Here is a 57,671-nt window from a genome sequence, read left to right as displayed (position 1 = left end):
CCTTTTAAATACACAACTGACAGAAAGGGTGATGCGTTCCGATTTCGGATGCGATCTCAGCCCGCTGTTATTTGAAAACATTACGGTGACCTTACTGACAAAAATCAAAGGCATTATTGAGCATGCCATCTTAATGTATGAGCCCAGAATTGATCTGAATGACATTTATTTCGCTTCTGAAAACGACGATACGCAAGGTATGATCAGAATTGAGATTGAATACACCATCCGGACAACCAACTCGAGACACAATTATGTATTCCCTTATTATTTAGAAGAAGGAACTTATATTAAAACTTAGCATCATGGAAAATTGTTCTTCAAAAATATCTATTCATCAAGGCATGGGAACTACCCAGGGCGATAGATTTTTACCTGCCCTTAAACCCGATTATTTTTTATTGGAGGAAAGGGGTGAGATCGATCATGTTGTCTTAGCCCGAAAAATGTCAGAATATCTCAGGTATTTTAATGAATTCAATTTGGAACAAGGGAACTGGTCTTCGTTTTTCACATGGGAATCCACTGCCGTTTTAGCCGGAATTTTCACATGGGATATCAAAGCCTATGAAAAAAAATATGAAAACGGGAAAAAACTGATTCCTTTGGTCAACGACAATGAAGGACAAAAAGACATCCTCAAAGGAATTTTCGGAGGTCTTCAACATGATTTAACCGAATTAACGGAAAAAATATCTGTATTAGATGATGCTATTACCGTTAAGGAATTTCTGGTAAGCACCCAGGGTACTATTGAAAGCCAGCTGAACACTATTATCCTTAAAATCAATACCGAAAGCTCGATCCTTACTTTATTACAAAGCTATCAGTTCAACAAAAACATTCAGCAGCTTTTCGGGCTCCTTTTACACTGGAAAAATACGACTGAGGAAACACTCAGACAGCAATTGGAATCTTACCCTTCCCATTCGCCGCATTATGCCCTGTTCCTGGCTTTCTTAAAGCTGTTGGGCATTGCAAAAAATCACCTGAATGAATTTACCAGAAGACATCTTGATTTTTATTACAATGATATCCTTCAGTTGCGTTCTCAGAAAGCACAGCCGGATCACGTACACTTACTTATAGAACCTTTTGCCCAGGCAGATCCGTTTTTACTTCCGAAAAACACCATTTTCCCGGCAGGAAAAAACGGGGCGGGTAAAAATAAATTTTATGCGTCCACATCAGATCAGGCAATTAATTCCATAAAAATCAAATCTTTTTTAAGTCATTATACAGACAAAACCTGGAAAAGATCAGATCTGCTTCCTCTCAATGGAATCCATACTCCTTTTTCTGCATTTCCCGTTTCAGCTGAAGATACCAGAACAGGTTTGCTTCTGGCCAGTCCTTTATTTTATTTAAAAGGCGGAACCAGAACCATCACCCTTAAATTTGATACCCAAAACTTAAGTCCCGATCTTTTTGAATTCTGGATAACCGGAGAAAAAAAATGGATTGAAATTTCCAAAAAAGAATCAGCCCAGGATAAAAGCATACAGCTTACCATTCCGGCTACTGAAAAAGCGATTGTTCCGTTTGATCAGAAAATTCATGACGGAGATGTTATCAAAACCTTACATCCGATTCTTAAAATCATTCCTAAAAACAATATAGCAACCATAAAATGCCAGAGCCTTGATATCAAAATAAAGGTAACCGGACTTAAAAATTTCATTGTAGCTACAGATACCGGCGTTGTGGATATCAATAAGCCCTTCAGACCTTTCGGGGATTTCCCGAGAAACGGAAACGGTTTTACAATTGGCTGTAATGAATTTTTCATCAAAAAAGGAGCCGCCGCTACATTCTCGATCAACACAAATATCCTCAGATTTCACAGCAATACCAGCAATAATCAACAGACTCTTATTGCATACAATGAAGGTTTACAAATGGAAAATACGGCAGCCAAAATGCAATCCGCTGAAAATGAATCTTTGCAATGGTTTGAAGATTTCACACCTCAGGAGTTTACTGTGATAGCCGGGGTTTTCAAAAGCCTTGTCGATGATTCCTTATTATATGAAATGTATGACGGGCAGTTTATAAAAACGGCCGGTACCTTCAATTCTTCTTATACCAATAATTATCCCGTATCAGAATATCTGGAAGATGAAATTCCTGATAAAGAAAGTATTTCAGGATATATAAGAGTTCAGCTGGATGATTCTGAGTATGTAAAAGAGAAATTCCTGCAGGATTATATTGCGGCAGCTAAAACAGCAAGCCCGGTATTGCCCGAGGTTCCTGTTATTCAATCCATCGTAATGAATTACTCCGTGAATCAGAAATATACATTCAAAGACTCGGATAGTAGCTTAAATACAATAGAATATTACCATTTATCACCATTTGGTTATAAAAAAATAACTCCAAAATCTTATTTAACATTAATCCCTTCATTACCTCAACAGGGAGAAATCTATATCGGATTTGAGAATGCACAGCCGGGAAACGGATTAAGCATTCTTTTCCAGATGGCAGAAGGAACAGCCAATCCAAGAAAAAACCCCGCAAAAATTTCCTGGGCCTACTTAGACAATAATGAATGGAAAACCATAGACCCGTATGAAATAGGAGATGAAACCCTGGGTTTATTACAGTCGGGAATTATACAGTTGACCGTTCCGGAGTTTGACAATACACAAACCACACTGTTACCTGATACTCTTTTCTGGATCAGAATTTCGGTGGATGGATTAGACCGGATCTGTAATTTCATCGGCATTCACGAACAGGCCTTGAAAGCCGTCCTGACCGATTTTGAAAATAACGGAAGCCAGTTTCTGGAAACGACTCCGTCCGGAACTATTTCAAAGCTCTATCAGCCCCATCCATCCGTAAAAAAAGTAAAACAGCCTTATTCTTCTTTCGGAGGCAGAAAGCAGGAAGATGACAGCTTATTGTACCAGAGAAGCAGCGAAAGGCTGCGACACAAGCAGAAAGCCATTACTTCATGGGATTATGAAAGGCTTATTTTACAGGAATTCCCGGAAGTATACAGGATAAAATGCCTGAACCATTATCGTTATGATACAGGAAATGTTTCCAATGTTTCTGCAGGATATGTAACTCTTATTCCTGTTGCAGGATCCCTCAATTCATCAGCTGTCTGGGAATGGAAACCTCTGCTGAGCCTGAGTACTTTGCAGCGTATTAAAAACAGGGTAATGGAAATGTGTTCGCCACATGCCCGCCTCAGCGTAAAATCTCCTGTTTTAGAAAAGATACAGATCACCTGTAAAGTAAAATACAGAGAAATTCCCGGTGCTGACATCCGGTTGTATGCTGACCAGCTGAAAGAAACCCTGAATAAATACATCAGCCCGTGGGCTTACAGTGACCTTGACATTGATTTTGCAAAAAAAATAGAGCTTTCTTCACTGATCCAGCTGATTGACAACCAGAATTTTGTGGATTATGTTGTCGATTTTAAAGTCAATCAGATGATTCTTGATGATGCGGAAAATGTAGTGAAAAGAATAATATCCGATGTGAAAGAGATCATCCCACAAACCGATTACACATTGTTTATTCCTAATGATGTGCATGAAATAGAAGAACTTAAAAACAATTGCTAACCATGAACCCAACATATTACATACCATCAGAAAGAGTACTGAAGCCGTCGCAGGATTATGAATTTTTGCAAAAAGAAGGCCTGAAGCATGTTGAAAAACTTGGGAACAGATTATGGACGGATTATAATGCCCACGATCCCGGGATCACGATTTTGGAGGCTCTTTCTTTCATGATCACGGAGTTGGGATACAGGACTGATTTTGATATTAAAGATTTACTGGCCGATAAAAACGGACAGATCCAAAACCAGTCGTTCTTTACAGCAAGAGATATCATGACCAATGCTCCGGTAACAGAGCTGGATTATCGTAAATTGTTAATCGATATTGAAGGCGTTTCAAACGCTTGGTATCTGGCCACAAAAAAAGAGACCGATCTTTACGGATACCATTTACCCCATAAAGCAGAAAAAAATATCTACATCAATATTCTTGAGGATAAATTGAGCTTTACTCCAAAAGATAAGAACAATAAACTACTGGAATCTCTATCTGTAAGAGGTTTAAATAAAATAAAAATAGAGCTGGCTGAAGATCCCGTTCTTGGAAACCTGAATACCACAGAGCTGGAATTTGCATTCCTGCAATCCGGAAAATGGGTACAGGTAAAGATTACCCCTGATTTTTCCTCATGGAATGATCCTAAGGCGCTTCTTCTGGGCAAAATGGATAAGCCCACCAAAATAAAAAATAAGAAAACAGAGCTGAAAGACAATACGGTTATCATTACGGTCATGCGGACTATTCAGGTGAATGACATCCTGAAGCTGACCATAGAACCTTTTAACAGTAATGAAATCAATGAAGTAAAAGAATATTTCAGTACCGAAAAGCCTGTTTGTGAGATCATCAGCCTATTAAAAGATAAAAAAATAAAAATAGACCATATCTTCAGAACCGTTCAGCAAAGGCTGCATCAGAACAGGAACCTTATAGAAGATTTCTTATGTGTGGAAACCATCGAAACCGTTGAAATAGGCTTTTGTGCAGATATAGAATTAGCTCCCGAAACCGATTCCGTAGAAACAATGGCCAGGATTCAGATGGCGATTGAAAATATCCTGAATCCTCCGGTACGTTTCTACACCTTATCACAACTGACAGAACAGGGATTAAATTCCACCGAAATATTTTCAGGCCCGAAACTTGAGCACGGTTTTTTAAAAGACGAAGAGCTCAGAAAAGCCCAGCTACCGGCTTCTGTTCATGCTTCGGATATTATTGCCGCCCTGATGGAGATTGAAGGAGTCGTCTCAGTGGAAAACCTGATGATGACAGCCTATAATTCCCTAGGAAAACCTATTATGGGAAGTACCAATCAGAAATGGTGCCTGCATTTATCCGGTGAGGAAAAACCTGTATTTTCCGGTGAACGATCAAAAATATTATTGTTTCAGAAAAACATTCCGTTTCTCTTATCTGAGACCAACCAGATGCAGGTAGAGCAGAAGGTATTACAGCTTAAAGCTCAGCTACAGAACTATAAGCTTTATTCCGTACAGAATGATTTACCGGTTCCTCAGGGACAGTTTTACCAGCTGGATGAATATTACAGCATTCAGGAAGAATTTCCGATCACGTACGGATTAGGTAAAAACCAGCTGTCAGATAAAGTTCCTGAAAAAAGAAAAGCCCAGGTAAAACAGCTTAAAGCTTATCTTCATTTTTACGACCAGCTATTGGCAGATTTTTTCAGTCAGCTGTACAATGCCAAAAATATATTCGACCTGAAACCGCTTCAGCAGACCTATTTTCCTAATTATCTGGAAACAGATCCGAAAACAGGAGAAAATTTTTATGGCAAAGAAATATATGGAGACGATTTTAAAAATAAACTGTTATCCGGAGAAACAGATACTGATGTTTCATTGGAGGAAACTCAGGCTGTTTTTTACGACAGACGGAACAGGGTATTAGACCATCTGATGGCCCGTTTCAGTGAAAGCTTTAATGATTATGTCTTTATGATGTACAGGGTAAGCCAGGATGCAGGCGGGTTGGGAGAGTTTTCTTTTCAGCCGCAAGACCTTATCAACGATAAAGAAGCATTTATAAAAGATTATGCGGAAACCAGCTATAAAAGAGGGCTCGGAATAGATTATCTGCATGCCGGACTGATCAATAACACATTTGATTTCCAGGATTTATGGGATACGGACCACAGCAGCGGATATGAAAGAAGAGCTGCAAGGCTGTTGGGAATCAATCATATCGGGCTCAGAGATATTGTTACTGAAACCGAAGTACAGACCCAATGGACACTGCCCGTTAAAATAAATAATGAAAGTGTAGTTTACAAAATTGTACAGCCCGCCACAGATCTGGAAGAGAAATGGAAATGGGCACAGCAGAACTTATTGAACCCAACTGCCTATTTCATTCATAAACAAGGCAATAAGTTTTTTATTTATTTAGGCGTACAACCTAAAAAAATAGCAACGGTAGATAAAACCTTTACAAGCAACCAGCAGGCTTCAGAATATCTTTATCAGCTGATGCAGGCCTTAAATGAAGCTTATGAAAACTTCTACTGCCTTGAACATATTCTGCTGAGACCTTTTCCGCATCTTGATGATGATGCCGAAGATCTATTGTCAGTCTGTTTAAAAGACGACTGTAAAGATGAAGCCAATAATGATCCTTATTCTTTTAAAGCGACGATCGTTTTACCGGGATATTTATCCAGATTCAGGAGCATTGCTTTCAGAAGATATGCAGAACAGATTTTCAGACAGGAAGCCCCGGCTCATGTCCTCTTAAAAATCTGCTGGGTCAATTCCGGAGATATGTGGGATTTTCAGGAAGCCTATAAAAACTGGCTGGGAAGCTACAGGCATTTCCGGCTCAGATACTGTAGTAAAACCCTGATGAAAAAAGATTTTACTCAATATACCAAATATCATAAAGCTTTGCTGAAAAGCCTTAAAAAACTCAATACCATTTACCCTGAAGGAAATTTATATGATTGTCAGCTCAGTGAAACCACAAACCCCATTATATTAGGAAGCACTTCGTTAGGAACCCTTTAAAAAAACATTACCATGAAAGCATATACACCATCCAAATATCCTGTTTTTGAAGCAGACCAGGTGCTGAGTCAAAAACATCTGAACCGTGCCATAAGTTACCTGGAAGAGCAAGACAGGCTTACCCGCCTAGGTGGCATCGGAATCGGAATTCTCTGCGGACTGGATATTTCACACCCGAAACCGAATCAGATCACCATAAGCTGCGGAACCGCCATTACTTCTCTGGGATACCAGATACAATGGGAGGAGCAGACCTTCAGCTATTATCATTCCATAGAATTATCTTCTGATTTTTTAGCGCCTACTTTTATAGATGGTGAATATCTGGATATGATTTTCCCATACACCAAAATGTATGAGCCGTTAAAAAAATCGATAGAATTACTCCCGACAAATACCCTGGAAGCCGACAGGATTGCTATTCCCGATCAGTTTTTTGAAAATAAAATAGTTGTCCTTTTACTGGAAGCTTCTTTAATCGATGAAAAAAACTGCGTCACCACCAATTGTGATGACAAGGGCAAAAGAATTGAATTTAAAATCCGTCCGTTACTTATTTCAGTGGATAAGCTGAATGCTTCCTTATTCCCGGAATATCCAAAAGAAATTTCATTTGAAAAAGTTTCATTACCGAGATATAATGTTCCTTACAATCCGTTAATAACCGGAACACAGGTATTGAACGAATTCAGGAAAATTGTCAGCAATTCTACTGTGGAAACTTTATCCAATAAGATCAGCGAAGTTTATAAAAATTACAAACAGCGCATCACCCCAAAAATTGATTTTAATGCTCTGGAGAATGTTAAAACCACTCTGGAAAGCGTTATCAATACCAATAAAAATACAGTCAATGTACAGTATTTATGGGACTGGATGTTTGATATCACTTCTGCATATAATGAGATTGTAGAGTTCAATATTCACAACCCATCCTTATGCTGTGTAGATGCAGGTATGTTCCCTTTTCATATTGTTGTTGGGGAAGCCGACAGTTCGGATACCGGATACAGAACTCCTTTTTTCTCCACACAGAATACATCGGGGAAAAACGATAAGAAAAAACACGAACTCTCTTTATTATTTGAAAGACTCGTGCACCTGATCAAATCCTGGAAAATACAGAATAACGGCATCAAAGTAACGCCTTCCGTGTATGGAGATATCCCGCTTTCCGGAAAATCAATCCCTTTTTATTATGACGGGATTTTAGATTTAAATAAAAAATGGAGTCCTAAAAAAGCAATAAAAAATAAAAACAACGAAATACTGTCTTATCATTCTGAAATGCCCGGATACACCAATCTGGACAATGTAAAAAAACCTTTGCTCTATGATATTGAATCGTTCAATTTCTTCAGAATCGAGGGACATTTGGGTAAAAAATACACCGATGTAGTCGAAGAGCTGAACATTATCAAAAACAGCTACAATCTTCCCTTTAAAATCACCGCTCTCAATGCGATTGATTATATCGGAAAAGAGCTTGACATCTCTAAATTTGAAGGCAGATGGGATGACCTGGAAACCGATTATGATCTGGCCAGAAAAAGGCTGTATAACATTACGGAGTTTGTCATCAACTGGATCTCACAAAACAAAACTACTCTGGTGAACCAGAAATTATTAACAAATGAAAGTATAGACAGCTTCAAAAACATCCTGCAGCAGATCAAAAACTTACTCACCAATGATCTGAAAGATTTTCTGCCCAATTTTATAAGCTTCAATGAAGTTTTCAAAGAGCTGAACCAGATATTCCTGATGCACAGGTTCTGCATTCAGTTTCTGAATAAAGACAAGCTGTCAATGATCGCGGAAGATCTTATAGACCGTTTTGATGATATCAATGAGCTGTTTTTGGAGGATCCTTTTGCCGTTATTTTTGAAGAATCACAGATCAGATGGCAGAAAATATTTAAAGACTTATTCTTTTCAACCTTCATTCAGAAACATCCGGGAATTGACCATAAAGCAGGCGTTACGAAAGGCGGAACTTTTATATTGGTTTATGTTGACAGTTCCGTATTTAAGCCTAAAACTCCTGTAAAACCATTATATCAGTTATTGGAATCCATAAAGATTTACAAAAAGGGATTCAATCTGGAAGACAGTGTGATACAGGATATTACTTCAAGCATTAAATTCAAAGATTACACTTCCCAGATTGTAAACCCGCCGATTGAAGAACTCGATAAATGTAAACAGGAAACAGAAAACATCAAAGCCAATATCCTGAAACTGGCAGATTATAACCTCTCTCCGGCATATACCAAAGAAATGAAATCTTATCTGTTGGGGAATCTTTCGTATGCCATGCAATATTATTACCCGAATCAGCTGCCTCAGGACATTCCTTACCAGCAATTGGTGATCGCAGATTTTTTCCTTCCGTATCTGTGTTGCGGGGATGGAAATACCATTGAACTGAAAATCGAGAAAAAAGACCCCTTGTCTATTTCATTGGATACCTTGAAATATTGCAATACCGATGATAAGGAATATGAAATCATTATCAAAGGTAAGACCGACGGAACTTTTACAGGAACCGCCAAAGACGCAGTGATTAAAAGAAGTGATAAATTCTTCCTTCAGCCTAACCATGCATCAACTGCAAACCCTGCAAAATATACTTTACAATACGAAAGCGAAGGCGAGGTGAGCAATACCCTGGAATTTGAAATATTCAAGCCTGCTGAAATCTCCAACTGGAGTGCAACCAGAAATCCTAAAGATGTTAATGCTTTCGAATTTACCAATGCTGACCAAAGCGACACCCATGAATATGAGATAGATTTTGGCGATCAGTCAGGTAAAATAACCACCGATAAAAAAGTAGTCAGACATACGTTCCCTTTCAATGAAAAGGTGAAAACATTTACCGTAAGCATCAGGCAGCTTGGCGAAATATGTGACAATATGCAGAAAATTACAGTCGCTGCCATCAGAGATTTCAACAATCCTGATTTTAATGACAAAGATTTTGATACCCAAAAATAATAACCACTTTAAAACTTAATATCATGGCAACAAGAACCGAAGTAGAAGCAAGAATAGCAGCTATCAATGATAGCGGAAATAATACGGCAAAAGAAGTACGTGATGTGCTCATCAGCCTGCTGGATTATACAGAGAATACAGGTACCGGCGCACAATTACCTTTATTTGACCTCTGGGATGAGAATCCCCTTGATGATCCAAAGGGAGGACGTCTCTGGTATTCTTTCAGAGGAATAGAAAAAACAACCGTCAATTTTACTTTCAGATTACTGATAAGAGAATCATCTGTTACCAATTTCCAGTTTCAATTGGATCCTAAAATTATAGAAGCACTTACCCCACTGTTCCAACAGTACGACAACACAGTTATGTCTTTTGCTGTCCCTGTAACGGACATAGAGAAAAAAACATGGCGGGTATGGACCCTGTTTTTCCGGATCGTGGAAAACACATTAAGGATCAGCTTAAAACCCAACCCTTTTACAACCAATGACAGAATACAGGCTGGAGACGAAGTATTTACCTCAATCCAGTTTCATTGTCCGCCGTTTAATTTTGATGAAAAGAAATAAATAATGCATCTTCTCGGGCAACATATCATGGATGTTCAATGCTCTTCCCAACCTTTGGGAAAAGAGATACAAAATACATTGTCTGATCTGCTGGAGAAAACATTTTATCCTCAACTTGAAATTTTACTGGACCAATATTCTGTTGAAAATTATAGCTGGACGATAGATCATTTATGCATTCAGTTGCCGGATATTTCTCAGAAAGAATGGAAAAAAGAACTGGTAAAGCAGTCTTTGGTTCAGATCGAAGAATATCTGAAGAATAATTCCATAACTGCAAAGCCTGGCATCAATGAAGAAATTCAGGTAGAGCAGGGCTTTGTACCGCAAGCTGTATATCTTGAAAATATTTTCATTGACTATTTAAAAACAGGAATCCTTAAGGAAAATTTATTTTCAGGCCGTATTGATGAAATCATAGCAGCAATAGAAATTTCTACAAATTTTATCAAAGAACTTCTTATGGTATTGCATGAAAATAAGAAAACACTTATAAGGTATTATTTCAATGTACCTGATTTTTTTAAAGAAAAAATAAAAAATAAAACAGTAAATAACTATATTTATAATGATTCAATTAAAATTTTAAATTTTTTAAAAAATAATATAGAATTTTATTCTACAGAAGAATTAGAATCTTATATTGAAGCAGCAGGATTATATTCTGAAAATACAAAAGATAATTATTTATCACCTGAAAAAGACCATCATCCTGAAAAAAATAAGCTAGATAAGCAGGAATTTAATCCTGATTCTGGAAAAACCATAGAAAACAGCACAAAGAGCACCGAAATTACTGAAGATCACGGCACAACAATCAATAAGGAAAACCATCTTCAGAAGAAACAGGAAAATACAGATTCTAAAGTAATTAGCAAACAAGGAAAAGTAAAAGACGAAAGTAGCAGACCAACCAAGTTTCTTCAGCAATCTGATGAAGCATCAGTAAATACCTCGCATCCGGTTTTACAATCTTCATCTCTTTTTATTGAAAATGCAGGTCTGGTGATTCTCCATCCGTTTTTTCAGACTCTTTTTAAAAAACTGAATCTGTGTACGGAAGAAGCCTGGACAGGAAAAAACAGCCAGCATAAAGCAATTTTGATTACGCAATACCTGATTACAGGACAGGACATTTTCTTTGAAAACGAACTGGTTTTAAATAAGCTTCTCTGCGGATTTCCTGTAGATAATGTCGTTAATACCAGACAAAAAATAAGCAAAAAAGAAAAAGAGACCTGCCATGATTTATTATCAGCCGTAACAGAGCACTGGTCCTCATTAAAAGGATCATCTGTACAGGCGCTCAGGGAAACTTTTTTACAAAGACCCGGCAAATTATTACTCAATCCTCAATCTTCCTCCGAATTATGGGTAGAAGAAAAAGGTGTCGATATTTTGTTAGCAGGATTGCCCTGGGGAATCGGAATGATACAGACCCCATGGATGGAAGCCTTTCTGAATATTTACTGGAGATATTAACAAAAAAACGAATAATCATGATAACAGCACAACAAAAATCAAAAATATTACAGGTGATTAATGTTTTTGAGACAGGAAGCAAAGAAGGTAGGTATGACACTCTGGTCATTTATGCCGATGGCAAAAACGGAACCCGGCAGATCACTTACGGGAGAAGCCAGACCACCGAACAGGGAAACCTGAAAGCCCTGATTGAAATGTATATTACAAAAAAAGGCCTTTTTGCAGAGCAGTTCAAAAAATTTGTAAGCCTGATAGGAAAACAGACTCTGGTGGATAACGCAGAATTTAAAAACCTGCTAAGAAAATCTGCCCGTGAGGATCTCATGATGAGAGCCTGCCAGGATGAATTTTTTGACATTCTTTACTATCAGCCGGCCTATCATTTCTTCCAGAAAAACCAGTTTACAAAAGCGTTAAGCATGCTGGTGATCTATGACAGCTTTATACATTCGGGAAGCGTTCCTTCTTTTTTAAGAGAAAGGTTTCCGGAAAATATTCCCCTGAATGGCGGAAATGAAGAAAAATGGGTTACCCAGTATGTCAACACCAGGCATAACTGGCTGGCCAATCATTCCAGACAGATACTAAGAAAAACGATCTACAGAACACAATGCTTTAAAGACCAGATCACCAATAAAAACTGGGATCTGGCCAAAGAAATTACAGCAAATGGGGTAAAAATAAATTAAGGATATGGAAGCAGTAAAACAACCCAAAGAAGCTGCTGTAACCTCAAAACAGAAATCATCTTTCTTTATGCCGAATCTTCAGAAGAAACTGAATATTGGCTCGGCCAATGATTCTTATGAAGCAGAAGCAGATCAGGTTGCAGATAAAGTCATGAAAATGCCGGATTCCTCACCACAGGTTGCCCATACCGGAGCTTTGCTTCAGAGAAAATGTGCAGCCTGTCAGGAAGAAGAGAAAAAACTTCAGATGAGGCCATTGTCCGAAAGCATTACGCCTTTGATTCAACGGTCATCAGAAAGTACCGGAGAATCTCATGCTCCGGATCATATAGAAAGCAGGATCAATGCCAGTAAAGGCAGTGGAAGCCTTATGGAAAACGGAACCAAAAACTTTATGGAACAACGTTTCGGAGCTGATTTTTCCAGTGTGAGAATCCATACAGGAAGTGAAGCCGTACACATGAGCAGAGACCTCAATGCACAAGCCTTTGCTGTAGGAAACGACATTTATTTTAATGAAGGAAAATACAGTCCGGATACAGATTCAGGAAAACATTTACTGGCTCACGAACTCACACATACGATTCAGCAAACCGGAGGAGTAGGAAGGAAACTCCAAAAACAGGAAACTGATCCGTGTACCTACAGAACTGCAAACAGAAAAGACAGGGAAATACATCTTAATCTGAATTTACATGCAATCAGGATCTATCAAAGGAATGGCACAAGTTCTTCAGTGTTGCATCAATATGACCATGTGATTACCGGACCAAGTACTGCCGGTTTGGCAGGCAATAATGATTGGTGTCACCTGTATTCAATTAAGGGATTCCAGAGATTATCGAGTCATGGATTAATTAATTTCGTGAACTATTGCGACAATTTTGGTTTCCACAGCAACTTTTGGAGACATGGTGATCCAAGACCGGAAACACCTTCATTAATCCCGGGTGATCAATCCGCAGGATGTGCCAGAATTCCCGATGCAGACAGCAGCTCTACAGCAAGCAGTTCGTCGAATGAGTTCTATAACACCGTACAGATGGGAGACTGTGTGAGGATTTACAGCAGGCCTTTCTGGAGAACCCCGACATTTTCAAACTGCCATGAAAGTGATAATTGCAGCGCTTCATAATGTGCTTGAATTCAATATCAATTTTTGACTTAGAATAATGAAATATTACGATTCTTTTTCCAGAAACCCGTCTAATCTTCCCGAGAAAAATAAGGAAGACACTCCTTTCTTTGCTAAAAAATCTCCGGAAAAAATCAGCAAAAAAGAAGAAACATCAAATCCCTGGGTAAATGATGAAGACGGAGATAAAGCCAGATATTACAAAACCAGGAAAGAAGCTGAGGCCCGGATGCAGAAACTTAAGGAAAAAGGAGAATGGAAAGAATACAAAGTCGAAAGCTTTGAACGCAATGAAACCACTTTCTGGAGAGTGAAAATGCGGGGTAAACAAAAAGTAAAACAGGAAAAGCCCAAAGAAAAAGAAAACCCAAAAAAAGATAAAGAACTTCCGGATTCCCCGGCAACACCTTCATCTTCTTCCTCACCGACATTTGCTTTGACTTTTGATGACGGGCCCCATGCTGCAGAATTGGGAAAATCTTCCAATCTTACGGAAAAAGTCCTGGATGACCTGAAATCCGAAGGAATCAAAGCTGCATTCTTTATTCAGACCGGAGTATCCTACAGAGGAGCCAATACAGTAGGAAAAGCACTGGTCAAAAGAATGCAGGCAGAAGGTCACACTGTTGGAGTGCATACCGGAAGCAAAGAAGATCATAAGCTGCATACTACCTCTGCCAAAGACGGTACCTTGGAAAAAGACCTTGAAAGTGCCAAAAGCTATATCCATACGCAAACAGGTAAGAATCCGGATTTGGTAAGGCCTCCTACAGGAGCATTTAATAAAGATGTATCCAGTATTTATGCTAAAACTGGGCTTCAGAATCTCATGTGGGATATAGACGGGGATCAGGGGAAAGACTTATCTCTTACAGATCTTAAAGCGCGGTTAGATACAGGCTTGACCACTGCAAAATCCAAAGGATGGAAACCCTGGGCCCAGAATTTATCTTCCAAAATAGTCATTCTGTACCATGACATTCAGAAAGGCTCTGCAAATAACTTGAAAACCCTCATTCAATACATCAAAAACCAGGTGAAAATTTTAGGAGGCGGAAGTTCCAATTTTGATAAACCCTGAGTGATAATAAAAAAACTAAAAGCCATGCAAGAATTAACATCTTATGAAAAAGCTGCTGCTCCAAAGAACAACACTTCTTTTTTCAAACCCGTCGTTCAGAAAAAACTGAGTGTAGGCTCACCTAATGATTCCTACGAAGCAGAAGCAGACCGCGTTGCAGACCAGGTAATGAGTAAGCCGGGATCTTCATCTCAGATAGCACAGAAAGGAATATCCCTTCAAAAATATGCGGCCTGTGAACAGGAAGAAAAGCTCCGGATGAAGCCTCTCGCAGAAAGTATAACGCCAATGATCCAGCGTTCTGCTACAGAAACAGCAGGAGAATCCCAGGCACCGGATCATATAGAAAGCAGGATCAATGCCGGCAAAGGAAACGGAAACACAATGGATCACAGCACTAAAAGCTTTATGGAAAACAGCTTTGGAACCGATTTTTCCAATGTAAAGATCCATACGGGAAATGAAGCGGTACAGATGAGCAGGGATCTCAATGCACAGGCTTTTGCTGTAGGGAATGATATTTATTTTAATGAAGGGAAATACAGCCCGAATTCCGATAAAGGAAAACATTTGCTGGCCCATGAGCTGACCCACACCATACAACAAGGACACAACAAAAGTATTCAGAGGTATCTCGATGCAAACGGTACAGCAGGCTCGGCAGTTGGGAATACATACAGGATTTCAGATGATTTAACCACAGCCGTTAAAGTAGGATATCCTAATCATGACTTATATGCCGAAGCCGGGAAAGCAGCGGTCTCCAATGTTTTTTTAGCAGGAGTAGGATCAGGGATCAGGTTGGTGGAAGAAAGCAGTAACTTTAATGTGTCTCACGCCGGCAATAAGAAAACCCTTAAAAAAATTACTCCTAAAAATACACAGAACAGCACAGCAGGAAATACAATGAAAATTTCAGATGACTGTGGAAACAGCTGTGCCGTAGTAGTGGGAGGCAACAGAAGAGGAGCTACCCACCGTGATGCATTGACAGGAGCAGACTCTAAAACCGCAGCAACAACCCCTTCACTGATGAAAGCAGAAATCATGAAAAAAATGCTTGATAAATGGCTCACCATGCCATCAACATCTGCACAGCAAAAAACAGAAATAAATGCGGTATTCACCAGAGCCAATGCCAAGCAACTCGAAATCAATGCCGCAGCTGCAGCCTTCAGTGCTGCAACCACAGAAGCAGATAAAAAAGCCAAAGGAGAAATTTATTGGGCCAAAATAGATGAATATGGAAATATCATGATGGAATTCTACAATAATATGTCCGAATCAAAGCGGGAAGAAGTAGATAAATATTTAAAGATAAACAAATTTGCAAGTCCGTCTGTTGGGCAGGGATATACCATGTCTTCAGGCGGAGCCAATTATGCAGGTGAAAATACCTGGAATTTCCACTGGGGCGGGGTCGTAATGAAAAGCAATGACCAGAAAGATACCATTACACTGGAAAATTATGCGGTAGACGGAGATGAAGAAAATGAAAGATGGGATTTCGCCATGTACGGAACCGCCGCCAAAAAAGGTCAGACCTTTCATGAGCAGCATCATGATACCCATCAGCATGGAGACAAGCCAACAACCATGACGATTGAAAAAACATGATCGAAAAAATAATGTACACCTGCATGCTCATATCTGTTATGGCATGCCATTTCAAAAAAACACCAGACAAAATGCAATACAACACTGATTTACAATACAATAAAGAAGTTACCTTAACCGGTACTTATACAAAAAGTACATTGGTAAAAAGAGGAATGGCCGGGCATTCCGGGCACTATAAAATTGTCATAAACAATTACATGGAGGTAAACCTTTTACCTCCATACCACAAAGAATCAGTACGGCCGGAAGAGGAAGTTGAAAAATTTGAAGGTAAAAAAGTAGCCGTTACCGGAATCATTACTCAAACTACCGCTTTTTCCGAACCCTCTTTAGAAGATCAACCTTTAACCGTCAACATTCCTTGTTTTATTACTATTAAATCGATCCGGTTAGCAGAGGAATAAATAGGATTTTCAATATAAAGACCCTTAAGAACCATTAAAAAATAAAGAGTATGCTTTTTACAGATTTAAAAAAATACATCATCAACGCTCTGGCTCCCGGTCAAAACAATCCGGAAATATCCTTTCATCATTATTTCTCAGAAGTTTTGAACAGGGAAACCACTCATGAAGAAGCCGCTATTCTATTGATGGCATTGGTCCCTCATGTGCTGCCTCATTTTTTTGATGATATCATTAAGGTGCTTTATCCTGAAGGTGGCGAATTCCCCGAGCTGGGTGGTGTCCGTCTGGAAAATCACAGGGGAATGTTGCCTACCGGAGAAACCGTTCAGTATATTTTAGCCCATGAAAATATAGAAAACCGTTTGAAAATCCAGCAGTTATTTGATCCTTCCCATTGGTTTTTTAAAGAGCAGATCATGACACTAGATGCTGTAAAAGAAGGCGAACCCCTGATGAGCGGGCGGATTATTTTAAAGCCGGAAACCATACACCTGCTCTTATATGGTGAAAAACTGAAACCGAAATTCAGTCCTGATTTTCCCGCTAAAGAAGTTTTTACTCAATTGGAATGGAAAGACCTGGTTGTGAATCCTGTCATACAGGAGCAGATCCATCAGATAAGGCTTTGGGTAAAGCATCACCGGACTTTACGCGAAAACTGGGGGATGGGAAAACACATTCTCCCAGGGTACAGGGCTTTATTGTACGGACCTTCGGGAACTGGAAAAACCCTTACAGCCACTTTATTGGGCAAGGAATTTCAACGGGAAGTCTACCGGATAGATTTATCACAGGTTGTTTCCAAATACATCGGTGAAACAGAAAAAAACCTGGAAAAAATATTTACCCAGGCCGAAAATAAAAACTGGATCCTGATCTTTGATGAAGCAGATGCTTTATTTGGGAAAAGAACACAGACTAAATCTTCCAACGACCGCTATGCCAACCAGGAAGTAAGCTATTTATTACAAAGAGTCGAAAATTTTAACGGATTAATTATTCTTACCTCCAATTTTAAAAATAATATTGATGATGCTTTTTTACGCCGTTTTAATTGCCTGATCAGTTATAACAAACCCAGTGCAGTAGAAAGACTACAGCTGTGGGAGAACATTCTTCCCACCAATATTACTCTGGAAGATCCGGATATTTTAAACCAGCTGGCATCCCATTACGAATTAACAGGTGCCCAGATTGTATCTGCTATGACCTACGCCTGTTTGCAAGCCATTGAGGAAGAAAGTACTATTCTTAAAAATTCATTTTTAGTAAAAGGAGTGGAAGCAGAATATCAGAAAGAAGAAAAAACCTATCATTCTATATTTCCCGAATTAAGCGGAAAGTAAGATTAATACGGGGCTGCCTAACCTTTGAAGATTTGGCAATACGATGTTCCCAATGCAGCTGGAGGTCACCTTTCATGATATCATGACCAGCCAGGTGGTAACGTTTCCCCTCATCACCATACCAGGCTGTCAGGAGCGGGGACTCATCTGCATTAAATAAACTCATCTGATCCATAACGAAAATATAATAAGTGAATATAATCTCACCCTTTTAATCCTGAAATAAAAGTCCCCACTAAAAAGCAGGGAAGTTTATTTATTTTTCAAAAATAAGTCTGCCGTTGAAAGGTTCACTCCAGACAATAAAAACAGAGTCATCTTTTCTTGTTATTTCAGCAGTCACAACTTCATAATTTCCGTCTGCCTGCTTTCTTTCTACAATTAAGTTGGATCCTAATCCAATTTCATTTATTGTATACTCAATTTCATAATTACCATCTTCCGTTCTTATAAAATCGTCTTCGTTAAAATTCACTTGTGCCATAGTTTACGTTTTAGTTTTACTTTTCAAATTTTATCAATCAAGAGGTTTTCTGCCCGTAATAATATTATAAAGAATGACAATAATGGCAATAACCAATAAAATTAATTAAAATCATGCATATTTTATGCCTTTTGTTATTTAAAAAGCCAATATTTTCATCAGAAATGTAATCATTACAGTTAAGAAAGCTAAACCCAATACCCGTAAAATCTCTTTTGTATACCCGTAAAAGCCGTTGATATATTGTACTCATTTCTTCTTTTCCCGATTTCATATTTTTGATTTCATGAAAAAGAGTTTCTTCCTTCGTCTGGCGCTGTCAGTGATCCTGCTGATGCATAGTGTGATTTCCATATTCAGTGGTGATGTCAACAATTTTGGGCTTCAGTTTCTGAACAGCATTGGCTTTAGACCGCTTGGACTTTATGTCGCTTGGGCAGTTAAATTAACCCATCTGATTTCAGTTCCGTTGCTTTGGTCAGACCGATATATTAAGCCGGTTGCCATATGCAATATTTTGATTTTTATTTTCGGGATCTATTACGTTCACTGGCAAAACGGCTGGTTTGTAGTAGGGGGCGGTACCAACGGAGTTGAATTTAATTTCCTGCTTATTTTCAGTTTTTTAAATCTTATGTTTCCTGGTATTTCATTTCCCCGCAAAAAAACGGGTCGTTTGTAGACAAATGCTTTGATTTCGTAGCTTTTATCTTTTTATATTGAGTTGAAAGGTATTACTTTGTAATTTTAAATCATATTCAGCTTGAAACCCAATATACAGTCAAAATTATCTATTCATCTGCTCTTCTGGATATTGTATTATATTCTGGAGGTTTATCTTGATTTTTACTGGTCAAGGTATCAGTTTCCGGAGTTCAGATGGCAGCTAAGGCTTCAGAATTCTCTTTTTCTGGAGCTGGGATATTTTATGGTTAAAATCCCACTGGCTTATTCTTTACTGTACGTTTACGAAAAGCTGAATATCAATAAGCTTCTGAAGTATATTCTCTGTATCATTATTTTTATTATTGCCGTATTGGCTCACCGGTTTTTTACCCACTATATTATTTATCCCCATATCTACGGAGTGATAGAAACTCTGGATGGCAAACAGCCTTCCGGATTCATTAACGGATTGGTAGCATTCAATTCATTTATGGATCTTATTTTTATGGTAGGTCTGATATTCGGGATTGAAATTACAAGACAGAAAAACCTGCTGAAAGATCAGATCTCAAAACTTAAATCCGAGAAACTCGACCAGGAGCTCACCATGCTGAAAGCCCAGATCAACCCTCATTTTCTTTTCAATACCCTCAATAATATCTACGGAATGGCCTTGAAAAAAGCGGATGAAACCCCCGATGTCATTCTGCAGCTTTCAAAAATAATGAGGTACAATATCTACGAAGCGGCAGAAAAAAGCATTTCCGTTGAAAAAGACATAGAAAACATTAAAGATTTCATACAGATTCAGAAAATCCGCCACCGTCATCTTACCGTAAACTTTCATGAAAACATTGATCATCCCACACAGGAAATCTCACCTCTTATTTTGATTCAGTTTGTTGAAAATGCTTTTAAACATGGAGTTTCCGAAAGTCTTGGCAATACTTTCATCAGCATTGATATCAAACTGAAAAACGGAATCCTTGAATATTGTATTGAAAACTCCAAAGAAGAAAGACCCAACGGAAATTCAACCAAAATAGGATTGAAAAACATCCGCAGACAGCTTGAATTAATTTATCCCGGCCATATGCTTATTGTGGAGGATAAAAGTGACAGATATATTGTAAAACTAACCATCGACTTTAATGACCCATTCAGCATCTAAAAAATACAACTGCATCATTGTAGAAGACGAGCCTATTGCAGCAGAAATTCTCGAAAATTTCGTTTCCCAGGATAAAGAACTGAATCTTGTAGGAAAATGTGCCGATGCCGTTTATGCAAGCAGCCTTTTAAGCATCCATGACGTTGATCTCATTTTCCTGGATCTTAACCTTCCTGTCATAAAAGGATTTGATTTTCTGAGAAAAATAAAAAATCCGCCCTTCGTGATTGTTACCACAGCTTATCATCAATATGCTTTAGAAGGCTATGAGCTTGATATTGTAGATTACCTCATGAAGCCCATCCCTTACAGCAGGTTCCTTACAGCTACCGGTAAATTTAAACATCTGATGGAAGTAGAGGATGCATTGCTCGAAATAGCAGACCGTGACCATATTTTTATCAGCAGCGGGAAAAAACAGATCAGAATAACCCTGCAGGACATTTTTTATATTGAAAGCCTGAGAGAATACATCAGCATCCATACAAAAGCAGAAACCTTCACCATCAAAATGCCGATCAGCAAAATAGAAGAAAGTTTAAATCCCAATCTATTTCTCCGTATTCATAAATCCTACATTATCTCCAGATCGAAAATTGAAGTAAAATCGGCCAACATGATTCAGATCAATGGCAAAAAGCTTCCTATCGGCCGAACTTACAAGCCCTTGATAGAATTTTAAATAATATCATCTGCAAAAAGCACCTGTTATCCGGGTGTTTTTATTTTATAGACCATAATCTGCTGTTGATATATATTTTTTCACACAATGTTGACAATTATTGAATTTTGATTAACAGTTAAAAATCAATAATTATGAAATATAAATTAAAGCTTCTGAGTGCCGGTGTCGCATTTTTTATGGGGCAAGAGCTATTTTTCAGTCAGGAAAAGCAGGATACCCTTAAAACCCAGGATATAGAAGGCGTGGTAGTAACAGCTTTAGGAATAAAAAGAGAAAAAAGATCCCTTGGATATTCCACACAGGAAGTAAAAGGTGAGGATATCAATAAAAATCCCACCACCAACTTCCTTAATAACCTCTCCGGGAAAGTGGCAGGCCTTGAGATCAAGCAGTCTACTAATTTCGGAGGCTCGGTAAATGCAGTTTCCAGAGGTTATAAGTCTATTTTAGGAGATAACCAGGCTCTTTTTGTTGTTGACGGAGTTCCTGTTATCAACAGAAATATCAATACAGCATTTCAACAGAACGGAGGTGGCGGGTATGATTACGGAAGTCCTGTCTCAGACATCAATCCCAACGACATTGAAACAGTGAATGTTTTAAAAGGAGCTGCTGCCACAGCTTTATATGGCTCACGGGCTCAGAACGGGGCAATTATCATCACAACCAAGAAAGGAAAGAAAAACGCCAAAGGGATCGGCCTCGAATACAGCGGAAGCTTCTCTGTTTCTACCATTGACAAATCTACTTTCACTGAATACCAGACAGAATATGGACAAGGTTATTTCGGAAATGTTTTTGCAACCTATCAGAACGGGCCCAGAGCTTTTTTCTCCCATGATGCTTCTTACGGGGCTCCTTATGACCCGAATCTTATGGTATGGCAATATGATGCCTTCATTCCCGATTCACGCAATTCCGGTAAGAAAACACCTTGGGTAATGGCGAAAAACGGACCGATCACATTTTTTGAAAAGGCAATAAACCAGACCAATAATATTGCGTTAAGTGGCGGAGACGAAAAAGCAACCTTCAGGCTGAGCTATTCCAATACCAATGCAACTGACATCCTCCCCAATTCTTCTTTGATCAAAAACAATTTCGGAGGAAATGCCTCTTACAAAATTACAGATAACCTTACTGCCTCTATTTTTGCCAATTATATTACCCAGAACACGAAAGGAAGAAACTCTACAGGCTACACTGATAATCTTATGGGAAATTTCCGGCAGTGGTGGCCGACGAATATTGATATCCAGTATCAGAAATACCTGTATGAAACATTTGATAAAAACTATACTTGGAACATCAAATCAACCAGCGACCTGGCTCCAAGCTTCTGGGACAACCCTTATTTCAGCCGTTATAAAAATTATCAGAACGATAAAAGAGAGCGTTTTGCGGGAAATTTCAGCCTGAATTATGATGTTTCAAAAAATCTCAATATTCTGGGTAGGGTAGGCATCGACGGATATACGATGATGATTGAAGAAAGAAGAGCAGAAGGTTCCATCCCAGCCTTTTTCAGTTTTAATCCCATCGAACAGCCTTCAGGATATGCAGTGACCAATCTTCGCTTTACTGAAACCAATTATGATCTCATTGCTACTTACAAAAAGAACATCGGTGAAGATTTTAATATTCAGGCATTATTAGGCGGAAATATTAATGTCCAGTCCAATTATTCCAATGCACAAACGACATCAGGCGGATTGTATATCCCGGGACTTTATACTATTTCCAATTCTGCAGCAACCCCTGCAAAACCGATCATTACAGATACCTCAAAATATATTTACGGAGCATTTGTCCAGGCATCTTTAGGATATAAAAACACCTATTATCTTGAAGGAACTTTCAGAAGAGATCAGTCCAGTTCACTGCCTGAAGGAAAAGAGGCCTATTACTATCCTTCCGTCTCTGCAAGTGTGGTATTTTCCAATCTGCTAAAGCAAAAATGGCTGAGCTTCGGAAAATTCAGGGCGGCTTATGCAGAAGTAGGCTCAGACACTAATGCAGACCAGCTGAGAAACCGGTTTATTGTACAGTCTTCTTTTGGAAATAACCCGGTTTATTCCTACAATACGACATTGAGAAATGCAGATCTTATTCCACAAAAATTAAAAAATCTTGAGGTCGGAACCAATATGCAGTTTTTCAAAAATAGAATTGGTTTTGATCTGGCATGGTTTAGAAATATTGCATTTGACCAGATTCTTCCGCTTCCTATTTCTCTCGCCAACGGTTCAGGAAGTAAAATTCAGAATACGGGCGAGCTTACCACGAAAGGATTTGAAGTTTCCTTAAATATGATTCCTTTAAAATCAAAAGATTTCACCTGGGATCTGGGGATCAACTGGTCAAATCCTAAAACCAGGGTTACCGCTTTGCGGGAAGGGATTGAAAATATTACTATAGGCTCTTTACAGGGCGGAGTTACCATCAATGCACCGCTCAATGAAGATTACGGAAGCATCTGGGGAGCTGATTTTGTGTATGACTCCGGCGGAAATAAAATCGTAGGGGAAAACGGAGCCTATCTTCATACCGATGATACCAATCACAAACTGGGTAATTTTCAGGCGGATTTTTTTGCAGGATTAAACAACTCCTTTACTTATAAAAATTTTAACCTGAGCTTCCAGATCGATTGGAGGAAAGGAGGAGATATATTTTCTTTAGACCAATATTATGCTTACGGAACCGGTCTGCAACCTGATTCTGTAGGTCTGAACGATCTCGGAAACCCTATCAGAAATACGCTTGCCAATGGTGGCGGGGTGATTTTACCCGGCGTGATGGAGGATCCCAACAATCCGGGACATTATATTCCCAATACCATCCGCCTGGACCGCTCCATCTCCAGTCAGAGCCTTGAAACAGATCCGCCTGCAGCAGCATTTGTATATGATGCAAGCTTCATAAAGCTGCGCCAGGTATCCGTTTCTTATACATTTGACAAAAAATCTTTAGGAAATACTGGAATTCAAAGCCTTACCCTTGGCCTTGTAGGAAGCAATCTCTGGATTATCCATAAAAACCTGCCTTATGCTGATCCGGAAGCAGGTCTTTCTTCGGGAAATATCCAGGGATATCAATCGGGAGTAATGCCCTCTACAAAGAATTTCTCCTTCAACCTGAAAGTTAATTTTTAAAAACGATTATCATGAAAAATACCATTATCATAAGTTCCATTTTAGCATTGCTAATGACCGGCTGTACGCCGGATGATGTGAATACAGATCCCAATGTAACCTACAATACAATACCTGAAACCCTTATTACGTATGCCGAAAAAGAACTGAGCGATTATATGAACACCCCGAGTGTCAATGAAAACAATTTCCGTCTTACAATGCAGTACTGGCAGGAAGCGATCTATGTCAACGAGAGCAATTACAATTTTACAGCAAGAAATGTTTCAAACAACGTCTGGGGAGATAATTATGTAAACGTTCTCAATAACCTCAATAAAGCAAAACAGCTGATCGAGCAGTATCAGCCGGTACCTTCGGAAGTAAGTACCTGGCCTGCAAAAAAACAAAACCAACTGGCAATTATCGATATGCTTTCCGTCTACACTTTTCAGACTTTGGCAGATACTTTCGGGGATATTCCTTACAGCCAGGCTCTCAATAACAATCAGTTTCCTCTTCCGGGCTATGATAATGACACCCAGATTTATGAAAGTCTTATTTCCCGTTTAAAAATTGATATCAACAAGCTGCAGGATGGGGAAGGAACTTTTGGGACTGGAGATATTTTATACGGCGGAGATATTACAAAGTGGAAAAAATTCGGCAACTCCCTTCTTCTGAAACTGGGCATTACCATTGCTGATGTCAATCCTTCACTTTCTCAAACCACTATTAATACTGCTATTTCAGGGGGAATTATTTCTGATGAATCCCAGAGCTGTATTTTCAGATACCTGGCTGAAACCCCTAATTTCAGTCCTATTTTTGAAAATGTTGCCAATAATAACCGTAATGATTTTTTTGGAGGAAAACCTTTCATTGACTTTCTGAATACCACTGCAGATCCGCGAATATCCAAATATTTCCAGACTGTGAACGGAATGTATATAGGTCAGGCAATCGGCTTACCCGGGGAGTTTTCAGATTTTTCGGCACCAGGCATCTTTGCATACACTCCGGTTACTCCCGGCAACCTCATCACTTATACGGAAGTCACTTTTTATCTCGCTGAAGCAGCTGCAAGATTCGGAATTGGCGGCAATCCCGAAGCACTTTATAAAAATGCAGTTCAGGCATCTTTTTCAGAATGGGGATATTCTGTGCAGGATGCACAGAATTATATTGCCAGTCATCCCTACAATTCTTCAAACTGGAAAAAATCTATCGGCGAACAGGCCTGGATTGCAATGTATAATCATCCTGTAATCTCATGGAATTTTTACCGCCGCCTTGATTATCCTGAGTTACAGGCTCCACCCACTGCGATCAACAATGCAGATGGAAAAGTCCCTGTAAGGTTGCAGTATCCTACTTTAGAAGCAACCACCAACGGAACCAATTATGCCAAGGCCGCTGCTGCCATTGGTGGAGATAAGCTTACTACCAGAGTGTTCTGGGATATTCATTAAATAATATTTCAAAAAAAATAAAATATCATAGTGTTTTTTCATATCAATTATTTTTTGCCAACTGTGATTTTTAGCCTGCTTCCCAACGCAGGCTTTTTTAATTGATATCTTTTATAGACTCCATCTTTCCGTTGGTAGATTTTTTTTCCTGTCCGGTTATAGTTTCCTCAAATTTGACTCACCAATCAGATGCATATATACCATCAAAAAACAAAAAAATAAATTTAAAAATTATGAATGTAATCAGAATTCACAAATGGATGTACAAACTTTTTTTAATCCTTTTTATCGGTGCGGTTTTTGTCAGCTGCAGCAATGATGACGATGATTCCAATCCGGCACCGGATAACAGCATTAATGCAGTAACCGGTACTTTTAAGGGTACCCTGAATATTGGCGGACAAGATTATTATAATGCCATCATAACTGTATCAAAAGTAGACAATTCGCATGTTAAGGTTCAGGCTAAAACAGGTGAAGCTTATTCATCTGTAACCACTAAAACATTAAGTGCAGTAAATTCGATAGGTGTATCAATCGTAGGCTCTGACAGTGAGGGAAGCATAAGCTATCTCATGTCGACAAAAGCGTTAACGGTAAGCACGCAGAAAACTTCTGCAACCGATATCATATATCTTTTCCAGGGAACTCAGCAATAATAAAAGAATGTGGATAGGTGGATATTTCAGCTATTGAATTATCAGTTTGGCTTAATGAGTATTTATCTCTTAAGCCATTTTTTTGCGGTTTGATATTAAGGTTTTATTCCTATACTGCCATTAGTTTCAAACTATGAGACACTGAAGTATAAAATATAAGTCTATCCGTAACTCAAAATAGGTTGTCTTTTAAAACACTACATCAAGAATTTGGGCCTCCTGAAGAACTTCAGGAGGCCATAAAGTGTTTCTGATATTGCCGTCACCTTTTATGGTAGGATTACTCAATAATCCGGTTACTTTTTATACCAAAAATCATTTTGAAATTATCGGCATCCGGTGTTATCCATGGATGGTCTTCGATCTGTTGGAGCTGCCTTCCAGTAAAAACAAGCTATTTACCTTTGAGCATCCTGTTGCAGAGCTTCAAACCCGGTTGAATACCTTTATTCAGGCGGACCAGATCAAGGAAGCCATTCATTATGTAAAGCAGCGTTTCCTGACTACCCGGCCACAGATTGCTCCGAACACCATGCTATTCAAAGCAGGAGCTGCTATGAAAATAGCCCGGCTATTTTCAGTTACAAAAAAACAAACCAGAAAAGTTTCTGAAATAACTTCAGCAACTTCATCATTCCCTTCATATTTTCTCAAAACCTATTAATACAGCTAATACTAAGGTTGAAAACAGGTGTATGTAATTCCGAATTATACCTGTCGGTTTTCTGAATTACGCACAATATCCTCTTGTAAAAAGAAGGATAATGGGATAGGTTTGTACCGTTACATACATCTGAATCCATGTGATTTATGACTCTAAGAATAAAACATTTTCAATACTTAAAGTGCCAACCTAAATCCTGAAAGAGATGCTCTACAAAAATATACATATAGGCTCTGTCATCAAACGGAAAGTAAAGGAATCCGACATCCACACATTACGTATCTGTAATTTCCTTAAATGCTCTGAAGCAGAAATAAAAGCAATGTATGAAGCCCAATCTATGGATACCGACCTTCTTCTCAAATGGTGCAAATTATTAGAATACGATTTATTCAGGATCTATTCTCAGCATCTGCTGCTGTATGCCCCGCAGAAAAGGCAAACAGAAGCTCCTGAAAAGTCAAAAACCAGTCTGCCGTCATTCCGGAAGAATATTTACACCAAAGAAGTAATCGATTTTATTATTGAGCGTATCATCAACAATCATATGACCAAAAAGCAAGTGATTGATGAATATAAAATTCCTAAGACCACTTTACACAAGTGGCTCCATAAGTACCGACCCGAAATGAATGTTTCCTCAAAAAAATAAATCATGAAAAAACTATACAATGTACTGCTCTGTATCACAGGAATCGGAATATATGCACAAATAGGCATTTCCAGGGATCCCAGTAACCATCAGCCACATCCCGACGCCATACTGGATGTGAAATCAACAGTTCCTGCTTCCGCAGTGTTGTTACCCAGGGTACCACAGATAAACAGTGCCACAGATCCGGATAACGATGAGGGATTTAAAGGTGCTATTGTCTACAGTAGAAACAATGCTTCAATATACGAACATGACGGTACCAACTGGCAGAGTGTATATGATTACGTAGTGGAAACCAAACCACAATACCTGGCCCATTTTTCCCGGACCGTTTCTTTTGCATTACCAGCCTGTACTTCCTTACTGGGGTGCTCTGACAACAGGGCGGTTATCCCTTTGATTTCCAATGGTACCTCAGATTTTACAGGAAGCCTTATGAACCTCAGCCTTGCCTCCAATGTAGTCACGGTAAATGCTGTCGGACTGTATAGAATCACTTACAGATCTAATGCAGCTTTCGGAGGTTTTAACACACAGGTGATCAGATTAAGGCTGCAAAAAGCCAGTGCTGCCACACCTACCACTTTCACCACATTGGATGAGCAATCGTTTACCAATGATAATGACAATCTTGGATATACCACCGTTTTTAACGGCTCTATTGTAACCCAGCTGAATGCAGGTGACAAAATACGCCTGGAAGGTTCTATGCAGGCCGGAGTTTCTTTTCCCGTTTCTTCCACCGCTACTTTTCAGAATTCAAGTGGTTCTAATGGAATCACCGAGCTTATTTTTGAGAAAATAGTATTGTAACCTTTAAAAACTTAAGAAATGAAAACTAAAAAATATTTCTGCAGCATCATTGCCTTATTAACAGGAATTTCAGTTTCAGCACAGGTTTTAATATCTACAACCGCAGGTTCCCCACACATCAATGCTTTACTGGATATTAAAAACCCGTTAAAAGGAGCCCTATTGACCAAAGCCAATATGATAAGCAATTTCCCTTTATACAATGCGGCGGCTGATGACTTTTTCGATGATTCCGCACCTCTTGAAGGCGCTCTTTTATATAACCGGGAAGATAAGCAATATTATAAATACGATGGAACAGTATGGGTTCCGGCACTTCAGTTGGGAGGCTTTCACAATCCTTTTGAAACACGCAGAAAGGCAGGAGGTTCGGAAAGCTGGACCTGTGTCTCACTTCTTGGGGTCAATACCTGTGATTTAACCCAGCTATTCGGGAATAATAATACAAAAGTGATCCCTGTTTCCAATGCTGACAGCCGACCTCAACTGCTTGTCAACAATCTCAATCTTGCAACAGGTACTGATTATGTAACGATCCCTGCAGCCGGCCTGTATCATATTTCCGGTGTTGTAGGATTTTCAGGGACAAGTATTTTAGGGCTGGGGCAGGATGTATCTTATTGGGTAAACCTTGATGTGAGCTATGATAACGGGATTTCCTGGTCTACTTTAGCATTTAAGGAAACCTTACAGTATGGCGGAATTTTCATTGATATCGGGCAGGCAGGAAACAAAAGTGCCAGTGTTTCTTCTACCGTTACATTACCGGCCAACAGCAGGATCCGGTTAGCAGCTTCAGTTTCCACAAGCTCGCTTATTTCCACCTATTCCAATTCTACTGATCACAAAGACACCTTCATTAATGTACAGAAATTAAAATAATCTTTTAAATCTAAAACTAAAACAATGAAAAAAAATATATTGCTCAGTATATTCGCATGCAACATACTGAATGCACAGGTCATCATAGGAGGCGGAAACCTCAGCAGCTCCCATACACAGCTGGAACTTCAGAATACAGACGGGCAAAAAGTACTGATACTGCCAGCCGCTGCCAATAACACAGCCCTTCCGAAATACAATTCATCTCAGGCTGACGGATATGATGATGATTCTACGATGGAAGCCATGCTGATGTACGACAAGAATACAGCATTTACAAAAGTGTATGACGGCACTACATGGAATCATGCCTTCTTCCCACAGGGCAAAGCAACAACCTGGAGCCGGGCAAGAATTGAAGCGACTTCTATCGGCTGTATTTCTCTGCTGTGCAGTTCAAATAACCTTCCTTTGTCTTTTCCCGTCAATAATTCCCAATTCTCAGATTATTTATCAATCCGCCATTCCGGGGATACTTTCCGTATAAGACAGAAAGGGCTTTACCGCATTAATTTTAATGTACTTTTCAATGGGATTAATGTTGGTTTTACCGGTACAAGGATTAATGTGGCCATTGTAGTGAATGGTGAAGAAAAAGCGTATATGTCTTCCAATGCAGCTTTCTTTAGTATCAACAGCTTTCTGGCTTCTGCTGACACGGTTTTATTCCTTGATATTAATAATGATGTCAATTTCAGGATTACCATTGATAATGAAGGATTTTCCTTATCCGGCTACACATTCGGGGGAACACCTGAAAGTAATGTAAGCCTTGAAAGGATACTTTAAGAAACGGGACATTATTATTCATGACGTATGAAATTCGGAATTAATCACAAATCCCCGGAAAGTTCACCATATTTAACTGGTTTTCATTGCCCATTTTTGTACTACAACATTTAAAAAGTTTAATAATGTCAACACACAATGTAAAAGGAAAAGTAGTATTAATCGCCGGTGGTGGTAAAAACCTTGGCGGATTATTAAGTAAAGATTTTGCAGCAAAAGGAGCAAAATTAGCCATACACTATAACAGCGAAAGCTCTAAAGCTGAAAGTGAAAAAACACTGGAAGAAGTACAGGCTCTGGGAGCAGAAGCATTTTTATTCCAGGGAGATCTGACCAAAATAGAAAACATTACCCGTTTTTTTGATGAGGCAATTGCCCGTTTCGGTGGGGTTGATGTTGCCATCAATACAGTGGGGATGGTCCTGAAAAAGCCGTTTACCGAAACCACGGAAGTGGAATATGATACGATGTTCGGGGTTAACTCAAAATCAGCGTATTTCTTCTTGCAGGAGGCAGGTAAAAAACTGAATGATAATGGCAGGATCTGTACGATCGTAACTTCTTTATTGGCTGCATATACCGGATTATATTCTACGTATGCAGGTGCCAAAGCTCCGGTAGAGCATTTTACAAGAGCAGCTTCTAAAGAATTCGGTTCAAGGGGAATTTCGGTTACAGCTGTTGCACCGGGCCCAATGGATACTCCTTTTTTCTACGGTCAGGAAACCGAAGATGCAGTAGCCTATCACAAATCAGCTTCAGCATTAGGCGGATTAACCCATATTAATGACATCGCTCCGTTAGTAGAGTTTTTAGTAACAGACGGATGGTGGATCACCGGACAGACTATTTTTGCCAACGGTGGCTATACGACAAGATAGACACTGAAAAACACAATGAATAAGTAAAATGGTAACCGGATTAATTCTGGTTACCATTTTTTTTTGACGCTAAAAATAATTACGTTAGCCGAATCTATTTTTTAATGAACTTAAACGTCTTAATACTTCCTTTATTTAAAACGATACTTCCCATATATACACCTGTTTTCAGCATGGATAAATCAATTGTATTATTTTTAGCATTGACTGAAAGATCACTTTTAACCAGTTTTCCACTTGCATCATAGATCAACAGTGATTTTATTGTTTCTCCGCCGGAAATATGGAGTACATCCTGCACCGGGTTCGGATAAATATTAAACGGAGTATTTTGCACAGAGTCTGTTGTACCCAATATACTGTCTAATTTAACTATCCATCCTGCAGCAAATATAGGTGGAACCGAATTATCAAATCCGCAGATGTACTTACCGTCCGGCGAAATCCCCATTCCTGTACCGAGCTTTCCGTCAAAAGTACTGACTGAGATATTCTGAGAAGCCAGAAGACTGGTCAATAAAACCGGTGTACTGCCTAAAGAAGGATGGTAAATGATCACTTCCCGATCTCCGATCATTCCGCAATATCCTACCGCAGCACCATTCTCTGCAACGGATACAAAAACAGCATCGGTATACCCGGCAGGTGCATCAAATGCCTGGTAAACATTGGTATTTGTATTATAAATAAAAGCTTTGCTTCCTTTATAGCCTACCACCAGGCCGGTATTACTCACATCACCAGCTTCTCCGTATTCCGGAGTGCTGAAATCAATATAATGCAAACCTCCGGCGGCATCAAAATAGGCAGGGACCCTAAAAGTTCCGGCTCCGAAAATATCTTCCCGGTCTACCCATCCGGCAACGATCCCATTATCATTTACATCAGCCCCGCGGCCATTGGTATACAGAAGGTCTCCGGTAAGCTTGGTCAGTGTTCCGGTTTCAGTGTTATAAATAAAAGGGTAGCTGCTTCCTGCACCGCCGGATGTCATTTGTCCGGCGACATAGACATTATTGGCTGAGATTCCTTTTGCGTCTCCAAACCAGCTGTTTCCCGGCGTGTCTCCGGGAAAATACCCGATAGCAGTCCAGATTCCGTCTTTCCGGTAAGCTGCCTGGCTCAGGCTGGAGCCATCCGTTGCTGCAAAAGGCATGCTTCCCGCTATATTTCCTGCATTATTCAGCCGGTTGGTAGCATCAGCAACGGGTTCTATCGGAGTACTTGTATCTGTGGAATAATTGTAATACCCCCCGGAATGTACAGCATTTCCAGTGCTGTTGATATCATACAGGCGGGTTCCCCAACCGGTAAGTAATCTGAATTCAGACTGTGCATTTACACCCATGCTGCTTAAAACCAGGCAAACAGAAATAAAGTATTTTTTTTTCATACGACAATAAATTTTAAGTTTATATCACGAAGTTGTTTCCTTTTCTAAAGCAATACAAGAACTTATAGTGAGAATATCTGAATTCATTACACGTATTCCTGGTTGGAATAGTCTTTTTTCAGGTTATTGATAAAGTATGAAGGGGTAACTCCCGTTTCTTTTTTAAATATGACGGCAAAGACTTCCCTGGAAGAAATTCCGCAGGCCTCAGCGAGATAGCTGATCTTATACTCCCTGTACACCGGGTTTTCATAAAGCTTATTGGTAATATAATCTATCCTTAAGCCATTGATATAATTATTGTAGTTCTTTCCTTTATACTGCTTTATGATTTCGGAAAGATACCGGGTATTGGTGTTTAATTCGTTGGCAAGAGAGGTAAGGCTCAGATCTTTCTTAATAAACTTCTGGGATTTCTCGAATTTTTCTAATTTAAGAAGTATGACCTTAACCGTATCATCGGTAATGCTGATCCCTTTTTCAGCAGAAATAGGGGATGATGAAGCAGGGCCGGGATCTTCATTTTTTGATTTCAGACTTTCTATCATCGTTTCATATTTTTTATGAAGCTTAGCCTGATTCCTTTTCCAGAAAAATGAGCCTGTCAATAGCAGAACAATGGCAATGCCGGAGGTAATGATCAGCATTTTCTGAATACTGTTGGAATGAATCTCTCCCTGCTCAGCCATCAGATGTTTTACAGGCGTATTGATCGTTTTTTTTTCAGCATTGATAAGGCTGTCGTTGAGCTGGGTATAGAGGTTCATATATTTTTTTGAATCCTCTTTTTTACCTTGTTCTACATAAGATTTGAAAAAGACTTCATAAACATCTCTGCGGATATAAGGGGATCTTATCTGTTTTTCAAGCCTTTCAGCCTGTTCTGCATAGGATATTGCTTTATCATATTTTTTCTGATCATAATAAAGCCAGGAAAATTCGTTAAGAACCATTACTTCAAGATCTTTGCCTATTGTATACTTCTCACTCCGGCACAGGTCCAGTGCTTTTGAAAAATACATTTCCGCATCCCGGGTATGGTGCAATGCATTGCTCGTCATTCCAAGATTGATATAGGCCAAAGCCAGGGTATGATGTTTTTTATTAATAAAATCTTTGTGATCATCTACTTTATTAATGATTTCCAGGCTTTTTTTCTGATAATAAACGACAGAATCTATCGGAGCATTAACATGAGCGGAATAACTTGCCAATCCATTGTATATAAGCGCCTGCTGATAATATTTATAATTTTCAGAAGTTAATTTTTCAGTAATACCCAGGGCTTTTAAAAATTCTTTGCGGCTATTCTCATTAAAACCCAATTCTGTATAAGATGCTGCCCTAAGTCTGCAGACATTGGAAAGCAGTTCATTATTTTTAGTTTCACCAGCCAGTTTTTCAGCTTCTTTGCTAATCTCTATGACATCTTTAAAACTTCCTCTGTCAAAATACTTGGCCATAAGTATCGTATTGCTTTCCAGCATTCCTTCTTTATAATCCAGCTCTTTAGAAGCCCTGTAAATATTCTTACAAAGCTCTATCGCTTTTTCGGGATCATTTGCCGAAAATTTTTTCGCTTTTCCTATTTCAATGTCTACTTGTGCCTTATTAATCATCTGAGCATAAGTAAAACCGAAAATCAGGCAAAAGAATAGGGGTATATATTTTTTCATAGAATGTGTTTAAAGCATGCAAATTAACCACTAATTTAAGGATAAACGTTTAAATATAATGTTAATAATTCGGAATTAATTGTATTATTTAAACATTCAAAATACTAAAAAAGAATACATTAAAAGTTTTCATATGGATCAGTTTAAAAGCTTTGATATATATTCAGAAATCATCACATATATTGTTTTTATTTTGCTCTGTAAACCCGTAATGTTGCAGAAACATTCAGGTGGTTTCTAATCCCAATCTCAAAATCAGGCAATTTTAAAATACATTCTAATAACACAAATCAGGAAAAAGTAATGGTCAGAATCTGTAATCCCCTCAATTAAAGGTTTTGGCCTTATTACTTTTTGTTTATCCTGATTCCGAATGATGTAGCTCTTCATTTTAAACATTCAACCGAAATCGATTATGAAAACAACACCGGATTATAAAAGAATTTATACCGATCTAATCAATGAAAAATATCCCGAAAAAAAAGAGGAATACCTATCGATGCTGCCCAAAGAAAATTTTTCGGTTTTAGAAGTGATCAGTTTCAATCAGATGCTCTTTAGCGGATGTGATCAAAAAGCGCATGACTTTAACCAGAAACACCGCTTTTATAGCAAGCAGGCCATCCTTGAAATTTTAGATTACCAGAAAAAGCACAAATACAATAATATGCAGTTAGCCCGTCATTTTAATCTGAGCAGGAATACAGTGACCCGATGGAAGAAGCTGTTTTTAATCTGAACCCCGGTAAAACTATGCATAATGAAAACCGTTAACTTTAATACCCTTGTCGGGAAAAACATTTCAGAGGCAAAAATTATTTTAAAAGGATACAAGATTAAAAAACTGCAGCCTGCAGAATATGTCTGCTTTCTTAAAAGCTATTGTTTCGGGCTCATCAAAACGAGATTGTATCTCTATTGTACTGATAATAAGATTCAGGATTATTATATCATTACTTATTAATATTCACTCCTGTTTTTAATTTTATTGATAATTTTTTTAATGGTATTTTTAGAGCTCGAATTATTCTAAAACATCACGATTAAAAATAAATCAATTTGAAACTTAAATCATCATATTATCTTCATCAGGATGTAATTTTCTTGGCCAAAGACCTATTAGGTAAGGTTCTTTATACTAAAATCGATGATGATATTACTGCCGGAATCATTGTAGAAACAGAAGCCTATTTTGGAGTGCAGGATAAAGCGTCTCATGCGTACGGAGGACGACGCACCAGCAGAACAGAAATACTTTATAATGAGGGTGGAGCCTCCTATGTCTATCTCTGTTATGGTATTCATCATCTTTTCAATATCGTGACTTCTGTGGAAGATGATCCAAATGCCGTATTGATAAGAGCCATTGAACCTATCATCGGTAAAGAAATAATGGAAATGAGGCGAAATATGCCGGCTTCCAAACCTGCTATTTCATCCGGGCCGGGCTCTGCTGCAAAAGCTTTGGGAATTAATGCTTCCTTCAATAAAAAAGATCTGACAGGGGAAGAAATCTGGATTGAAGATCACGCTATTCGATACACTCCTGATGAGATCGCCGAAGTTCCGCGTGTAGGAGTAGAATATGCCCGGGAGCATGCCCTTTTACCATGGCGTTTTTTTATAAAATCTAATCCGTATGTGAGCAAACCTAATAAAATATAGCTTCAGAAGCTACAAAGAATCATTGATTGTTTTATTGAAATCAGCATAATGGAAAACAAGATTTTCCAGTGTAAATCCACGGTTCAGACCGCTTGTATTAGGCAAAACCCAGACTGTGGCACTACAGAGGCTTTCCGGCTGATGCCCCCACAAGATCTCTTTCTTTCCGGAGAATGCTTTATAGGCAGCCTTCCCTAGAAAAGCAATATATTCAGGCTGAAATTCAGTCATTTTTGCTTTAAAACTTTCAAGAGCATGATCAAATTCCACTTTTGAAAGCTCATCTGCTTTTGAAGTTGGCCTTTCCACAGCAGTAGTCAGCCCACAGCCAAACATTAAGATATCTTTATCATTTACCGCTTCAATCTGGTAGGGTGTAAAACCTGACAAGTGCAGGACTTTCCAAAAGCGGTTGCTTTTCCCTGAAAAATGATGCCCATCTGCAGCAGATTTTAAACCGGGATTAATTCCGACGAAAATAACTTTAAGATCTTTAGTAATAATATCTGAAAACATTGATAAATAATGCTCTAATATTAATAAATGTTTTTAATTTGATGGGAGAGAACGGTTTATATGGTCAGTCCGTGGGTATTTTTTACTTCGGCCATTACGAAGGTACTATGCGTACTGCCGATAGAATCTACAGAACCCAGTTTATTAAATACAAAATCCTGGTAATGTTTCATATCCCGAACCTGAACTTTCAAAAGGAAATCAAAATCTCCTGAGATATTGTAGCATTCTGCAACTTCTTCAATTTCCAGAATTTCACTGACAAACTCGTGTCCCACAGACCGGTCATGGATTTTTAATTTGATCTGGCAGAAAACCGTAAATCCCCGGTTGAGCTTTTCAGCATCCAGAATAGCACTGTATCTCTTAATATATCCTTCCTGTTCGAGCCGTTTTACCCTTTCAAAAACAGGCGAGGGAGAAAGATTAATTTCTTTGGCAAGCTCTTTAACGGTCAGTTTGGTATTTTTCTGAAGCAGCCTGAGCAGCTGTATGTCTTTGTCATCAAGGTGTTCCACAGAATATTATTCTTTTAAATTTTAAATCAGGCGAATATACAGAATTATATTCTTTCTGAGTTTAATTTTAAAGTTTTATTAACTTAATTAATGCAAAGATAATATTGTTTTATTCTGCATGCTTATTTTTACACAAAATTAAAATCTTATCAATACTATTGATCAGGGTTTATAAAATAACAGTTCTTTAATACTTCATCAGACAGGAAAGGTTTTACTTAAGGTAGATTAATAGGGAATCGTGTGAGAATCACGGGCTGTCGCGCAACTGTAAGTAACACACCAAAGGTTTTTGTCCTTGCATATCCACTGCCGGAAGCGGGAAGGATGGCAGAAACCGTTACAAGCCAGGAGACCTGCCTTCACTGAATTGACAATGCTTTCGCGATCTGGAGCTTTTTTTGGTCATACAGATGATATATTCGGAGTGAATTGTATTATCCGTATATATTTATTACTCTCCAAAAAACATCTTTATCGCATAGCATTATGAAGCATTTTAAAGAGCTTAAAAAATTAAGTTTAATTTAAAAGTTTAAAAAATGCAAACACACATTCTGGGCTATCCGCGAATTGGTAGCAAAAGAGAACTCAAAAAAGCCTGCGAGCAATATTGGTCAGGCAAAATTGTTTTGGAAGAACTTCTTAACACCGGAAGAAATATCTGCAATCAAAACTGGGCTATTCAGAAAGAAGCAGGAATAGACCTTATCCCATGCAATGACTTTTCCTATTATGACCATGTGCTGGATATGAGTTTAATAGTAGGAGCGATTCCTGCACGCTATCATGAGGTTATTCTCAAAAAGAACGGTTCGGAGCTTGATCTTTATTTCGCTATGGCAAGAGGCTATCAAAAAGAAGGCCTGGACATCACTGCTATGGAAATGACCAAATGGTTTGATACCAATTATCATTATATCGTTCCTGAGTTTTACAAAAACCAGCAGTTTAAGCTCACTTCAAATAAAATTTTCAATGAATTTGCCGGTGCAAAACACGCGGGAATTAATGCAAAACCGGTTATCATCGGACCTGTTTCCTACCTTCTTCTGGGAAAAGAAAAAGAGCCGGGATTTGATAAGCTGGATCTGGCCCAACATCTTCTTCCGGTTTATATTGAAATTTTAACAAAACTTCAGGAGCAGGACGCTGAATGGATTCAGTTTGATGAACCGTTTTTAGCCCTGGATCTAACTGAAAAGGCAAAGGAAACCTATCAATGGGTTTATCAGGAAATCAGAAAACAATTCCCGGAACTGAAACTCATTATTGCCACTTATTTCGACGGGTTAAAAGATAATTTGTCACTTGCTACTGTACTTCCTGTAGATGTTTTGCATGTGGACCTGGTGAGAAATCCTGAGCAGTTAGAAGAGATATTGCATTCAGTTCCTGACAACTTAAGTTTATCACTGGGTATCGTAGACGGAAGGAATATCTGGAAAAATGATTATAAAAACTCTTTAAACCTTATAAAAAAAGCCATTGAAAACCTGGGTACAGAAAGAATCTTTATAGCTCCATCCTGTTCTCTGCTGCATTCACCATGTGATTTGAGTTTTGAAACCCATCTTAATCCTGAAATTAAAAACTGGCTGGCCTTTGCCAAACAGAAAGTACAAGAAGTCGTAACGCTTAAAGAACTGGCAACCGGAACCAAAGATGAAAATATTCTCATTGATTCTGAAGAAAACAGGAAGGCTATTACAGGCAGAAAAACATCCTCTTTAATTCATAACGAAACCGTAAAACAAAGAGTAAATGCAATAACCGAACAGGACGGCCAGAGAAAAAATTCATTCAGAATCCGTAAAGAAGAGCAGCAAAAAGTATTACAGCTTCCGTTATTTCCAACGACAACAATAGGTTCATTTCCGCAAACTACAGAAGTAAGAAGCTGGAGAGCCAGCTTTAAAAAAGGGGAACTGACAGCAAAACAATATGATATCCTGCTGAAAGAAGAAACCCGGAGAACAATTCAGTGGCAGGAAGAAATAGGAATTGACGTATTGGTTCATGGCGAATTTGAACGGAATGATATGGTCGAATATTTTGGAGAACAATTGAAAGGATTTGTATTCACCAAAAACGGTTGGGTGCAGAGCTACGGAAGCCGTTGCGTAAAGCCTCCAATCATCTTCGGCGATGTTTTCCGTCCTGATCCTATGACGGTCTATTGGTCTCAGTATGCCCAGACTCAAACGAAAAAATGGGTAAAAGGAATGTTAACCGGACCTGTTACCATTCTGCAATGGTCTTTTGTGCGTGATGACCAGCCGCGTTCTGAAACCTGTAAACAGATTGCATTGGCCATACGTGATGAAGTTGTGGACCTGGAGAAAGCGGGAATAAGAATCATTCAGATTGATGAACCGGCAATCAGAGAGGGGCTTCCTTTAAGGAAAAACGACTGGCAGAATTACCTGAAATGGGCCGTAGAATCATTTAGAATTTCAGCAAGTGGAGTGGAGGATGCTACCCAGATCCATACGCATATGTGCTATTCGGAATTCAACGATATTATTGAAAATATTGCCGATATGGATGCCGATGTGATTACCATAGAATGTTCCCGTTCTCAAATGGAACTTTTAAATGCTTTTGCAGATTTCAAATACCCGAATGAGATTGGTCCGGGTGTTTATGACATTCATTCACCGAGAGTTCCGTCTAAAGGAGAAATGATTGAACTTTTAAGGAAAGCCCAGAATGTAATTCCCGCCAGCCAGTTATGGGTAAACCCCGATTGCGGATTAAAGACAAGACATTGGGAGGAAACAGAAAAAGCTTTGATTGCAATGGTTGCAGCTGCTAAAGAAGCTTCGGCTGAATGTGTTTTTTAAAAATATACTCCGGTTCGGATTGAAATCCGGACCGGGTTTTAATATTCCAGAAAGGATGTACTGAATTTCGACACAGCTCTTTTTGAGTTAAAACAGATATAGCTCATTGATTATTTTGATAAGTTCCAGTGAATTTTTTGCATTAAATTTTTGCATTAAGTTTTTGCGGTGAGTTTCTACGGTGAGGGGGCTTATAAAGAGTTCATCAGCAATCATTGCAGTCGTTTTTCCGTCTTCAATCAATTTTAAGATCTGTTTTTCTCTTCTGGTAATTTTAGGAATTTCTTTCGTATTATTTATTGACGGCCTGGCCATAATCTCCTTAATTCCTTTACTGAAGACCATTTCTCCATTCATCCCCGAATCTATACATATTTTGAGCTCTTCAACAGATTCATTTTTCAGCATATATCCTGAAGCCCCATTCTGGAGCATTTTGATAATTACCATTTTTTCTGAATAATTACTTAAGGCAAGAACGCAGATTTCAGGTCTCATGGTTTTTACTTTCAAACATAATTCAACACCATTAATATCGGGTAAAGAAATATCCAGCAAAACCATATCAATATCATTGTTCTGAAGAAAAGAAAGAAACTCCAATCCATGGCTGAAACTTCCAACCACAAATATGTCATTTTCCTTCGCCAGCAGAGATTTTATGCCCTGGGCAAGTATTGGATGATCATCCACTAATGCCACTTTTATTTTTTTATTTTTAAACATCGAGTTCTATATTAATGGAGGTACCTTCATCCGGTGCTGATAAAATTTCAATTTTACCACCCAAATGTTCGACCCTATTTTTGATATTATTAATTCCCAATCCTATTTTGTTTGATACTTTAGAAAGATCAAATCCTTTTCCATTATCTTCCGCAGTAATATAAAATCTATTCTGATTCTGGCTGCATTGCAGAACCACCTCGCTTGCATAAGAGTGTTTCAAAATATTGGTCAGAATCTCCTGTAAAATTCTATAGATAATCAGTTGTTTGTTCAGCGGGATGGTTTCGCCTATATTGATTGCCTCAAAAGATATGATTAAATTATTATGTATAATCGATTCACAGAGTTCTTTAATTGCTGTTTCCAATCCATACTGCAGGAGAGTCTGCGGCATCATGTTTTTTGCAATATAGCGAAGTTCAGTAATTGAATGATCCAACTGATTACGGATGTCTTGTAATATCAGATTTTTAGCATCCGGATGACTTTCTTTTGTAAAATTGGCAAGGTTGATCTTCACAGCTGTCAATATTCCTCCCAATCCATCATGAAGGTCTTTGGCCACACGATTTCGCTCACTCTCTTCAGCCTCAAGTATCGCACTGGTAAGAGCAATATGCTGTTGCTGTTCCAATGCTGTTACTTTTTGTTGTATCAGTTTTTTATAGTTTTTATAGTAGACCCAAAGTAAACCCACAACTGTGAAAAGAAACAGACAGACAAACAACAGTAACCAATTGTAGAGTTTATTATTTTTTATAATCAGAGTTGCCTGTTTTGTTTCAGCATTTAATGCAGCAATCTTTTTCTCTTTTTCCGAAGTCTGGTATTTTATTTCTAATTGGTTGATTTGGTTGTCAATTTGCTGCCGGTTTAAACTGTCTTTTAAAATCAGTAGTTTTTTAAGCCATGCATAAGCCTTTTTCTCATTACCCAGTCGATGGTAGGTTTCGGCAAGTTCATAGTATTGTGTTTGCCTGTTTTGGCTATAACTTGTAGTAGATGTTTTTATAATATTTTCCAATAAATTTTTAGCTTCCAGGTATTTCCCCTGTCTGGTAAGAATTTTATACTTCAGAAAAGAGAGTTTCTCTATATAATATTTGTCTATTAACTTAAAGGCTAAATTAAGTCCTTTATCGATGCTTGATAAAGCTTTTTCATACTGGTTTGTCACCTCAAAATACAAGCTCTCAGAAAAATAATATCCCACATGACTTAAACCGGGTAAGATATCATCAAGTAGAGGAGATGCTTTATCCAACAGCTTTTTAGCTTCATTTTTTTTTCCTTCAAACAAATAATTCTCACTTGCAAGCGCATATACAAAAAGCAGTCGTGACGGGTGTTTTATTTTAGTCTTTTCTAAAACGTATATACTTTGGACAAAATATTTTTCAGCTTTGTTATATTGCCATCTGTTTTTAAAGACCAGTCCTATATCCCCATAAAACTTTCCGAGCAATTCATTATTACCGGCCTTTTTAATAAGTGGGATTGATTTATTTAATAATAAATCCGCCATCAGCTGGCTTTTGTCTTTTCTATACTGCAGGTAGGCATAGTTAGCATAACAGTTTGCCATATACAGGTATGCTTCTTTTGTTTTATAATGTAATAATGATTTTCTGGAGATAAAGAAAGCCTGCTCACTTTTTTCCTGATTGATATGAAAATAATAAACGCCATAATAATAAGAGCTCAGAGCCTGTAAATAATAATTTGTCTCACTCAGTTTCCTGCCGTGCAGAAGATAGGCTTTGGATGTTAAGGTGTCTTTATCTGCCCAATACTCCGAAAGCAGAAAATAAAGCCTGGCTTTCGTGCTGTCAGAAGCAGTGTTTTGTAATTTAGATTTTAAATTATCAGGATAGGCAGCATTATCCATTCCTGCTTCAACAGATAAATTATTCAGCTGGGCAGATGCGTTGCAAAAGAATGAAAGCGTAAACCAACTTAACAAAATATATCTTCTGATTTCCATAGATTAAAACTGCTTAGATAAAATAAAATTAATTAAAAATTAATACAAAAAAATACCTGTTAACAGGTAGATGGAAATACTCATATTCTTGTATAGATCCATAAACCTAAAAAGATAATTTTGTGATAAGAATGGTTCTGAATTTTATTTAATAACAATTTATTTAAAACATTTTTATGAAAACAAATTATTTTTTTTTCAGCATTTTTTGTGTTATCTGGGGCATTCAGTTAAGAGCTCAACCCACTATCACAAGTTCTGATATCGTTACAGGTACCTTTCAATTTACAGAAGTCAGTTTTAATCAGGGAGTCTATATTCCTGGTAACGGAGGAGCCAATATAACCTGGGATTTCTCCAATATTCAGGGGACAACAGGAGGGTTTAAACTGCTTTATGGAGTATGCGGCCCAAGCATTTCTGAATGCAACACTTTTCCGACAGCTAACCGGTATGTCGTTTCTGTGGATAATAGCGGAAACCAAAGCAATGATAAAAATTTATTCAGGGTTACCAATACCCAGTTTGAAGCGATAGGAGCAAGAAATAATGTCACCAATTTTACATTAACCTATTCTGATACCCCAATTCTTCTTAAATTTCCAACCACCTATTTGCAGTCTTTCACTGATACCTCTTCTTATACAGCGAATGGTGTGACAACCACTACTAATGACATTATTACAGCAGATGGATATGGTACCGTTAAAACTCCTGTCGGTACATATACAAATGTTTTAAGAGTAAAAAAAGAAAGTACCGTAAGCATAAGTATGAACGGATCGCCTGTTTCCACAACACAGATAACAACCTACACCTGGTATAAAAACAGCAGAGAAGAGATTGCCGGGTTTGCAGTTACAAATATAATATCCCCGATTCAACAGGCTTCGCCATCAAGATTTCAGTATACCAATAGCAATAGTTCTACTCTGGATACAGAAGAGGTTTCCGGGATAAAATCTTTAGCTGTCTATCCAAATCCCGTTAAAGACGGAAAGATCCGGATAGACACTAAAAATAATAAAATAAAATGGGTGGGCATTTATGATATGACCGGTAAAAAAATCTTTTCCCAGTCTGCAGACCAGGTCAAAAGATCAGAAGGAAAATACAGTATTGACCTGCAGGATTATCCTTCCGGAGACTATATAATAAAAGTGGAAACTGATAAAAACATCATTTCTAATATAATACAGATAGTACATGAATAGTTGATAAACCCACTATATATGATACAGGAAATTGGGATATGCAGGAAGTTGCCGTAAAATTTAAAAAAATTTCTTTGAAATATATCGTGGATTTTAAATTAAATATTGGAATGAGGAGAAAATAATTAAAAAGAAAATCATGAACTTTATTCAATCAATGTGTTTTGTTCTTTGTCTTTTTGCTGTAGAATCAGCTTCTGGACAGGAAACAAAAACCGATAAAAGAACAAAAGAAGCATTGGCTCAGCGTTATGCAGCCGATAAACTATATACCGATTATCAGAGAGGTATTTATAACCGTGAAGCCTGGAAAGCCTCATGGGTAGGAGCAAAGCTCTCCGAATTATACAAAAGCTGGGGAGTGCCCACGAGAACAGCTACCGATGAAAAAGGCGGTAAAGTACTGGTATATGAGAATGTTACCAATACTGCTGGTGGCAGTTACACACCCGGTTATATTGAAACGGCTACAAACGGATTCGGACAAACAGTAGTAACAGGACAAAAAGCAGCAGAAGATACCAGATGGAGCAGTCAGTATATTACCATAACAACAGTATATGCAGATAAAAACGGTGTAATAACAAAAGTGGATTTTGATAGTAAATACAGCCGTAATTAATAACTAAAATTTTTATTTATGATGAAAATTATTAAAGCAGTGTTTCCCTTGATGTTGCTGATCATCTCACTTCACTTATATGCACAAGAAAGATATTTTGAAATAAGATTAGAAAAAAATGAATTTGGCGGTGGGTATACTGGGAAAGTGCTTCCGATAAATGATCAGCAGTATGTAAAACTGGCTTATCCCGGGAAGACGAAAGAACAGCTTTATGATGCTGTGACCGATTATGTAAAAAGCCATAGCGGACTTAAATTGGATTATAGTAATGATACTAAAAAAACATTTTTGGCATATCGGGATTTTGCAACCATTGGGGATAAGAAAAAATGCTCGGCTGATCTTGTATCTCTGGCATATATTATGGTAGTTACAGATTTAAAAGATACTTTGCTTGTGAGTTACAGCAGTACTTCCAAAATTTTTTCAACTATTTTTGATGCTAAACTCAGGATAAGCCCCGGCAATGATGTAATTTCAGAAGGGGATATTCCTTTTAATGAATATAAATTTGTTCAGCCGGAGGATGGAAGAACACAAAGCAGTATTTCTCCCAATGGAGGGCTTTTGGGTGCAGCAACTTCCCGGAAAATCAACTATAAATTAGCTTATCCTGAAAGCATTTTTGATTCCAGCGGTAAAATTGTAAATCTTTCTAATAAAAAAATAATTGAAAATTTCTTTGATGCTTATATTATAGATTTAAAAAATTATCTGGATAAAAGACTAAAATAACCCGGGCCAAATAATCAATAGAAAACATATCATATCCAGGGCCCAAGATCCTAAAGATATGCCATTAAAATAAAGTTTAAGTATAGTTGGTCGCTTTTTTGTTACCAGCTATTTTTTTTGTTTAATTTTAAATAAAATAATATTAATTTTTAAAATATTTGACAGTAATACAGCACCTTTTTATAGTGCAGTACAATGGATAAAACAGAAAACGTTAAACATTAGGAGGTCTAATGTATCAAAATAACGATTCTGTTATCAATTACAATTTAACATAATATAAATTATAGGATTTATTTAATTTACTCCAAAAGGATATTTATTACCTCTTTTCAAAGCCCATTTATTTCATTACAATAAATATGAACTCTACTGTATTTCCCGGGCAAAATCCTAATGCTTCAGATTCTGATTATTATACTTACATGAGAATCCGCTATACGATCTCAAACCGGAAAAAATTGGCTATAGCCCAAATTGGATTACTAATTAATTACTTTACTTTGGTATTTCACTGCCATATTTAAAATCAATTTTTTTCATCAGTTAAAAACTACTGAAAATCAAATAAAAACTTCAAACATTAAGGATTTTAATTTATTTTAATAGTCCCCTTTTAAAATTATAAGATTAATATTTTTTCTTTTAAATATAAATCGTAATATTGCAATATAATAATTTAATTATGGGCGCGACGAAGACAGATCATTTCACAGACCACCAAAATCAGATTGCAGTTATTGCAAAAGCCTTGGGCCACCCAGCAAGAATAGCTATCATAGAATACTTGCTGAAAGTCAATACCTGTATAACCGGGGATATCGTCAATGAGCTGCCTTTAGCACAGCCCACGGTATCTCAGCATTTAAAAGAACTAAAAAATGCAGGGTTGATAAAAGGAAGTATTGAAGGAACTTCTGTATGTTACTGTATAGACGAAAATACTTTCGGCCTATTAAAAGAGTATTTCTCAAAAATAATCCTTACAGTAACTAATCAAAAATGCTGTTAATGATGGAAACTGCTTTCATTATATCTTCGGTATTCTACAATATCGAAGATAGGTTTACAGCCCAAAATTCAATATCACATTAAAAAAATTTGTTTAAAAATATCGCAATATTGCATTATAACTATAAATAAATAATAATGAAACTATCAGAAATTAAAGAAATCTTGCCAACATTAGAAAATGTTGAATTTCAATTAGAAAACGGAACATTTGTACCGGAACATTTCCATGTTACCGAAGTCGGACAGATCAAAAAAAAATTCATTGACTGCGGCGGCGTGATCCGTGATGAAAAGGCAGTGAACTTTCAGCTATGGAATGCTGACGATTATGAACACCGCTTAAAACCAGGAAAATTACTGAACATCATCAGGCTATCTGAAGAAAAATTAGGAATTGAAGATGCAGAAATTGAGGTAGAATATCAAAGTGATACAATTGGCAAGTATGACCTGGAATTTAATGGCAAAACCTTTGTCTTAAAAAGCAAGACCACAACATGTCTTGCACAGGATGCCTGTGGTATTCCTACTGAAAAACAAAAGAAAAACCTTTCGGAATTAGTAGGAAATCAGAATACATCATGTACTCCTGGAGGAGGCTGTTGTTAATTATTTTAGAGACATCACACACACAAACCATAAATTTTAATGAGTAAAAATGAACCAGAATATTTTAAAAACCATTGAAGCAATTTCAACAGATACTATTTCAGAGGAAAGAAAAAGTGTTTTAAAGCCATTAATTGATTACATACAAAATAAGGTGAAAACAAACCAGACAGTCAGGCTCAACTTTATCTGTACGCATAACAGCCGACGAAGTCACCTGTCACAGATCTGGGCACAAACCATGGCTTTTCATTTTGGAATTAAAAATGTGTTTTGTTATTCAGGAGGAACAGAAGCTACCGCAATGTTTCCAAAAGTAGCTGAAACATTGGTTGGTCAGGGTTTTCAAATCCAGATGTTGAGTGAAAACGAAAATCCTGTTTATGCAGTAAAGTACACACAAAATGAAGCTCCTGTCATTTGCTTTTCAAAAGAATACAGCAGTGAATTTAATCCTCAAAATGAATTTGGTGCCATTATGACGTGCAACAATGCTGACGAAGGCTGCCCTTTAGTGATCGGAGCGGAATCGAGATTTCCGATCAAGTATGATGATCCCAAAGCTTCAGACAACACACCTGAACAGACTGAAGTTTATGCAGAAAGAAGTCTGCAGATTGCCACAGAAATGTTTTTTATTTTTTCACAGATAAACAATTAAAATGGAAATAGTAACAATAAATAAAGATCATTTTTCAGAAATAGCGGAAATATACAAGCAAGGTCTTGAAACAGGCCATGCGACTTTTGAAACCTCAGTTCCGGTGTGGGAAAGCTGGGACAAAAGTAAATTAAAGCACAGCCGATTCGCAGCCGCCATTGATAATACTGTTGTAGGTTGGGCTGCACTTTCAGCGGTAAGTGACCGATGTGTATATGGTGGCGTGGCAGAAGTGAGTATTTATATTTCCAATGATTATAAAGGAAAAGGTATCGGAAAAGCTTTGATGTTAAAGCTGATAGAAGAAAGCGAAGCCAATGGAATATGGACCCTTCAGAGTGGTATGTTTCCTGAGAATGAAGCAACAGTAGCTCTTCATAAAAGTTCCGGTTTTCGGATAATTGGCTACCGTGAAAAAATCGGAAAGCTTGGGAATATCTGGCGTGATACGATTATGATGGAAAGAAGAAGTAAAACAGTAGGAATAAATTAAAACAGTATGCAACCAAAATTAAAATTTCCCGACAGATACCTGACCTTGTGGATCTTTCTTGCTATGGTAGCTGGTGTAGGCTTAGGTTTTTTATTTCCGGGTATTTCAAAAATCACCGACTCTTTATCTGTTGGAGCCACCAATATCCCTTTAGCAATAGGATTGATACTAATGATGTACCCTCCACTGGCAAAAGTTGATTACTCACTACTACCGATAGCTTTTAAAGATAAAAAAGTAATCAGTATCTCACTGCTGCTGAATTGGATTATTGGTCCGGTATTAATGTTTGTACTGGCTATTCTCTTTTTAAGAAATGAGCCGGATTATATGATCGGATTGATCCTCATCGGGCTGGCAAGATGTATTGCAATGGTCATCGTATGGAACGATCTGGCCAAAGGAAACAGAGAATATGCAGCCTTATTGGTAGCTTTAAACAGTATTTTCCAGATATTCACTTACAGTTTTTTTGTCTGGTTATTTATTAATGTTTTACCGGGGAAATTAGGATTAGCCAATTTCAATGTAAGTGTTTCCATGAAAGATGTAACAGAAAGTGTACTCATCTATCTAGGTATCCCGTTTCTGGCTGGCTTCTTAAGCCGGTACCTCCTGGTTAAATTAAAAAGTATAGAATGGTACAACAGAAAATTTGTACCCAGAATATCACCGATAACACTGTACGCTTTACTATTCACGATTGTCTTAATGTTTAGTCTTAAAGGCGAAAAAATAGTAGAACTTCCAATGGATGTAGTAAAAGTAGCAATACCATTAGTCATCTATTTTGTCCTAATGTTTTTCGTAAGTTTCTTTGTAAACAAATCGTTAAAGGTATCTTATGACAAAAATGCATCCATCGCATTTACAGCCACAGGAAACAATTTTGAACTGGCAATCGCGGTAGCAATCGCTGTGTTCGGTATCAACTCCCCACAGGCTTTTGTAGGGGTTATTGGACCGCTGGTAGAAGTTCCGGTATTGATTTTATTGGTGAGGGCCAGTTTATGGATGAAGAAAGGATATTACAGTCAGAACTAACAAATTTCATTTGATGAGATTTTCGGCAAAGAAAAAGTCGGAGGATGGTAAACAATTAAAACAACTCATTCATTTGAAAACTCTCTTCATAATTAGAAATAAAATCTTTTATATATCTTTTGTCCTTATCCGATTTGCGAAAAACTAAATAGTGAGTTATTTTTAATCCGCTTTCGGTAATTCGTTTGAATCTAATATTTTCAGACAGTCTGAAAGATTTTAAAGCCCATTTGGGCATACATAAAATCCCCATATTGGCTTCAACCATTTCCAACGCAACCTCTGTTAAAGGTATTGCAGAAATTTTTAATGGTGTAACTTTAACAAGTTATTTCCTACACTAAAATCGATGAAAAAGATAAAATAATCTTATCAACCAAGATCACTTCAATCTCTTGTACAGCATTACAAGAGGTTTTTCTATTTAAAATCAATAATTTATCATAAAACATTTGTGTAGTCAAATAACTTCATATATATTTGTAGCCAAATAACTACACAATGAATTTAAGAAGAGATGTATTTCAGGCTATAGCCGATCCTACCAGAAGATCAATCCTGGTTCTGGTTGCTGCACAATCAATGACTGCAGGGGCTATTGCTTCAAATTTTGATACGGCAAGACCTACAGTATCCAAGCATCTGCAGATCCTGACGGAGTGTGAATTATTGACACAGGAACAAAACGGCCGCGAAATTATTTACCACCTTAATCCGAATAAAATGAAAGAAATAGCAGACTTTATCGAACCCTTCCGCAAAATGTGGGACGACAGGTTCAATGCATTAGAAAATGTTATGAAAGCTTATCAAAAGAAAAATAAGTGATAAGGGCAATGATGATCAATAGAAATACTAAAACACACTAATACTCTAAATATACTCACAATGGAACTTAAAACAAAAATTCATGCCGAAGACGGTAAACAGGAAATATTCATTACCAGAGAATTCGATCTGCCCGTAGAATTTTTATTCAAAGCGTATACAGAAGCTGAAATTGTTGAACAATGGATGGGAACAAAAGTTCTGAAACTTGAAAATAAACAACACGGCGGTTATCAGTTTGAAACCTCAAACCAACAGGGAGATGTGGTATTCCGTGCAAACGGAAGTATCCATGAAATAATTCAGGATCAGAAAATTACCCGTACCTTTCAGATGGAAAATACCCCATTCCCTATTCAGCTTGATTTCTTAACATTTGAAAAGCTAACGGATGAAACCAGTAAAATAACGATCCAAACCATTTACCAATCTGTAGAAGCCAGGGATCAGATGCTGAAATTACCTTTTGCTCAGGGCCTCAATATGGCACACAACAGATTGCAGGAAGTGGGCAGTATATTAATAAGACATTAGGTATCGGATATTAGATTAGACGTCAGATATCAGACACTAGATAATAGAAGTTAAATCGAAACCCGGCAACTCATAACTCATAACTCATAACTCATAACTCATAACTCCCAAACACATGAATCCAAAAGTTGATTTCTTTTTTGATAAAGCCAGGCAATGGCAGAAAGAATTTGAAAAATTAAGAGCAATTGCTGCAGATACAGGACTTGAAGAGGAACTAAAATGGGGATGTCCCTGCTACACCTATCATGGGAAAAATATTTTCTTAATTCATGGATTTAAAGAATATTGTGCAATCCTGTTTTTTAAAGGTGCTTTACTGGATGACACTCACCATATCCTGATTCAGCAGACTGAAAATGTACAGGCGACGAGACAGATCCGTTTTACAGATTGCAAAGAAATTGCAGATCTGGAAAAAATTATTAAAACTTACCTCTATGAAGCGGTTGAAGTAGAAAAAGCAGGCCTGAAAGTAGATATGAAAGAAACCAAAGAGTTTGATATGCCTGAAGAATTCCAAAACCAATTGGATAAAAATCACGAATTAAAAGAGGCTTTTGAATCTTTAACCCCGGGAAGACAAAGGACTTACCTGCTCTATTTTTCTTCTGCCAAACAATCTAAAACACGGGAATCGAGAATTGAAAAACACATTCCACAAATCTTTGAAGGTAAAGGATTAAATGATTAACACTTAAAAACAATATACAATGGAAACACCGGATAAATCACAAAAAAGAAACAAAATTATCTACTGGATTTTTACACTTTGGATGGCATTGGGAATGGTTTCAACCGCCATCGTACAATTGATGAAGCATAAAGACGAAGTGGAAAATTTCACAAAACTGGGCTACCCTATCTATTTAATGTCCATCATTGCCATCTGGAAAATTCTGGGAGTTATCGTGGCATTAGTTCCAAAACTTCCATTGTTAAAGGAATGGGCTTATGCCGGATTTTTCTTTGCTATGTCAGGAGCTGTTATCTCCCATTTATTTGTAGGGGATACAATCGGAAAAACTTTTCCACCACTCCTACTTCTCGTGATCAGTATTATTTCATGGTATTTCAGGCCGGCCGACAGAAAATTGATTTAATTAATTTTGAATAATTTTAACCTTAAATCTTAACGATATGAAAAAACTGTCAAAAGAACGAAGCGAAGAGTTATTGGCAATTCTTAAAGCCCGTTTTGAAAAAAATAAAACCCGGCATAAAGACCTGCACTGGACAAAAATTCAGTCAAAACTGGAAGCTCAGCCTGAAAAACTCTGGTCATTAAATGAAATGGAAGAAACTGAAGGCGAGCCAGATGTAATCGGTTATGAAAAAAAAACAGATGAATATATCTTCTTCGACTGCTCTCCCGAAAGCCCGAAAAGAAGAAGTCTTTGCTATGATTATCAGGCCTGGGATTCAAGAAAAGCCAATAAGCCGGAAAGCAATGCGATCGACAGAGCTTCAGAAATGGGGATTGAACTTTTAACGGAAGAACAATACCGTGATCTTCAGGAATTAGGGAAATTCGATTTAAAAACCTCAAGCTGGATAAAAACGCCCGCCCATATCAGGGAACTTGGTGGTGCAGTCTTCTGTGACCGTCGCTACAACACTGTTTTTATGTATCACAATGGAGCAGATTCTTATTATGCAGCGAGAGGCTTCCGGGGAATGTTAAAAGTTTAAACTCATCCTGCAGCTTTTAGTATAAATGTTTTCGAAACCAGTGTAATGCAGCATCCGATGCAACATCAAAATGTTGCGTATAAGGTGAGAAGTGTCCATCCGGAATACTTACCAATTTCTTTGGATGCAATGCTTCTTCATAGGCCTTCAGGCACAGATCAGTGGGTGTTACCATATCATTAAGGGCTACAATAAACAATATTGGTACAGGGCTGATCCGTGACACGTAAATACCCGGTTCGTACATCCTGCTGTATTCTGTACTTCGCAGGGTTACTTCATTTCGAAAAGTTTTTGAAAACTTTACAGCCCCCATATAATATTCTTCTGCATCTGGTGTTGGATAAAGCGAATCAGCCTCTCCCGTTAATTTTCGGATTATTGGCTCTTTTCCATAAAAACGGTTCCGGCGGTCCTTTTTGATACTTTCTAAATAAACAGGAGTTTTTTCTGCCGGCATTCTCCTTATTCCGGATTGGAAACCACTAATGGTAGGTACCTGAGATACCACACACTGCACTCTTCTATCGGTAGCTGCTACTGCAATAGCATGCCCTCCCGAATAACTTGTTCCCCAGATTCCTATTTTCTCATCATCTACATGATTTAAAGTTTGAGCATAAGTAATACTATTTTTATAGTCGTCTATCTGCATAAAAGGATTCACTTCCTGTCTCGGCAGCCCTTCGCTTTCCCCAAAATTTCTATAATCAAATAAAATAACAACAAAACCCATTCCTGCAAATTTTTCTGCAAACCTATCAATATAAGCTTCTTTGATAAGTCCAAATCCATGGGCCATAATAATTGCCGGGCATTTATCCTCTTTTTCAGGTGTATACTGTAATGCTGCAATCTTTTCCCTCTCACTTAAATAAGATACCTTTTCTATTTTGTATTTGTACATCGTATTTTTTTCTGCTGTTCATTCACCAAAGCATCTATAAAAACTTTGATTTTTTATTATGAAGCAAAGATATTGACAGCCAGCCAGACTACTTTGTCCAATAAGTCCTATCATTTGCTGATTTGGCCCATTCCGGCAGAGCGAAAAGATGAGGGTGTCATATTAAATTCTTTTTTAAATGATTTATCAAACCGGGATAAGCTTCCGAAACCACATTCATAAGCAATTTCAGATATATTTTTGTCTGTATTGATCAAATAAAAACATGCATCAGATAATTTTCGCGAGAGTATCCATTTTCCAGGAGAGCAATTGAATATTTTTGTAAAATCTCTTTTAAAAACAGAAAGGCTTCGGTTGGAGAAATCTGCAAGCTGGCTAACGGTATAATCTTCTTTATAAAGTTTTTCCATCATACTTTTCAAATGACTATGCTGTTGGATAACAGAAACAAAAAATGATTTCACATATGGATGTTCTTTTAAAAGCAGGTAAATAAGCTCAGCGACTTTTAATTTCAAAACAACAGAATCATTTATATTTTCCTGTATATAATTAAGGTATTGCTCAACAAAACCATCTATCACTTTGTTACTGTCTAGCAACAGAATATCATCAGCTTTTAACGAAGGCTGTGTCCAATCAGCTTTATTGAAATCTGACAAATATTTGATAAAGCTATCATCAAAATAAATAACTAATGCCTCAAACTGGCCATCAGCAGCCAAATATTCAGTCATCTTATGAACGCCTTTCTTTAGCACCAGCAACTGTTTATTTCCAACCGTTATCTCATCATCATCTTTAACAATTATTTTGTGCCCCTTCAAAACGAAGACGAATGTATTCTCCTGTATCAGAACAAATTCCCTTGCAGAAGCAGAATTGATTTTCCATTTGGCCAACAGTACCCCGTTGTCTTTCAGTATTTTTTCCTGAGGGAATTTTTTTATTGCATTATATATCCGTTCCGTCATAGTTTAAGAGCCATTTAACTCAAAAATACAAAAAATTGACCCTTAGAAAATTCATTTTTAAGCAATTCTCAAAAAATAAGAAAAAGCATTTTATCATAAATTAAAAACGGAATATTCAATATTATAATTTTAACAGTTGAAATAAATTTTTATTTACAACTTATTTACTTTCATATATAAATAGTATTACTAATTTAGCAATATTGAAATTTGAATTTACCCTAACAAAAAATTATGAAAAAATTGATCTTACTCAGTTCATTCACTATTTTCCTAATGAACTGTAATAAAAAAACAGAAACTGTGACCCCAAAAGCTGAAACAGATTCTCCAGCGGTAGCAGAGACAGTGGTAGATACACTGGGGCCAAAATCATATTGCTATGTTGGAGCAGCGGGTAAAGATTCTGTTTTTGCAAGCATTGATGATAACCTGGGAACAATTACCGGAAAGCTGTCTTATAAGAATAATGAAAAAGACAGTTCTAAGGGGGATGTAACCGGTTTTAAATCCGGGGATACCTTGAAGCTGACTTACGAGTTTGAGTCTGAAGGCTCAAAAAGCAAACGCGATATTTTCTTTATTCAGAAAGGAAATACTTTAACCGAAGGAATCGGTGATCATACAGAAGAAAGCGGACAATCGAAATACGCCAATGAAAAGAAAATCACTTACAAAGACGGCCCGAGGCTGGAAGCCGCTGATTGCAGCATGGTCATGAAAGCTTTAAAATAAAGATCAGATAAGAATATCAGATAAAATGGATAAAACAGCTGTAACAGAAGTATTACAGCTGTTTTGTCATTTTAGAGCTAATATTAAAAGTGGCAAAAAGTAATTAAAAATATCATTAAATTTACTTTTAAAATTATTCTTTTAACCATACAATATCTAAATAAATCGATGACAGAAAAAGTTGTTCAGTTGCTTTCTTTTTTCAGTTTATTTTTTAGCCTAACAGGATATTCCCAAAACAAAAAGGAAGAGTTTAAAAATCAGGTCATGCTCAACTCAAAAATTTTCAATACTAATATTGATAAGGCATACCATCAGCTGGACTCCCTTCTCTATGATGCAAGAGCACTAAAGGACTCTATTTCAGAATTAAAACTGCTTGATAGAAAATGCAGATATTTCTACAGTAAAAATATGATGGATAGCCTCATTATATTATCAGAAAAACTTCAAAAAAAATCCAATGAATATAATATTCCTTATTTTGAGGCAATGTCCAATATTTATATGGCAGAAACGTATTCGGTCAATAAATTTTATGATAAAGCAATATATTATTTAAATTCTGCATACAAAATTCTGCAGGAAGACAAAACGGGAAGTGAAAAAATTTTCTATGCAAAAGCCAATGTACTCAACAGTTTTGCAAATGTATATTTAGATAAAAATGATCCGAAAAGTGCTGCAAAAAAAATATACCAGCAAATAAAAAGTGGCAGTGAAATTAAAGACCCAAAAAAACTTGCCAGTTTCCAATATCTGAACTACTCTAATCTATCCAATATTTATATACAGTATAACTCAGATTCCGCTTATTATTACGCCAACAAATCCATTAATATAAAGCCTGCAACTATTGCTGAGGACAAGTCAATGATAACCAATTACACCGTCATCGGTGAAGTCTACAAACAAAAAAAAAATTATCCGAATTCTATAAAATATTTTCATAAAGCTCTTACTGCCAGTAAAAAAAACGGAATTGAGCTTAATATGAATAATGTTTATGAAGCGCTGAAAGAAATATACCTTAAAACAGGCAGGAAAGACAGTGTCATTTTTTATAAAAACAAAATAGAACAGTATGATCTTCAGGTTTTAGAAAGCAAATATAACTCGTTACAGGAAGTCATTAATAAAGATAAAAAGGAAGAGGATGAATCTTCTTCAAAAAATCTTTTACTTTGGAGTATATTATTAGGTGTATCAATCATTGTTCTCATGATCACTTTTATAAAAGTTAGAAATAAGAAAATTCGTGTTACTGATCAGAATCTTCAGAAAACCTACAATCATCTTATCGAGCTTCTGCAAAACAAAGATCCTTCGTTTATTTTTTCTTTTGAAAATGCATTTCCTGATTTTTCAGATAAATTACTGAAAAAAAAACCTGAGCTTCAGCAGTCTGAAATAGAATTTTGCGCTCTTTTAAAAATGAAGCTTACTACCAAAGAGATTGCAAAATATACATACATTGAAACCCGTACCGTTCAAAATAAAAAATACAAGCTCAGAAAAAAACTTGGGATTCCTCAAAATGTAGATATTTATCAGTGGATTAATAATCTGTAAGAAAGTACTCTTTCTAAAATTCCCTCTCTTAAATCTAATAATTATTGCAAAATTACATTAGGTTACTTTATTGAAAATTTACCGCTTACTATAAAAAGCTCTATGGTAAAAAATATTTTTTCTGAGTGAAGAATAAGTATTGTGATTTAACAAAATGATTACAAAACAAGGCTTTTGATGCTGAAAGTACAAAATGAGTAGCTATTTCCTTTGTAAAACGCTATAAAATACTTCATTTTTTGTCTGTAATGATAAATTTGTTGAAAATTCCTAACACAGCAATTGTAATAGGGATTTCATTTTAAATGTGAAGATTTTTCAAATTTTTATATAACCTTAAATATCATTGATTATGACAAAAAACTCTTTTTTGAAATTCAGGAAAACACTTGTGGTATGCGGAGTGGCATTGAATATTTTTACTGTAAATGCACAACAATGGGAAAATGTAGGTCTACCCGTTAATGTTTCAGCAGGTAATTCCAGTTATAATAATTTAACGACTGATGGTATTGGAAATTATTATCTGTCTTATTATGACGTTTCCGTAGCAAAAGGTTCAGTACAGAAGTTTGACGGAGCTTCCTGGTCTTACCTTGGAGGCTCTGCCGGAATCACTTCAGGAACGGCAACATTCAATTCGTTGTGTATTGATGGGTCAGGGAATGTATATTACAGCAATCAGATCGGATATCCCGGTACCGGCATGGAGGTCAGGAAATTCAGCTCGGGAACATGGTCTCAATTACCTAATGTAACCAATACGGGAATAAATTATCAGGCAACGGCAGTTTCTCCTTCCAATGTAATTTATGCATACAGCTCTGACGGATCAGGAACCGTAAGAAAATACGTGAATGGAGCCTGGGAACAGGTAGGTACCGCAGGATTTGCAGGCGGAACAACTTTTGCAGAAATGGTGATCGGTTCCGACAATAATATCTATACTTGTCAGATCTCCGGCGGTGTAAAGGTTTATCGAATAAATGCAGACGCATCGGGCTCTGATCCCTGGACCCTGGTGGGAGGAAGCATTGTAGGAAACGGATATTCTTCTGATTTTTCATTTTCCGATATTGCTTTGGACGGGAACAATAATCCGTATGTGGTATATGTATCGAGTACTGCAGAAGGAAGAAAACTGAATGTTAAAAAATTTGATGGTACCAATTGGATACAGGTTGGAGCTCCCAACTTCTCCGATACGGTTGTAAACCATACTGCCATTACAGTCTCATCAGACGGTACTCCATATGTAGTTGCCAGTATCTGGGACAGTTCAAGCGCTAATAATACTCAAAATACTGTTTACAGATATAATTCGGCTTCAGGAATCTGGACAAAAGTTGGTGGGGATTTTGTTTCTGACGGAGCTGCTACTTATAACGATTTAGCAATAGATCCGGCAAATAATCATTTGGTCCTCGCCTATTCTCAAAATGGCACAAAAGTTAAAAGAATTTCATTATCAGCACTATCCGTCACCAATACTCAAAAAGAAGATATTGAAATTTATCCCAACCCTACAAACGGTAACATTTATCTGAAAGGAGGAAAAATAAGATCAGTAGAAGTTATCAATACTGCGGGGCAGTTAGTAACGATTAAAAATAATGACCGGCAAGCAGATCTTACCCATGTTCCTGCCGGAGTGTATTTTATTAATGTACATTTAGAAAATGGAGATTATCTTAGTAAAAAAATTATCAAAAAATAACATCAACCACAGTTTTAAAAATAAGAAGAGGCTGTCTCAAAAGTGAGACAGTCTTTTTTTTATGCTCAAAAAGAAAGGAAA

The 57,671-nt window shown here is 37.4% G+C and carries 54 protein-coding genes and 1 riboswitch (1 of these 55 running past the window's edge); of the genes, 44 read left to right on the top strand and 10 right to left on the bottom strand.

The genetic code is table 11. The features are described 5' to 3' along the window. From PMI13_RS01195 to PMI13_RS01140, 12 genes are all read left to right on the top strand, one after another. Positions 1 to 301 carry the 3' portion of a GPW/gp25 family protein gene (locus PMI13_RS01195; protein ID WP_007839791.1) on the top strand. 116 nt of this gene lie to the left of the window's left edge, so the window shows 301 of its 417 coding nt (coding positions 117-417); its start codon lies off the left edge, out of view; its stop codon occupies positions 299 to 301. Between the two features lie 4 nt (positions 302 to 305). Then, positions 306 to 3,587 carry a baseplate J/gp47 family protein gene (locus tag PMI13_RS01190; protein ID WP_007839789.1) on the top strand — a complete coding sequence of 1,094 codons (3,282 nt, stop codon included), beginning with the start codon at positions 306 to 308 and terminating at the stop codon, positions 3,585 to 3,587. Between the two features lie 2 nt (positions 3,588 to 3,589). Then, positions 3,590 to 6,616: a hypothetical protein gene (locus PMI13_RS01185; RefSeq protein WP_007839787.1), complete on the top strand. Its 3,027-nt coding sequence runs from the start codon at positions 3,590 to 3,592 to the stop codon at positions 6,614 to 6,616. 12 nt (positions 6,617 to 6,628) lie between these two features. Then, the gene (locus PMI13_RS01180) at positions 6,629 to 9,616 is read left to right on the top strand and encodes a hypothetical protein (RefSeq protein ID WP_007839785.1); all 2,988 of its coding nucleotides are present in this window, start codon (positions 6,629 to 6,631) and stop codon (positions 9,614 to 9,616) included. A 23-nt stretch (positions 9,617 to 9,639) separates the two neighbouring features. Beyond that, a complete protein-coding gene (locus PMI13_RS01175; RefSeq protein ID WP_007839783.1) occupies positions 9,640 to 10,188 on the top strand; it encodes a hypothetical protein in 549 nt (182 codons plus the stop codon). A gap of 3 nt (positions 10,189 to 10,191) precedes the next feature. After that, complete coding sequence (locus PMI13_RS20470; RefSeq protein WP_007839782.1) at positions 10,192 to 11,670, top strand: contractile injection system tape measure protein; 1,479 nt, start codon at positions 10,192 to 10,194, stop codon at positions 11,668 to 11,670. 17 nt (positions 11,671 to 11,687) lie between these two features. Beyond that, the gene (locus tag PMI13_RS01165; RefSeq protein ID WP_007839780.1) at positions 11,688 to 12,362 is read left to right on the top strand and encodes a chitosanase; all 675 of its coding nucleotides are present in this window, start codon (positions 11,688 to 11,690) and stop codon (positions 12,360 to 12,362) included. A 4-nt stretch (positions 12,363 to 12,366) separates the two neighbouring features. After that, a complete protein-coding gene (locus PMI13_RS20465) occupies positions 12,367 to 13,497 on the top strand; it encodes an eCIS core domain-containing protein (protein WP_007839778.1) in 1,131 nt (376 codons plus the stop codon). 37 nt (positions 13,498 to 13,534) lie between these two features. Continuing rightward, positions 13,535 to 14,578: a polysaccharide deacetylase family protein gene (locus PMI13_RS20460; RefSeq protein WP_007839761.1), complete on the top strand. Its 1,044-nt coding sequence runs from the start codon at positions 13,535 to 13,537 to the stop codon at positions 14,576 to 14,578. A gap of 24 nt (positions 14,579 to 14,602) precedes the next feature. Continuing rightward, positions 14,603 to 16,195, top strand: coding sequence for an eCIS core domain-containing protein (locus PMI13_RS20455; protein ID WP_007839760.1), 1,593 nt, complete (start codon positions 14,603 to 14,605; stop codon positions 16,193 to 16,195). 71 nt (positions 16,196 to 16,266) lie between these two features. Further along, positions 16,267 to 16,602, top strand: a complete 336-nt coding sequence (locus PMI13_RS01145; protein ID WP_156104414.1) for a hypothetical protein — start codon at positions 16,267 to 16,269, stop codon at positions 16,600 to 16,602. 50 nt (positions 16,603 to 16,652) lie between these two features. Next, a complete protein-coding gene (locus PMI13_RS01140; protein WP_007839756.1) occupies positions 16,653 to 17,951 on the top strand; it encodes an ATP-binding protein in 1,299 nt (432 codons plus the stop codon). A 256-nt stretch (positions 17,952 to 18,207) separates the two neighbouring features. On the opposite strand, the gene PMI13_RS01130 is transcribed toward PMI13_RS01140, so the two are convergent. Next, complete coding sequence (locus PMI13_RS01130; RefSeq protein WP_007839753.1) at positions 18,208 to 18,435, bottom strand: hypothetical protein; 228 nt, start codon at positions 18,433 to 18,435, stop codon at positions 18,208 to 18,210. A gap of 286 nt (positions 18,436 to 18,721) precedes the next feature. On the opposite strand from PMI13_RS01130, the gene PMI13_RS01125 reads away from it, so the two are divergent. From PMI13_RS01125 to PMI13_RS01070, 12 genes are all read left to right on the top strand, one after another. Continuing rightward, the gene (locus PMI13_RS01125) at positions 18,722 to 19,117 is read left to right on the top strand and encodes a DoxX family protein (protein ID WP_007839752.1); all 396 of its coding nucleotides are present in this window, start codon (positions 18,722 to 18,724) and stop codon (positions 19,115 to 19,117) included. 81 nt (positions 19,118 to 19,198) lie between these two features. Then, the gene (locus PMI13_RS01120; RefSeq protein WP_007839750.1) at positions 19,199 to 20,272 is read left to right on the top strand and encodes a sensor histidine kinase; all 1,074 of its coding nucleotides are present in this window, start codon (positions 19,199 to 19,201) and stop codon (positions 20,270 to 20,272) included. Then, a complete protein-coding gene (locus tag PMI13_RS01115; protein WP_007839748.1) occupies positions 20,253 to 20,954 on the top strand; it encodes a LytR/AlgR family response regulator transcription factor in 702 nt (233 codons plus the stop codon). The genes PMI13_RS01120 and PMI13_RS01115 overlap by 20 nt, the downstream gene beginning before the upstream one ends. 134 nt (positions 20,955 to 21,088) lie before the next feature. Continuing rightward, positions 21,089 to 24,112: a SusC/RagA family TonB-linked outer membrane protein gene (locus PMI13_RS01110; RefSeq protein ID WP_007839746.1), complete on the top strand. Its 3,024-nt coding sequence runs from the start codon at positions 21,089 to 21,091 to the stop codon at positions 24,110 to 24,112. Positions 24,113 to 24,123: 11 nt separating this feature from the next. Beyond that, positions 24,124 to 25,563 carry a SusD/RagB family nutrient-binding outer membrane lipoprotein gene (locus tag PMI13_RS01105; protein WP_007839744.1) on the top strand — a complete coding sequence of 480 codons (1,440 nt, stop codon included), beginning with the start codon at positions 24,124 to 24,126 and terminating at the stop codon, positions 25,561 to 25,563. A 233-nt stretch (positions 25,564 to 25,796) separates the two neighbouring features. Then, positions 25,797 to 26,222 carry a hypothetical protein gene (locus PMI13_RS01100; protein ID WP_007839742.1) on the top strand — a complete coding sequence of 142 codons (426 nt, stop codon included), beginning with the start codon at positions 25,797 to 25,799 and terminating at the stop codon, positions 26,220 to 26,222. Between the two features lie 244 nt (positions 26,223 to 26,466). Further along, the gene (locus tag PMI13_RS01095) at positions 26,467 to 26,886 is read left to right on the top strand and encodes a hypothetical protein (RefSeq protein ID WP_156104415.1); all 420 of its coding nucleotides are present in this window, start codon (positions 26,467 to 26,469) and stop codon (positions 26,884 to 26,886) included. A 205-nt stretch (positions 26,887 to 27,091) separates the two neighbouring features. Next, positions 27,092 to 27,538, top strand: coding sequence for a hypothetical protein (locus PMI13_RS01090; protein ID WP_007839738.1), 447 nt, complete (start codon positions 27,092 to 27,094; stop codon positions 27,536 to 27,538). Between the two features lie 3 nt (positions 27,539 to 27,541). Further along, on the top strand, positions 27,542 to 28,354 hold the full coding sequence (locus PMI13_RS01085) for a hypothetical protein (protein ID WP_007839736.1): 813 nt from the start codon (positions 27,542 to 27,544) through the stop codon (positions 28,352 to 28,354). 18 nt (positions 28,355 to 28,372) lie between these two features. Then, the gene (locus PMI13_RS01080; RefSeq protein WP_007839734.1) at positions 28,373 to 29,236 is read left to right on the top strand and encodes a hypothetical protein; all 864 of its coding nucleotides are present in this window, start codon (positions 28,373 to 28,375) and stop codon (positions 29,234 to 29,236) included. 24 nt (positions 29,237 to 29,260) lie between these two features. Then, on the top strand, positions 29,261 to 30,025 hold the full coding sequence (locus PMI13_RS01075) for a hypothetical protein (RefSeq protein WP_007839732.1): 765 nt from the start codon (positions 29,261 to 29,263) through the stop codon (positions 30,023 to 30,025). A gap of 125 nt (positions 30,026 to 30,150) precedes the next feature. After that, on the top strand, positions 30,151 to 30,906 hold the full coding sequence (locus PMI13_RS01070) for an SDR family oxidoreductase (RefSeq protein ID WP_007839731.1): 756 nt from the start codon (positions 30,151 to 30,153) through the stop codon (positions 30,904 to 30,906). A gap of 94 nt (positions 30,907 to 31,000) precedes the next feature. Here PMI13_RS01070 and PMI13_RS01065 read toward each other — a convergent pair whose 3' ends face one another. Next, positions 31,001 to 32,299, bottom strand: a complete 1,299-nt coding sequence (locus PMI13_RS01065; RefSeq protein ID WP_007839728.1) for a T9SS type A sorting domain-containing protein — start codon at positions 32,297 to 32,299, stop codon at positions 31,001 to 31,003. A gap of 86 nt (positions 32,300 to 32,385) precedes the next feature. Continuing rightward, a complete protein-coding gene (locus PMI13_RS20450) occupies positions 32,386 to 33,975 on the bottom strand; it encodes an AraC family transcriptional regulator (protein WP_007839727.1) in 1,590 nt (529 codons plus the stop codon). A 415-nt stretch (positions 33,976 to 34,390) separates the two neighbouring features. Here PMI13_RS20450 and PMI13_RS01055 point away from each other — a divergent pair, with 415 nt between their 5' ends. From PMI13_RS01055 to PMI13_RS01045, 3 genes are all read left to right on the top strand, one after another. Further along, positions 34,391 to 34,714, top strand: a complete 324-nt coding sequence (locus PMI13_RS01055; protein ID WP_007839725.1) for a helix-turn-helix domain-containing protein — start codon at positions 34,391 to 34,393, stop codon at positions 34,712 to 34,714. Between the two features lie 21 nt (positions 34,715 to 34,735). Continuing rightward, entirely contained in the window at positions 34,736 to 34,939 is a 204-nt protein-coding gene (locus PMI13_RS01050; RefSeq protein ID WP_007839723.1) for a hypothetical protein, read from the top strand. 95 nt (positions 34,940 to 35,034) lie between these two features. After that, positions 35,035 to 35,640 carry a DNA-3-methyladenine glycosylase gene (locus PMI13_RS01045; protein ID WP_007839717.1) on the top strand — a complete coding sequence of 202 codons (606 nt, stop codon included), beginning with the start codon at positions 35,035 to 35,037 and terminating at the stop codon, positions 35,638 to 35,640. A 9-nt stretch (positions 35,641 to 35,649) separates the two neighbouring features. On the opposite strand, the gene mug is transcribed toward PMI13_RS01045, so the two are convergent. Together mug and PMI13_RS01035 are read right to left on the bottom strand one after the other, a co-directional pair. Further along, positions 35,650 to 36,156 (bottom strand): G/U mismatch-specific DNA glycosylase, encoded by a 507-nt coding sequence (gene mug, locus PMI13_RS01040; RefSeq protein WP_007839715.1) that lies wholly within the window; start codon positions 36,154 to 36,156, stop codon positions 35,650 to 35,652. Positions 36,157 to 36,212: 56 nt separating this feature from the next. Beyond that, the gene (locus tag PMI13_RS01035; RefSeq protein ID WP_007839713.1) at positions 36,213 to 36,674 is read right to left on the bottom strand and encodes an Lrp/AsnC family transcriptional regulator; all 462 of its coding nucleotides are present in this window, start codon (positions 36,672 to 36,674) and stop codon (positions 36,213 to 36,215) included. Positions 36,675 to 36,866: 192 nt separating this feature from the next. After that, positions 36,867 to 37,052: riboswitch (cobalamin riboswitch) on the top strand. A gap of 164 nt (positions 37,053 to 37,216) precedes the next feature. Here PMI13_RS01035 and metE point away from each other — a divergent pair. Beyond that, positions 37,217 to 39,520, top strand: coding sequence for a 5-methyltetrahydropteroyltriglutamate--homocysteine S-methyltransferase (gene metE / locus PMI13_RS01030; protein WP_007839712.1), 2,304 nt, complete (start codon positions 37,217 to 37,219; stop codon positions 39,518 to 39,520). 87 nt (positions 39,521 to 39,607) lie between these two features. Here metE and PMI13_RS01025 read toward each other — a convergent pair whose 3' ends face one another. Further along, positions 39,608 to 40,246, bottom strand: coding sequence for a response regulator (locus PMI13_RS01025; RefSeq protein ID WP_007839711.1), 639 nt, complete (start codon positions 40,244 to 40,246; stop codon positions 39,608 to 39,610). Beyond that, positions 40,239 to 42,233, bottom strand: coding sequence for a tetratricopeptide repeat-containing sensor histidine kinase (locus PMI13_RS01020; protein WP_007839710.1), 1,995 nt, complete (start codon positions 42,231 to 42,233; stop codon positions 40,239 to 40,241). Before PMI13_RS01020 ends, PMI13_RS01025 begins: the two co-directional genes overlap by 8 nt. Before the next feature lie 176 nt (positions 42,234 to 42,409). Here PMI13_RS01020 and PMI13_RS01015 point away from each other — a divergent pair, with 176 nt between their 5' ends. The 8 genes from PMI13_RS01015 (at position 42,410) to arsB (ending at position 48,628) form a co-directional block, all read left to right on the top strand. Next, entirely contained in the window at positions 42,410 to 43,447 is a 1,038-nt protein-coding gene (locus tag PMI13_RS01015) for a T9SS type A sorting domain-containing protein (protein WP_007839709.1), read from the top strand. Between the two features lie 139 nt (positions 43,448 to 43,586). Beyond that, the gene (locus PMI13_RS01010; protein ID WP_007839708.1) at positions 43,587 to 44,069 is read left to right on the top strand and encodes a hypothetical protein; all 483 of its coding nucleotides are present in this window, start codon (positions 43,587 to 43,589) and stop codon (positions 44,067 to 44,069) included. Between the two features lie 18 nt (positions 44,070 to 44,087). Next, positions 44,088 to 44,807 carry a hypothetical protein gene (locus PMI13_RS01005; protein ID WP_007839707.1) on the top strand — a complete coding sequence of 240 codons (720 nt, stop codon included), beginning with the start codon at positions 44,088 to 44,090 and terminating at the stop codon, positions 44,805 to 44,807. Between the two features lie 685 nt (positions 44,808 to 45,492). Beyond that, positions 45,493 to 45,819 carry an ArsR/SmtB family transcription factor gene (locus PMI13_RS01000; protein ID WP_034669509.1) on the top strand — a complete coding sequence of 109 codons (327 nt, stop codon included), beginning with the start codon at positions 45,493 to 45,495 and terminating at the stop codon, positions 45,817 to 45,819. A 137-nt stretch (positions 45,820 to 45,956) separates the two neighbouring features. Further along, entirely contained in the window at positions 45,957 to 46,430 is a 474-nt protein-coding gene (locus tag PMI13_RS00995; protein ID WP_007839705.1) for a DUF6428 family protein, read from the top strand. Between the two features lie 49 nt (positions 46,431 to 46,479). Continuing rightward, positions 46,480 to 47,091, top strand: coding sequence for an arsenate-mycothiol transferase ArsC (locus tag PMI13_RS00990; RefSeq protein ID WP_007839704.1), 612 nt, complete (start codon positions 46,480 to 46,482; stop codon positions 47,089 to 47,091). Between the two features lies 1 nt (position 47,092). After that, complete coding sequence (locus tag PMI13_RS00985; protein ID WP_007839703.1) at positions 47,093 to 47,584, top strand: GNAT family N-acetyltransferase; 492 nt, start codon at positions 47,093 to 47,095, stop codon at positions 47,582 to 47,584. 6 nt (positions 47,585 to 47,590) lie between these two features. Next, positions 47,591 to 48,628: an ACR3 family arsenite efflux transporter gene (gene arsB, locus PMI13_RS00980; RefSeq protein ID WP_007839702.1), complete on the top strand. Its 1,038-nt coding sequence runs from the start codon at positions 47,591 to 47,593 to the stop codon at positions 48,626 to 48,628. Positions 48,629 to 48,683: 55 nt separating this feature from the next. On the opposite strand, the gene PMI13_RS00975 is transcribed toward arsB, so the two are convergent. Beyond that, complete coding sequence (locus PMI13_RS00975) at positions 48,684 to 48,866, bottom strand: hypothetical protein (protein WP_238536258.1); 183 nt, start codon at positions 48,864 to 48,866, stop codon at positions 48,684 to 48,686. A gap of 263 nt (positions 48,867 to 49,129) precedes the next feature. Between PMI13_RS00975 and PMI13_RS00970 the strand changes: the two genes are divergently transcribed. The 5 genes from PMI13_RS00970 (at position 49,130) to PMI13_RS00950 (ending at position 51,682) form a co-directional block, all read left to right on the top strand. Then, entirely contained in the window at positions 49,130 to 49,456 is a 327-nt protein-coding gene (locus PMI13_RS00970; protein ID WP_007839701.1) for an ArsR/SmtB family transcription factor, read from the top strand. Between the two features lie 60 nt (positions 49,457 to 49,516). Continuing rightward, positions 49,517 to 49,990 carry an SRPBCC domain-containing protein gene (locus PMI13_RS00965; protein ID WP_007839699.1) on the top strand — a complete coding sequence of 158 codons (474 nt, stop codon included), beginning with the start codon at positions 49,517 to 49,519 and terminating at the stop codon, positions 49,988 to 49,990. Between the two features lie 115 nt (positions 49,991 to 50,105). Next, on the top strand, positions 50,106 to 50,684 hold the full coding sequence (locus tag PMI13_RS00960; RefSeq protein WP_007839697.1) for a YdeI/OmpD-associated family protein: 579 nt from the start codon (positions 50,106 to 50,108) through the stop codon (positions 50,682 to 50,684). A gap of 19 nt (positions 50,685 to 50,703) precedes the next feature. Then, positions 50,704 to 51,093, top strand: a complete 390-nt coding sequence (locus tag PMI13_RS00955) for a DoxX family protein (RefSeq protein ID WP_007839695.1) — start codon at positions 50,704 to 50,706, stop codon at positions 51,091 to 51,093. A gap of 37 nt (positions 51,094 to 51,130) precedes the next feature. Next, the gene (locus PMI13_RS00950; RefSeq protein ID WP_007839693.1) at positions 51,131 to 51,682 is read left to right on the top strand and encodes a DUF4256 domain-containing protein; all 552 of its coding nucleotides are present in this window, start codon (positions 51,131 to 51,133) and stop codon (positions 51,680 to 51,682) included. Positions 51,683 to 51,698: 16 nt separating this feature from the next. Here the strand turns inward: PMI13_RS00950 and PMI13_RS00945 are convergent, their stop codons facing one another. Together PMI13_RS00945 and PMI13_RS00940 are read right to left on the bottom strand one after the other, a co-directional pair. Continuing rightward, positions 51,699 to 52,589, bottom strand: coding sequence for an alpha/beta hydrolase (locus PMI13_RS00945; protein ID WP_007839691.1), 891 nt, complete (start codon positions 52,587 to 52,589; stop codon positions 51,699 to 51,701). A gap of 110 nt (positions 52,590 to 52,699) precedes the next feature. Next, positions 52,700 to 53,566, bottom strand: a complete 867-nt coding sequence (locus PMI13_RS00940) for an AraC family transcriptional regulator (RefSeq protein WP_007839689.1) — start codon at positions 53,564 to 53,566, stop codon at positions 52,700 to 52,702. 234 nt (positions 53,567 to 53,800) lie between these two features. On the opposite strand from PMI13_RS00940, the gene PMI13_RS00935 reads away from it, so the two are divergent. From PMI13_RS00935 to PMI13_RS00925, 3 genes are all read left to right on the top strand, one after another. Next, complete coding sequence (locus PMI13_RS00935) at positions 53,801 to 54,301, top strand: hypothetical protein (protein ID WP_007839687.1); 501 nt, start codon at positions 53,801 to 53,803, stop codon at positions 54,299 to 54,301. Between the two features lie 168 nt (positions 54,302 to 54,469). Then, the gene (locus PMI13_RS00930) at positions 54,470 to 55,873 is read left to right on the top strand and encodes a tetratricopeptide repeat protein (RefSeq protein WP_007839684.1); all 1,404 of its coding nucleotides are present in this window, start codon (positions 54,470 to 54,472) and stop codon (positions 55,871 to 55,873) included. A 352-nt stretch (positions 55,874 to 56,225) separates the two neighbouring features. Then, complete coding sequence (locus tag PMI13_RS00925; RefSeq protein WP_007839682.1) at positions 56,226 to 57,590, top strand: T9SS type A sorting domain-containing protein; 1,365 nt, start codon at positions 56,226 to 56,228, stop codon at positions 57,588 to 57,590. Positions 57,591 to 57,671 lie beyond the last annotated feature (81 nt).

Source organism: Chryseobacterium populi, from assembly GCF_000282115.1.
GTDB classification, from domain to species: domain Bacteria; phylum Bacteroidota; class Bacteroidia; order Flavobacteriales; family Weeksellaceae; genus Chryseobacterium; species Chryseobacterium populi.
The sequence above is the reverse complement of the archived record's forward strand: the minus strand, read 5'-3'. Positions and strand labels throughout refer to the sequence as shown.

Bases quoted from the DNA above. Each gene is read 5' to 3' on its own strand.
- PMI13_RS01190 (WP_007839789.1), top strand. From the start codon at position 306: ATGGAAAATTGTTCTTCAAAAATATCTATTCATCAAGGCATGGGAACT.
- PMI13_RS01185 (WP_007839787.1), top strand. From the start codon at position 3,590: ATGAACCCAACATATTACATACCATCAGAAAGAGTACTGAAGCCGTCG.
- PMI13_RS01180 (WP_007839785.1), top strand. From the start codon at position 6,629: ATGAAAGCATATACACCATCCAAATATCCTGTTTTTGAAGCAGACCAG.
- PMI13_RS01175 (WP_007839783.1), top strand. From the start codon at position 9,640: ATGGCAACAAGAACCGAAGTAGAAGCAAGAATAGCAGCTATCAATGAT.
- PMI13_RS20470 (WP_007839782.1), top strand. From the start codon at position 10,192: ATGCATCTTCTCGGGCAACATATCATGGATGTTCAATGCTCTTCCCAA.
- PMI13_RS01165 (WP_007839780.1), top strand. From the start codon at position 11,688: ATGATAACAGCACAACAAAAATCAAAAATATTACAGGTGATTAATGTT.
- PMI13_RS20465 (WP_007839778.1), top strand. From the start codon at position 12,367: ATGGAAGCAGTAAAACAACCCAAAGAAGCTGCTGTAACCTCAAAACAG.
- PMI13_RS20460 (WP_007839761.1), top strand. From the start codon at position 13,535: ATGAAATATTACGATTCTTTTTCCAGAAACCCGTCTAATCTTCCCGAG.
- PMI13_RS20455 (WP_007839760.1), top strand. From the start codon at position 14,603: ATGCAAGAATTAACATCTTATGAAAAAGCTGCTGCTCCAAAGAACAAC.
- PMI13_RS01145 (WP_156104414.1), top strand. From the start codon at position 16,267: ATGCAATACAACACTGATTTACAATACAATAAAGAAGTTACCTTAACC.
- PMI13_RS01140 (WP_007839756.1), top strand. From the start codon at position 16,653: ATGCTTTTTACAGATTTAAAAAAATACATCATCAACGCTCTGGCTCCC.
- PMI13_RS01130 (WP_007839753.1), bottom strand. From the start codon at position 18,435: ATGGCACAAGTGAATTTTAACGAAGACGATTTTATAAGAACGGAAGAT.
- PMI13_RS01125 (WP_007839752.1), top strand. From the start codon at position 18,722: ATGAAAAAGAGTTTCTTCCTTCGTCTGGCGCTGTCAGTGATCCTGCTG.
- PMI13_RS01115 (WP_007839748.1), top strand. From the start codon at position 20,253: ATGACCCATTCAGCATCTAAAAAATACAACTGCATCATTGTAGAAGAC.
- PMI13_RS01110 (WP_007839746.1), top strand. From the start codon at position 21,089: ATGAAATATAAATTAAAGCTTCTGAGTGCCGGTGTCGCATTTTTTATG.
- PMI13_RS01105 (WP_007839744.1), top strand. From the start codon at position 24,124: ATGAAAAATACCATTATCATAAGTTCCATTTTAGCATTGCTAATGACC.
- PMI13_RS01100 (WP_007839742.1), top strand. From the start codon at position 25,797: ATGAATGTAATCAGAATTCACAAATGGATGTACAAACTTTTTTTAATC.
- PMI13_RS01090 (WP_007839738.1), top strand. From the start codon at position 27,092: ATGCTCTACAAAAATATACATATAGGCTCTGTCATCAAACGGAAAGTA.
- PMI13_RS01085 (WP_007839736.1), top strand. From the start codon at position 27,542: ATGAAAAAACTATACAATGTACTGCTCTGTATCACAGGAATCGGAATA.
- PMI13_RS01080 (WP_007839734.1), top strand. From the start codon at position 28,373: ATGAAAACTAAAAAATATTTCTGCAGCATCATTGCCTTATTAACAGGA.
- PMI13_RS01075 (WP_007839732.1), top strand. From the start codon at position 29,261: ATGAAAAAAAATATATTGCTCAGTATATTCGCATGCAACATACTGAAT.
- PMI13_RS01070 (WP_007839731.1), top strand. From the start codon at position 30,151: ATGTCAACACACAATGTAAAAGGAAAAGTAGTATTAATCGCCGGTGGT.
- PMI13_RS01065 (WP_007839728.1), bottom strand. From the start codon at position 32,299: ATGAAAAAAAAATACTTTATTTCTGTTTGCCTGGTTTTAAGCAGCATG.
- PMI13_RS20450 (WP_007839727.1), bottom strand. From the start codon at position 33,975: ATGAAAAAATATATACCCCTATTCTTTTGCCTGATTTTCGGTTTTACT.
- PMI13_RS01055 (WP_007839725.1), top strand. From the start codon at position 34,391: ATGAAAACAACACCGGATTATAAAAGAATTTATACCGATCTAATCAAT.
- PMI13_RS01050 (WP_007839723.1), top strand. From the start codon at position 34,736: ATGAAAACCGTTAACTTTAATACCCTTGTCGGGAAAAACATTTCAGAG.
- mug (WP_007839715.1), bottom strand. From the start codon at position 36,156: ATGTTTTCAGATATTATTACTAAAGATCTTAAAGTTATTTTCGTCGGA.
- metE (WP_007839712.1), top strand. From the start codon at position 37,217: ATGCAAACACACATTCTGGGCTATCCGCGAATTGGTAGCAAAAGAGAA.
- PMI13_RS01025 (WP_007839711.1), bottom strand. From the start codon at position 40,246: ATGTTTAAAAATAAAAAAATAAAAGTGGCATTAGTGGATGATCATCCA.
- PMI13_RS01020 (WP_007839710.1), bottom strand. From the start codon at position 42,233: ATGGAAATCAGAAGATATATTTTGTTAAGTTGGTTTACGCTTTCATTC.
- PMI13_RS01015 (WP_007839709.1), top strand. From the start codon at position 42,410: ATGAAAACAAATTATTTTTTTTTCAGCATTTTTTGTGTTATCTGGGGC.
- PMI13_RS01010 (WP_007839708.1), top strand. From the start codon at position 43,587: ATGAACTTTATTCAATCAATGTGTTTTGTTCTTTGTCTTTTTGCTGTA.
- PMI13_RS01005 (WP_007839707.1), top strand. From the start codon at position 44,088: ATGATGAAAATTATTAAAGCAGTGTTTCCCTTGATGTTGCTGATCATC.
- PMI13_RS01000 (WP_034669509.1), top strand. From the start codon at position 45,493: ATGGGCGCGACGAAGACAGATCATTTCACAGACCACCAAAATCAGATT.
- PMI13_RS00995 (WP_007839705.1), top strand. From the start codon at position 45,957: ATGAAACTATCAGAAATTAAAGAAATCTTGCCAACATTAGAAAATGTT.
- PMI13_RS00990 (WP_007839704.1), top strand. From the start codon at position 46,480: ATGAACCAGAATATTTTAAAAACCATTGAAGCAATTTCAACAGATACT.
- PMI13_RS00985 (WP_007839703.1), top strand. From the start codon at position 47,093: ATGGAAATAGTAACAATAAATAAAGATCATTTTTCAGAAATAGCGGAA.
- arsB (WP_007839702.1), top strand. From the start codon at position 47,591: ATGCAACCAAAATTAAAATTTCCCGACAGATACCTGACCTTGTGGATC.
- PMI13_RS00975 (WP_238536258.1), bottom strand. From the start codon at position 48,866: ATGCCCAAATGGGCTTTAAAATCTTTCAGACTGTCTGAAAATATTAGA.
- PMI13_RS00970 (WP_007839701.1), top strand. From the start codon at position 49,130: ATGAATTTAAGAAGAGATGTATTTCAGGCTATAGCCGATCCTACCAGA.
- PMI13_RS00965 (WP_007839699.1), top strand. From the start codon at position 49,517: ATGGAACTTAAAACAAAAATTCATGCCGAAGACGGTAAACAGGAAATA.
- PMI13_RS00960 (WP_007839697.1), top strand. From the start codon at position 50,106: ATGAATCCAAAAGTTGATTTCTTTTTTGATAAAGCCAGGCAATGGCAG.
- PMI13_RS00955 (WP_007839695.1), top strand. From the start codon at position 50,704: ATGGAAACACCGGATAAATCACAAAAAAGAAACAAAATTATCTACTGG.
- PMI13_RS00950 (WP_007839693.1), top strand. From the start codon at position 51,131: ATGAAAAAACTGTCAAAAGAACGAAGCGAAGAGTTATTGGCAATTCTT.
- PMI13_RS00945 (WP_007839691.1), bottom strand. From the start codon at position 52,589: ATGTACAAATACAAAATAGAAAAGGTATCTTATTTAAGTGAGAGGGAA.
- PMI13_RS00940 (WP_007839689.1), bottom strand. From the start codon at position 53,566: ATGACGGAACGGATATATAATGCAATAAAAAAATTCCCTCAGGAAAAA.
- PMI13_RS00935 (WP_007839687.1), top strand. From the start codon at position 53,801: ATGAAAAAATTGATCTTACTCAGTTCATTCACTATTTTCCTAATGAAC.
- PMI13_RS00930 (WP_007839684.1), top strand. From the start codon at position 54,470: ATGACAGAAAAAGTTGTTCAGTTGCTTTCTTTTTTCAGTTTATTTTTT.
- PMI13_RS00925 (WP_007839682.1), top strand. From the start codon at position 56,226: ATGACAAAAAACTCTTTTTTGAAATTCAGGAAAACACTTGTGGTATGC.